General features: G+C 60.9%; 54 protein-coding genes and 10 pseudogenes (1 of these 64 running past the window's edge). 33 read left to right on the top strand and 31 right to left on the bottom strand.

The genetic code is table 11. The annotated features are described in order from the left end of the window. Together C7I85_RS23320 and C7I85_RS23315 are read right to left on the bottom strand one after the other, a co-directional pair. Positions 1–230 carry the beginning of an SRPBCC family protein gene (locus C7I85_RS23320; protein ID WP_106726404.1) on the bottom strand. Its footprint begins 250 nt before the window's first position, so only the first 230 of its 480 coding nucleotides appear in the window; the start codon lies at positions 228–230; the stop codon falls past the left edge of the window. Next, on the bottom strand, positions 227–604 hold the full coding sequence (locus tag C7I85_RS23315; protein WP_106726403.1) for an ArsR/SmtB family transcription factor: 378 nt from the start codon (positions 602–604) through the stop codon (positions 227–229). The genes C7I85_RS23320 and C7I85_RS23315 overlap by 4 nt, the downstream gene beginning before the upstream one ends. Positions 605–704: 100 nt before the next feature. Between C7I85_RS23315 and C7I85_RS31740 the strand changes: the two are divergent. Both C7I85_RS31740 and C7I85_RS23305 read left to right on the top strand, forming a co-directional pair. After that, a pseudogene (locus C7I85_RS31740) lies at positions 705–836 on the top strand (ATPase); the annotation flags it as partial. Between the two features lie 292 nt (positions 837–1,128). Further along, on the top strand, positions 1,129–1,944 hold the full coding sequence (locus C7I85_RS23305) for an alpha/beta fold hydrolase (protein WP_245445064.1): 816 nt from the start codon (positions 1,129–1,131) through the stop codon (positions 1,942–1,944). Between the two features lie 271 nt (positions 1,945–2,215). Here C7I85_RS23305 and C7I85_RS23300 read toward each other — a convergent pair whose 3' ends face one another. The 6 genes from C7I85_RS23300 to C7I85_RS23275 all read right to left on the bottom strand — a co-directional run bounded on the left by C7I85_RS23300 (position 2,216) and on the right by C7I85_RS23275 (position 10,473). Next, positions 2,216–4,288, bottom strand: coding sequence for an ATP-binding protein (locus tag C7I85_RS23300; protein WP_146148930.1), 2,073 nt, complete (start codon positions 4,286–4,288; stop codon positions 2,216–2,218). Between the two features lie 373 nt (positions 4,289–4,661). Beyond that, on the bottom strand, positions 4,662–6,359 hold the full coding sequence (ade, locus tag C7I85_RS23295; protein WP_106726401.1) for an adenine deaminase: 1,698 nt from the start codon (positions 6,357–6,359) through the stop codon (positions 4,662–4,664). Between the two features lie 9 nt (positions 6,360–6,368). Next, entirely contained in the window at positions 6,369–7,970 is a 1,602-nt protein-coding gene (locus C7I85_RS23290) for an ABC transporter permease (RefSeq protein ID WP_106726400.1), read from the bottom strand. Continuing rightward, positions 7,960–8,730, bottom strand: a complete 771-nt coding sequence (locus C7I85_RS23285; RefSeq protein ID WP_106726399.1) for an ABC transporter ATP-binding protein — start codon at positions 8,728–8,730, stop codon at positions 7,960–7,962. Before C7I85_RS23285 ends, C7I85_RS23290 begins: the two co-directional genes overlap by 11 nt. Beyond that, positions 8,730–9,704 (bottom strand): ABC transporter substrate-binding protein, encoded by a 975-nt coding sequence (locus C7I85_RS23280; RefSeq protein WP_106726398.1) that lies wholly within the window; start codon positions 9,702–9,704, stop codon positions 8,730–8,732. The genes C7I85_RS23285 and C7I85_RS23280 overlap by 1 nt, the downstream gene beginning before the upstream one ends. A 31-nt stretch (positions 9,705–9,735) precedes the next feature. Beyond that, positions 9,736–10,473, bottom strand: a complete 738-nt coding sequence (locus tag C7I85_RS23275) for a 5-formyltetrahydrofolate cyclo-ligase (protein WP_106726397.1) — start codon at positions 10,471–10,473, stop codon at positions 9,736–9,738. An 86-nt stretch (positions 10,474–10,559) separates the two neighbouring features. Here C7I85_RS23275 and C7I85_RS23270 point away from each other — a divergent pair, with 86 nt between their 5' ends. Continuing rightward, a complete protein-coding gene (locus tag C7I85_RS23270; protein ID WP_106726396.1) occupies positions 10,560–11,405 on the top strand; it encodes a MurR/RpiR family transcriptional regulator in 846 nt (281 codons plus the stop codon). On the opposite strand, the gene C7I85_RS23265 is transcribed toward C7I85_RS23270, so the two are convergent. Beyond that, positions 11,321–12,004 (bottom strand): hypothetical protein, encoded by a 684-nt coding sequence (locus C7I85_RS23265; RefSeq protein ID WP_146148929.1) that lies wholly within the window; start codon positions 12,002–12,004, stop codon positions 11,321–11,323. The two genes, C7I85_RS23270 and C7I85_RS23265, sit on opposite strands and share 85 nt — an antisense overlap. 1,056 nt (positions 12,005–13,060) lie before the next feature. On the opposite strand from C7I85_RS23265, the pseudogene C7I85_RS32320 reads away from it, so the two are divergent. Next, positions 13,061–13,267 (top strand): annotated as a pseudogene (locus C7I85_RS32320) (hypothetical protein); the annotation flags it as partial. Here the strand turns inward: C7I85_RS32320 and C7I85_RS23255 are convergent. Both C7I85_RS23255 and C7I85_RS23250 read right to left on the bottom strand, forming a co-directional pair. Next, a pseudogene (locus C7I85_RS23255) lies at positions 13,234–13,338 on the bottom strand (IS6 family transposase); the annotation flags it as partial. The pseudogenes C7I85_RS32320 and C7I85_RS23255 overlap by 34 nt on opposite strands. A 74-nt stretch (positions 13,339–13,412) precedes the next feature. Further along, positions 13,413–14,345, bottom strand: coding sequence for a LysR family transcriptional regulator (locus C7I85_RS23250; RefSeq protein WP_106726394.1), 933 nt, complete (start codon positions 14,343–14,345; stop codon positions 13,413–13,415). Positions 14,346–14,450: 105 nt separating this feature from the next. Here C7I85_RS23250 and C7I85_RS23245 point away from each other — a divergent pair, with 105 nt between their 5' ends. From C7I85_RS23245 to C7I85_RS23215, 7 genes are read left to right on the top strand one after another with little or no spacing between them, the layout of a single operon-like run. After that, positions 14,451–15,422, top strand: coding sequence for an ABC transporter substrate-binding protein (locus tag C7I85_RS23245; protein WP_106726393.1), 972 nt, complete (start codon positions 14,451–14,453; stop codon positions 15,420–15,422). Then, the gene (gene uraD / locus C7I85_RS23240) at positions 15,419–15,952 is read left to right on the top strand and encodes a 2-oxo-4-hydroxy-4-carboxy-5-ureidoimidazoline decarboxylase (RefSeq protein WP_106726392.1); all 534 of its coding nucleotides are present in this window, start codon (positions 15,419–15,421) and stop codon (positions 15,950–15,952) included. Before C7I85_RS23245 ends, uraD begins: the two co-directional genes overlap by 4 nt. A 55-nt stretch (positions 15,953–16,007) precedes the next feature. Beyond that, complete coding sequence (locus C7I85_RS23235; protein WP_146148928.1) at positions 16,008–17,597, top strand: ABC transporter substrate-binding protein; 1,590 nt, start codon at positions 16,008–16,010, stop codon at positions 17,595–17,597. 1 nt (position 17,598) lies between these two features. After that, positions 17,599–18,633 (top strand): ABC transporter permease, encoded by a 1,035-nt coding sequence (locus C7I85_RS23230; RefSeq protein ID WP_106726390.1) that lies wholly within the window; start codon positions 17,599–17,601, stop codon positions 18,631–18,633. Next, positions 18,630–19,526 (top strand): ABC transporter permease, encoded by an 897-nt coding sequence (locus C7I85_RS23225; protein ID WP_106726389.1) that lies wholly within the window; start codon positions 18,630–18,632, stop codon positions 19,524–19,526. The genes C7I85_RS23230 and C7I85_RS23225 overlap by 4 nt, the downstream gene beginning before the upstream one ends. Beyond that, on the top strand, positions 19,526–20,365 hold the full coding sequence (locus C7I85_RS23220) for an ABC transporter ATP-binding protein (RefSeq protein ID WP_106726388.1): 840 nt from the start codon (positions 19,526–19,528) through the stop codon (positions 20,363–20,365). The genes C7I85_RS23225 and C7I85_RS23220 overlap by 1 nt, the downstream gene beginning before the upstream one ends. Further along, on the top strand, positions 20,362–21,096 hold the full coding sequence (locus C7I85_RS23215) for an ABC transporter ATP-binding protein (RefSeq protein WP_106726387.1): 735 nt from the start codon (positions 20,362–20,364) through the stop codon (positions 21,094–21,096). Before C7I85_RS23220 ends, C7I85_RS23215 begins: the two co-directional genes overlap by 4 nt. A 189-nt stretch (positions 21,097–21,285) precedes the next feature. On the opposite strand, the pseudogene C7I85_RS23210 reads toward C7I85_RS23215, so the two are convergent. Next, positions 21,286–21,384: pseudogene (locus C7I85_RS23210) on the bottom strand (IS6 family transposase); the annotation flags it as partial. A 17-nt stretch (positions 21,385–21,401) separates the two neighbouring features. Here C7I85_RS23210 and C7I85_RS31380 point away from each other — a divergent pair. Continuing rightward, positions 21,402–21,596 (top strand): annotated as a pseudogene (locus tag C7I85_RS31380) (IS3 family transposase); the annotation flags it as partial. After that, the gene (locus tag C7I85_RS31730; protein WP_245445067.1) at positions 21,570–21,905 is read left to right on the top strand and encodes an SRPBCC family protein; all 336 of its coding nucleotides are present in this window, start codon (positions 21,570–21,572) and stop codon (positions 21,903–21,905) included. The pseudogene C7I85_RS31380 and the gene C7I85_RS31730, both read left to right, overlap by 27 nt. 188 nt (positions 21,906–22,093) lie before the next feature. On the opposite strand, the gene C7I85_RS23200 is transcribed toward C7I85_RS31730, so the two are convergent. The 3 genes and pseudogenes from C7I85_RS23200 to C7I85_RS23190 form a co-directional block, all read right to left on the bottom strand. Continuing rightward, a complete protein-coding gene (locus tag C7I85_RS23200) occupies positions 22,094–22,639 on the bottom strand; it encodes a cysteine hydrolase family protein (RefSeq protein WP_245445063.1) in 546 nt (181 codons plus the stop codon). A gap of 111 nt (positions 22,640–22,750) precedes the next feature. Then, positions 22,751–23,014 (bottom strand): annotated as a pseudogene (locus C7I85_RS23195) (transposase); the annotation flags it as partial. 203 nt (positions 23,015–23,217) lie between these two features. Next, positions 23,218–24,105, bottom strand: coding sequence for a LysR substrate-binding domain-containing protein (locus tag C7I85_RS23190; RefSeq protein ID WP_181257300.1), 888 nt, complete (start codon positions 24,103–24,105; stop codon positions 23,218–23,220). Between the two features lie 133 nt (positions 24,106–24,238). On the opposite strand from C7I85_RS23190, the gene C7I85_RS23185 reads away from it, so the two are divergent. The 4 genes from C7I85_RS23185 to C7I85_RS23170 are packed head-to-tail and all read left to right on the top strand — an operon-like array spanning position 24,239 to position 27,984. Next, positions 24,239–25,633 carry a M20 family metallopeptidase gene (locus tag C7I85_RS23185; protein WP_106726384.1) on the top strand — a complete coding sequence of 465 codons (1,395 nt, stop codon included), beginning with the start codon at positions 24,239–24,241 and terminating at the stop codon, positions 25,631–25,633. Between the two features lie 36 nt (positions 25,634–25,669). Then, on the top strand, positions 25,670–26,500 hold the full coding sequence (locus tag C7I85_RS23180) for a transporter substrate-binding domain-containing protein (RefSeq protein ID WP_106726383.1): 831 nt from the start codon (positions 25,670–25,672) through the stop codon (positions 26,498–26,500). 6 nt (positions 26,501–26,506) lie between these two features. Beyond that, positions 26,507–27,217, top strand: a complete 711-nt coding sequence (locus tag C7I85_RS23175) for an ABC transporter permease (protein WP_210203069.1) — start codon at positions 26,507–26,509, stop codon at positions 27,215–27,217. Between the two features lie 2 nt (positions 27,218–27,219). Then, on the top strand, positions 27,220–27,984 hold the full coding sequence (locus C7I85_RS23170; protein ID WP_106726382.1) for an ABC transporter permease: 765 nt from the start codon (positions 27,220–27,222) through the stop codon (positions 27,982–27,984). 202 nt (positions 27,985–28,186) lie between these two features. On the opposite strand, the gene C7I85_RS23165 is transcribed toward C7I85_RS23170, so the two are convergent. The 11 genes and pseudogenes from C7I85_RS23165 to C7I85_RS23120 form a co-directional block, all read right to left on the bottom strand. Next, the gene (locus C7I85_RS23165; protein ID WP_106726381.1) at positions 28,187–28,525 is read right to left on the bottom strand and encodes a hypothetical protein; all 339 of its coding nucleotides are present in this window, start codon (positions 28,523–28,525) and stop codon (positions 28,187–28,189) included. A 76-nt stretch (positions 28,526–28,601) separates the two neighbouring features. Next, positions 28,602–28,895 (bottom strand): annotated as a pseudogene (locus tag C7I85_RS23160) (IS6 family transposase); the annotation flags it as partial. A gap of 148 nt (positions 28,896–29,043) precedes the next feature. Further along, positions 29,044–29,409, bottom strand: a complete 366-nt coding sequence (locus C7I85_RS31375; RefSeq protein ID WP_210203068.1) for a 2Fe-2S iron-sulfur cluster-binding protein — start codon at positions 29,407–29,409, stop codon at positions 29,044–29,046. Positions 29,410–29,430: 21 nt separating this feature from the next. Next, on the bottom strand, positions 29,431–30,003 hold the full coding sequence (locus C7I85_RS31370; protein ID WP_210203067.1) for a ferredoxin reductase: 573 nt from the start codon (positions 30,001–30,003) through the stop codon (positions 29,431–29,433). A 92-nt stretch (positions 30,004–30,095) separates the two neighbouring features. Beyond that, a complete protein-coding gene (locus C7I85_RS23150) occupies positions 30,096–30,734 on the bottom strand; it encodes a pyridoxamine 5'-phosphate oxidase family protein (RefSeq protein WP_106726380.1) in 639 nt (212 codons plus the stop codon). Continuing rightward, positions 30,731–31,096, bottom strand: coding sequence for a DUF917 family protein (locus C7I85_RS32070; protein ID WP_280954417.1), 366 nt, complete (start codon positions 31,094–31,096; stop codon positions 30,731–30,733). Before C7I85_RS32070 ends, C7I85_RS23150 begins: the two co-directional genes overlap by 4 nt. A 44-nt stretch (positions 31,097–31,140) precedes the next feature. Further along, positions 31,141–31,551: pseudogene (locus C7I85_RS32065) on the bottom strand (DUF917 family protein); the annotation flags it as partial. 5 nt (positions 31,552–31,556) lie between these two features. After that, positions 31,557–31,796 (bottom strand): annotated as a pseudogene (locus C7I85_RS23135) (DUF2840 domain-containing protein); the annotation flags it as partial. Then, positions 31,793–31,927, bottom strand: a complete 135-nt coding sequence (locus tag C7I85_RS32060; RefSeq protein ID WP_146148927.1) for a ParA family protein — start codon at positions 31,925–31,927, stop codon at positions 31,793–31,795. The gene C7I85_RS32060 and the pseudogene C7I85_RS23135, both read right to left, overlap by 4 nt. Positions 31,928–32,115: 188 nt before the next feature. Next, a pseudogene (locus C7I85_RS23125) lies at positions 32,116–32,597 on the bottom strand (replication initiator protein A); the annotation flags it as partial. A 58-nt stretch (positions 32,598–32,655) separates the two neighbouring features. Beyond that, positions 32,656–33,327: a TetR family transcriptional regulator C-terminal domain-containing protein gene (locus C7I85_RS23120; protein ID WP_245445062.1), complete on the bottom strand. Its 672-nt coding sequence runs from the start codon at positions 33,325–33,327 to the stop codon at positions 32,656–32,658. 220 nt (positions 33,328–33,547) lie between these two features. On the opposite strand from C7I85_RS23120, the gene C7I85_RS23115 reads away from it, so the two are divergent. From C7I85_RS23115 to C7I85_RS23080, 8 genes are all read left to right on the top strand, one after another. Further along, on the top strand, positions 33,548–34,399 hold the full coding sequence (locus C7I85_RS23115; RefSeq protein ID WP_245445061.1) for a uracil-DNA glycosylase: 852 nt from the start codon (positions 33,548–33,550) through the stop codon (positions 34,397–34,399). Between the two features lie 2 nt (positions 34,400–34,401). After that, positions 34,402–36,033, top strand: coding sequence for a GMC family oxidoreductase (locus tag C7I85_RS23110; RefSeq protein WP_106726416.1), 1,632 nt, complete (start codon positions 34,402–34,404; stop codon positions 36,031–36,033). Beyond that, the gene (locus C7I85_RS23105; protein ID WP_106726376.1) at positions 36,030–36,350 is read left to right on the top strand and encodes an NIPSNAP family protein; all 321 of its coding nucleotides are present in this window, start codon (positions 36,030–36,032) and stop codon (positions 36,348–36,350) included. The genes C7I85_RS23110 and C7I85_RS23105 overlap by 4 nt, the downstream gene beginning before the upstream one ends. Positions 36,351–36,501: 151 nt before the next feature. Next, positions 36,502–37,527, top strand: coding sequence for a BMP family ABC transporter substrate-binding protein (locus tag C7I85_RS23100; RefSeq protein ID WP_106726415.1), 1,026 nt, complete (start codon positions 36,502–36,504; stop codon positions 37,525–37,527). Positions 37,528–37,549: 22 nt separating this feature from the next. Next, a complete protein-coding gene (locus C7I85_RS23095; protein WP_106726375.1) occupies positions 37,550–39,112 on the top strand; it encodes an ABC transporter ATP-binding protein in 1,563 nt (520 codons plus the stop codon). After that, positions 39,109–40,155, top strand: coding sequence for an ABC transporter permease (locus tag C7I85_RS23090; RefSeq protein WP_106726374.1), 1,047 nt, complete (start codon positions 39,109–39,111; stop codon positions 40,153–40,155). The genes C7I85_RS23095 and C7I85_RS23090 overlap by 4 nt, the downstream gene beginning before the upstream one ends. Next, positions 40,140–41,033, top strand: coding sequence for an ABC transporter permease (locus C7I85_RS23085; protein ID WP_106726373.1), 894 nt, complete (start codon positions 40,140–40,142; stop codon positions 41,031–41,033). The genes C7I85_RS23090 and C7I85_RS23085 overlap by 16 nt, the downstream gene beginning before the upstream one ends. A gap of 74 nt (positions 41,034–41,107) precedes the next feature. Continuing rightward, entirely contained in the window at positions 41,108–42,619 is a 1,512-nt protein-coding gene (locus C7I85_RS23080; protein WP_106726372.1) for an amidohydrolase family protein, read from the top strand. An 837-nt stretch (positions 42,620–43,456) separates the two neighbouring features. Here the strand turns inward: C7I85_RS23080 and C7I85_RS23070 are convergent. From C7I85_RS23070 to C7I85_RS23050, 5 genes are all read right to left on the bottom strand, one after another. Continuing rightward, a complete protein-coding gene (locus C7I85_RS23070; protein WP_106726370.1) occupies positions 43,457–44,515 on the bottom strand; it encodes a D-TA family PLP-dependent enzyme in 1,059 nt (352 codons plus the stop codon). Between the two features lie 222 nt (positions 44,516–44,737). Next, entirely contained in the window at positions 44,738–45,475 is a 738-nt protein-coding gene (locus tag C7I85_RS23065; protein WP_106726369.1) for an SDR family NAD(P)-dependent oxidoreductase, read from the bottom strand. Positions 45,476–45,518: 43 nt separating this feature from the next. Further along, entirely contained in the window at positions 45,519–45,896 is a 378-nt protein-coding gene (locus C7I85_RS23060) for a RidA family protein (protein ID WP_106726368.1), read from the bottom strand. Between the two features lie 72 nt (positions 45,897–45,968). After that, positions 45,969–47,462, bottom strand: coding sequence for an N-acyl-D-amino-acid deacylase family protein (locus tag C7I85_RS23055; protein ID WP_106726367.1), 1,494 nt, complete (start codon positions 47,460–47,462; stop codon positions 45,969–45,971). 7 nt (positions 47,463–47,469) lie between these two features. Beyond that, positions 47,470–48,402 (bottom strand): MurR/RpiR family transcriptional regulator, encoded by a 933-nt coding sequence (locus tag C7I85_RS23050; RefSeq protein ID WP_106726366.1) that lies wholly within the window; start codon positions 48,400–48,402, stop codon positions 47,470–47,472. A gap of 434 nt (positions 48,403–48,836) precedes the next feature. Between C7I85_RS23050 and C7I85_RS23045 the strand changes: the two genes are divergently transcribed. Genes C7I85_RS23045 through C7I85_RS23010 form a run of 8 tightly spaced genes read left to right on the top strand, consistent with a single transcriptional unit; the run spans position 48,837 to position 56,067 of the window. Next, entirely contained in the window at positions 48,837–49,583 is a 747-nt protein-coding gene (locus tag C7I85_RS23045) for an ABC transporter ATP-binding protein (RefSeq protein WP_106726414.1), read from the top strand. A 27-nt stretch (positions 49,584–49,610) separates the two neighbouring features. Then, positions 49,611–50,456 carry an ABC transporter permease gene (locus C7I85_RS23040; RefSeq protein ID WP_106726365.1) on the top strand — a complete coding sequence of 282 codons (846 nt, stop codon included), beginning with the start codon at positions 49,611–49,613 and terminating at the stop codon, positions 50,454–50,456. A 36-nt stretch (positions 50,457–50,492) separates the two neighbouring features. After that, positions 50,493–51,614 (top strand): ABC transporter substrate-binding protein, encoded by a 1,122-nt coding sequence (locus C7I85_RS23035; RefSeq protein WP_181257296.1) that lies wholly within the window; start codon positions 50,493–50,495, stop codon positions 51,612–51,614. A gap of 52 nt (positions 51,615–51,666) precedes the next feature. Next, positions 51,667–52,005, top strand: a complete 339-nt coding sequence (locus C7I85_RS23030) for a hypothetical protein (protein ID WP_106726364.1) — start codon at positions 51,667–51,669, stop codon at positions 52,003–52,005. A 14-nt stretch (positions 52,006–52,019) separates the two neighbouring features. Continuing rightward, positions 52,020–53,213, top strand: coding sequence for a hypothetical protein (locus tag C7I85_RS23025; protein WP_106726363.1), 1,194 nt, complete (start codon positions 52,020–52,022; stop codon positions 53,211–53,213). Between the two features lie 10 nt (positions 53,214–53,223). Next, positions 53,224–54,003 carry an SDR family oxidoreductase gene (locus C7I85_RS23020; protein ID WP_106726412.1) on the top strand — a complete coding sequence of 260 codons (780 nt, stop codon included), beginning with the start codon at positions 53,224–53,226 and terminating at the stop codon, positions 54,001–54,003. An 8-nt stretch (positions 54,004–54,011) separates the two neighbouring features. Further along, positions 54,012–55,013: a Gfo/Idh/MocA family protein gene (locus C7I85_RS23015; protein ID WP_106726362.1), complete on the top strand. Its 1,002-nt coding sequence runs from the start codon at positions 54,012–54,014 to the stop codon at positions 55,011–55,013. Positions 55,014–55,023: 10 nt separating this feature from the next. After that, complete coding sequence (locus C7I85_RS23010) at positions 55,024–56,067, top strand: Gfo/Idh/MocA family protein (RefSeq protein WP_106726361.1); 1,044 nt, start codon at positions 55,024–55,026, stop codon at positions 56,065–56,067. The last annotated feature ends 70 nt before the right edge of the window (positions 56,068–56,137 follow it).

The raw sequence follows: 56,137 nt of genomic DNA, 5'->3' as shown, positions 1-56,137 counted from the left end.
GCTTCAAAGAGTGTCTCAAGACCGCTCTCGTTGAAGCGCCCGTGCAGTATTTCCTGTCCACCCACACAAAAATCCATCGAGCGGCGCATAAGGGTCCATTTTTCTGCCGGACCCGTGAACCACTGCGCCTTGATCTGCGGGTCGCACCACGCGCCGAACACGCGGGCGGGCGACGCCGCCCACAGGCGCTTCAGCGTAAATGTACCGTGGAATAAGGGTGTTCCGGTCATGCCTTGTCTCCTTGGCATGACTGGCTCGTACCGTCAGCCTTATCAAAAGTTTCTTTGCCTTCGAGCAATTCTCCCAGCCGGTCAAAGTGGCCCTCCCAATGCTGGCGACGTTCGTTCAACCAATTTTCGACACGCAAGACCGCCTCGCTTGAAATTCGGCATCCGCGGACTCGTCCGCGTTTCTCTGTGATAACCAGTCCGCTTGCCTCAAGCACTTGCACATGCTGATGGATCGCGGAGAGGGATGTGTCGAAGGGCTTTGCCAGATCACTTACCGAGGCTGGGCCACGTGAAAGGTGTTCGAGAATCCGCCGCCGAGTTGCATCAGCGAGCGCGTGGAACGCCCTATCAAGTTGTTCTGAATACTCAAGCATGTACTTAGGTTACAGCTTGCCCGATGAAAGTCAAGCGGACACTTAAGCGTCCGTGCATTGCACCTGGTTTAGTGGTTTGAGAATGGCGCCATCCAGCCGTGATAAGCACAGCGACGGCAAGACCGGGCTGACCATGCGCCAGCTTCACCCAAGCCGAGAGCGTCGCCAGTTGGTCGTTGGTTTCGGCGCGGTGGAGCATGGGCTGCAGACGCTGGACGTCCTCGCCGCTTGACTGGACGATTGAACGCTGATCATCCGGAGGAGGGCAGTCGCCGTCATAGTGCCTTGATCGATCGCTCTCAGGACTTTATGGCCCCACCTCGAACGACGGGAATGCGGTCGATAGCTGCCGGGTCGTCGATCGGAGCTCCTGAACGTCACGAGTTGGTGGTTGGCGGGACAGCAGCTTCTAAACGCCAGCACGGCGGAACCTGCCATTTGCGGGGAAGCGATGCCTATCGACCGTGGAGAACAGCGCGTGCAAGTATCTCCGGCATGAGCAAACGCGAGGAGCACCCTCCGGCATGGTACAGCGGCATCTGTCGTGCAAACGGCATAAACATTCATTACCGCCGAACAGGCGGGGACAAGCCTCCGCTTGTTGCCCTGCACGGGCTGATCGGAAGCGGCGCCTGTTTGTTGCCCCTGGCGCACGCGCTCGAAGATGCCTTCGATGTGGTCCTGCCCGATGCCCGGGACATGGCGGCTCCAGCGCCCCTGAGAACGGCTATCTGTATAGCGATCTGGCCGACGATGTTCTTGGGCTCATCGAGGAGTTGGAGCTAAACGCTCCGACATTGGTTGGACACTCGATGGGTGGGATGACCGCTGCGCTTGTTGCCAGCGAGCTTGGATCGGCCACGAAGGCCGTCGTCCTTATCGACCCTACTTTTATCAGTCCAGAGTGGCAGCGCGAGGTTTACGAAAGTAACGTCGCAGCAGAGCATCAGCAATTGCTCCAGTCGACAAGGGATGACCTGCTCACCCAGGCGCGCCTTAGAAGCCCGAATCGGTCGGCAGAGATGATTGAATATATGGTCGATGCGAGGCTTCACACCAGCTTGAGCGCTTTCGAAGTTCTCACGCCACCTAACCCGGACTGGCGCAAGCTGATGCAGAACATAGGTGCTCCGATACTGCTTCTGATTGGTGATCGCGGCATCGTCTCGCTTGAGACTGCCTGCGAGTTACAGGGCATTAATCCACCACTGCGCTATGAGCTGATCCCTGATGCCGGGCACGGCCTACCATATGACGAGCCAGAGAAGTTGGGCGCTGCTGTGTCAGCATTCTTGGCGGAAGTGGCTGCAATCGGGAGCGGCACGAAATCCATGGAATGACTGCTAAGGGGTCGGAAGCTGCCACCGGCCTGAAGCTGGACGAACGGCAGTTATCGCTCCTTCCCAATCCAAGAGCAGTCAGACCGCACTCGGCCCCAGAACTGCCGGTCAGCTTCGCGCCCCATTTCAGCCGTTCAGAACATTTCGCGATTTCCAAAAAGCTGCCATTCGACTCAAGCCGACTTTTTGAGCTGAAGAGCGGCGCGAAAGTAGACCTGCGCCCGGGGAGGCGGGCAGGTCGTTTCCCTACGCGATCTCTTTTGGTCGTATTCTAGGGGCGTTGCGCGTCCATGAGGTTCAGGCGGTCGAAGAAGACGCGGTTGCGCCGCTTGGCATCGGCAAGAAGCCGACCGTAGTCGATGACCTCGAAGTAGATCCCGAAGGTCCGGTGATATCCGTAATAGGAGCGCTGATCCGGCGTAGGCATCGCGTCCGACATCTTCAGCTCGGCGTGCATGCTCGGCGTGATGTCGCAGACGACGTAGGCGAAAGCGGGGATCTTGTCCCCCGCAACCGACAACGGCCGGCCGTTGTCATCCTTGAACTGGCCACCGCGAATGAGTTGTATTTGCTCGAACACTTGTCTGAGCGGATTGTCGTCGCCGGTGTAGTCGTCCCGCTGCGGTCGCTTGAACTCGATGACGGTGATGCTGTTGAGAGGCATCCCGTCGTCGATCTTTTCAGAGAATGCAATCTTCCGGTCAAAGATGAAAAGGTCCGGCCGCTTCCGTGATTTCGAGGTGAAATCGGTGTGGGAGTTGAGAGGCCGGTCGGAAGCGATGAACGAATGGAAGTTGAGGCGTTCGTCGATGATCCAAAGATTCTGTTGCGAATAGAGGATATCCTGGTCCGTCGCCCTCATTGGGAACAGGATATTGTGCACTGCCTCCTCGAGCGGGTACTTGCCCGTCCTCTTGTCATTGGAGAGCGCCTTCTCCAACAGCTCGATGATGATCTTACGATGGGATACGTACTGGGCGAGGGCCGAGACGCCGAGTTCGTTTGAACGTTCCATGAACTCCGATAGGCGCTGGCGGTACCCTTCGTAGTCCTCCTGCTTGGCGGCCTCGGTCAGTATGCGGGATCCTTCCCTTTTCAGGCTGACTTCGCGTTGATGGAGTTCCCGATGGAGCGCCAACTCCATGTCCATTTTAGAGGCGTTCGGCGAGATCGAGCCGATGAACTCATCCAGGTAGCGAAGGAGGGGTTTGTACTGTGGAGCTTCGGTTCGGACGTAATCCCGGACCCGCTTGGCTTTTGCGGTGTTGAGGCCGTCGATCAGCTCGGCGAGGTCCCGTTGCACGAACGCGAGGCATTCCGCCCGGATGTCGGACCGTCGGAGGTCTTCTACTTGAAGCAGATCGCCTTGTCCGTCCTCCAGTTCCTCGCGCATGTCAAAGTCGGTGCGGAAATTGTTGACCCTGTCGTTGAGGTAGTCCCCTTGGACAACCGCGAGGTAGACGAAACTGTCACCCTCCTCGTCCTGCAGCCGCCCGATGAAGTTGGGGATGAACTGGTCGAGCCTTTCGGTGTTCACCGCGCGGGAGTTTGCCGCGTAGATCAGGCGATGTTTCGATGCGCGAGGCGAGTGGAGGCGAAACCCATCGATGCGGAAACTCCGCCCGGCTATCTCGAAGTTCCCGCTGTGCCCGCCGCGCTGGAAGTTCTCGTCGAACACTTTGTTGAGGGACAGCTTGATGCCGCCGTCATGAATCTCGACCTCGGGGCATTCCGGCTGCATCAGGACGAGGATGAAATGCTCGGCCAGTCGCTGCGCCAGTATCTCGATGTCAGCCGGGCACTCCTCGCGGTAGGGTGAAAGGAAGCCCCCGAGCCTGACCGTGGTTCCCGACGCACCGCTATCGGTCTGCGTCGCGCTGGCCGCGTCGGGGTCGTAGTCGAAGCCGAACTCGAAATCACGCAGCCAGTGACTTGGCTCGTCATAGCCGTCCTGGGCTTGGAAAGTCGTTCTGACGTGGACCGTCTCGAAAGCCTTGAGCCACATGAACCGGCCGAGGCCTTTCCCGCCTCGTTCGTACTTATGTTCCGAATATGCAGTGTTGAACGAGTCGAAATTCTCGTCGGTGAAGCCGATGCCGGTATCGCGAATCTCGAAGCCGACGATAGGGGCGTTGTCCTCGTCGAGCAGATCTTCGTCCCGCTCCACGACGATCGTGACACGATGCCGCCTGTCGGACTTCGCGTCCTGAATCGCTTGAAAAGAGTTCATCACCGCCTCGAACAGCGGAAGTAGCGCCTTCCATTTCGGAAGCTGTGTCTGCCGGATCTGCCCCCTGAGGTTGGTTCGAAGCATTCCTGGCTGCAGGGCGATAATTTGGTTCATTGGGGCCGGCCTATCTGCAATTTGATCCGCTAGCGCTTCGCGTACTGCTCGTAAGGCGCAACGCAATGCTACCATCACTCCAAAACAGTTCTAGCTAGGAAGGCGCTGTCATTGGGCAAAAATAGCTGCCATACGACCCGTAAGAAAACAAAGGTCAACGACTTCTGCTTTCGTAGGGTCGATAGAAGCTGCCAGTCGCCTTACGGCACCTTTGCTGTCTAACAGCAATACGCCCCATGTCGGACATTCAGAAACTCAAGGCCGCCACTTCGAAACGGACATTCAAACGGTCACCTAGTACGGATAAGCGCATCGCGTTCTGATGCGATCTCAGGATCACCGTGGCCGGTTCATGAAACTGTCGTAGTGGCGCCTACGCCTCAACGAAGTCGAATCTGTCGACGTCCACCATGCCGCGATCGGTGATCTTGAGGTGCGGGATGACGGGCAGCGGAAGGAAGGCGATCTGCAGGAACGGTTCCTCGAGCGTCGAGCCGAGTTCCTTCGCTGCAGCGCGCAGCGGCCGGAGTCTGTCGCGTACCGTGTCGTAGCTGTCGAGGCTCATCAGCCCGGCTATGGGCAGTGCGATCTCGGCCAGCACCTCGCCGTCGGCCACGACCACGAACCCGCCTTCGATCTCGGCCAACCGGTTGATGGCGACGACCATGTCGGCATCGTCCACGCCGACTGCGCAAATGTTATGGCTGTCGTGACCGACGGTCGAGGCGATCACCCCGCGCTTCAGCCCAAAACCCTTCACAAAGCCCGGCGAGACATGCCCGTTGCGCCCGTGCCGCTCGACCACTGCCACCTTGACGACGTCGCGAACGGTGTCAACGGTCGTCCGACCGTCCGCCTGCGGCAGTTTCATGCGTAGATGCTCGGTGATGATCTTGCCCGGCATGATGCCGATGACAGAGGCTTCCTGGCTTGACGGCACGGCGAGGTCGCTGACGCCGATCGGCCCGACCTTCACGCTTCGGCGACCGACCGGCTCGACCGGCTTGCGGCTGCCGAACAGTTCGGGGGTCACGAGCCGCCCAGCCGAGAAGACCATCTGTGCCCGGCAGCTTTCCAGCGAATCCAGCACCACGACGTCGGCGCGCCAGCCGGGCGCGATCAGGCCGCGGTCCTTTAGGCCGAAGGCGCGCGCGCCCGAGATGCTGGCTGCGCGGTAGATCGCCAGCGGTTCGACACCCTTCGAGACGGCGTGGCGGATCATGTAGTCCAGATGGCCGTGCTCGGCGATGTCGAGCGGGTTGCGGTCATCCGTGCACAGCGCGATGAAGGGCGAATAACGCTCTGTGATGATCGGAATCAGGCTGTCCAGGTCCTTGGACACCGAACCTTCGCGCACGAGGATATGCATACCCTTGGTGAGCTTCTCGCGGGCCTCCTCGGCCGTCGTGGTTTCATGGTCCGTGCGGATGCCCGCCGCGAGATAGCCGTTCAGCGGCTTGCCGCGGAGCAGCGGCGCATGCCCGTCGATATGCCCGCCCTGGAAGGCTTCCAGCTTGGCCATGCAGGTCGGGTCTTTCGCCAGAACGCCGGGGTAATTCATGAATTCGGCCAGCCCGATCACCTTGGGATGGCTGCGAAAGGGCAGAAGCTCATCGATGTCCAGTTTGGCACCGGAGGTTTCCAGATGCGTTGCCGGCACGCAGCTGGGGAGCTGCACGCGCACGTCCATGATCGTCTGTTCGGAGCAGTCAAGGAAATAGCGGATGCCGGTGGCGCCCAGAACATTCGCGATCTCGTGCGGGTCGCAGATCGCGGTGGTCACGCCGCGCGGCAGCACGCAGCGGTCGAATTCGAACGGCGTCACCATCGAGGATTCGATGTGGAGATGGGTGTCGATGAATCCGGGAACCAGCACCTGCCCCGATACATCGATCTCGGTCTTGCCCGCATAGCAGTCGCATGTACCAACGATCCGGTCGCCGCAGATGGCGAGATCGCCCGCGACAAGTTCGCCAGAGACGAGATCGAAGAAACGTCCGCCCTTCAACACGATGTCGGCGCGTTCATTGCCGGAGCCCTGGTCGATGCGCCGTCTCAAATCGCTTGCCATCGTCTCACCCTATTCCGATCCGCGCATGCCCATATTGGCAAGCACCCGGCGCTCGACAAGCACGACAATCTGATAAAGGGCAACCGACAACACGACTGAGGCCGCAGCTACGGTCCAGATCATGCCGTAGTCGAGATAGCCGCGCGACTGGTTGAGCAGGTTGCCGAGCCCCTTTCCGGTGGCCAGCCATTCGGCGATCATCACTCCGAGAAGCGCGCGGGGCACTGTCAGCCGCGCCGCAGCGAAAAGATAGGGCAGGGCGGCCGGAATGCCGACCAGCTTGAGTTCGGTCCACGCGCCCGCGCCGTAGGCCTTCGGCAGGTCAAGTGCTGCGCGCGGCGTCATCTTCATGCCTTGCGCGAGCGTGATGAAGGCCGGGAAGAACGTCACCGAAATGGTGATGATCAGCGTCACCAGCCAGCCGCGTCCGAGCAGCAACACGAACAGCGGAATGGTGGCGATCAGTGGCATGGTCTGTGAAAACAGCGCCACTGGCATCAGCGCGCGGGTGAAGTTCGGCACCAACCGGCTCGACACCGACAGTGCGAAGGCAGCGGCAAGACCGGCGAACGTGCCCACGATTGTGATCGGCAGCGTCTGTCCCATCGCGTCCAGAAGGCGGGTCTGCGCCTGCTGCGAGAGGGGCAAGAAGAACAGATATTCGATCACGCCCCAAGGCGTCTTGCCGATCATCTCAGGGACGCCGAGCAGCTTGATGAACGCCCACCAAAGAACGAGCGGAACCGCGATCGACCCGAACGCTACCGCTAGACTTGGCCATTGACCGCCGGTCCTTGCCCCAGCCGGCGGCAGCGACGTCGTCATCGTCACTGCTTTCGATGCGCCGGTGACGCGCGCCGAAATCAGGCCGAAGATGAAATAGGCGATGCCGGCGATGGCCGTCGCGACCAGGCCGATGCTCCACAGACGCGGCGGGTCGGCGCGGCCGAGCGAGCCGAGCAGATAGATTCCAAGACCCCAGCGACCGCCACCGCCGAATTCCGCGAGGATGGCGCCCAGAACCGCGTTTGGAGCAGCCACCTGCAGGCCGGCAAGGATGATAGGCAATGCGCTACGGAGTTGGACGAAACGCATCACGTCCCATTTGCCCCCGCCATAGGCCCGCACCAGATCGGCGCTGCGCAGATCGATCTGCGTCAGGCCGACCACAGTCGCCGTCATGGTCACGAAGTAGCAGCCCATTGCGGCCAGCGTCACGCGGGGTGAGATGCCTGTCATTGTCAGTGCCAGGATCGGCGCGATCGCTATGGTAGGCACCGCGAAAATGGTCACGTTGAAGCCGCGGAACAGCCGGGCCGCCAGGGGCGAAAGTACGAACAGGATACCGGCTGCCACGGCAACGATGTTGCCGATGGCGAAACCTAGGGCGGACGAAACCAGCGTGGACCACACGTGCGCAGGATAGTCCGCGCGGTCCGCCCAGAAGCGTTCGACTATGGCGGTGAGCGATGGCAGCGCGCCGTCGGCGACCAGGTGGAAGCGGCCGGCGACTTCCCACAGGACCAGGAGAATCACGATGTTGCGGACAGGCGCGAACCATGGCGCCTGGTTGAGCGGCTTCGGTGCGGGAAGGACCTGCTCAGCCGCCATGGAGCACCTCGGCGATCCCGTCGCAGAGCTTGTGGAAGACCGGATCGGAAAACAGATCCGGACTGCGCGGCCGCGAGAACGGAATTTCGATCATTGACGCCACGCGACCCGGTCGGCTGCGCATGACCGCGACCCGGTCGGCCAGGAACACCGCCTCGTCGATGCCGTGCGTGACCAGAAGCGCCGTGCAGCGCGTCTCGGTCCAGATGCGCTGCAGCTCGATATTCATCTGGCGCCTAAGAATCTGGTCCAGCGCCCCGAACGGTTCGTCGAGGAAGAGCACGCCGGGCTCCGTGACCAACGAGCGCGCGATTGCCACGCGCTGGCGCATGCCGCCGGAAAGCTCGCCCGGCAGCGATTTCTCAAAGCCTTTGAGGCCTACCAGCTGGATCAGTTCGGCGATCTTGGCCGAATATTCCCTCCGGTCGCGCTTTAGGATGTCGAGCGGCAGGGAGATGTTGTCCTCGACATTGCGCCATGGGAGCAGCGCCGAATCCTGGAAGGCAACGCCCGTCAGACCGCTGGCGGTTGCCTTTTCGGATGTCTGTCCGCCGATTTCGACCCTTCCACCATCGGCATGTTCAAGTCCGAGCGCTAGCCGCAGGATGGTCGACTTGCCGCAGCCGGACGGCCCCAGCAGGGCCGTGAACGAACCCGGCTCGCAGGTCAGCGAGACATCGCGCAGAGCCTCGATGGTCTTGCCCCGCGCGACGAAGGCTTTCGAAACGTTAGAAAGCCGGATTCCGCCCGCGCCAGCCATCAGACTTCCTGGAGAAGCGTGGTGTCGAACATGTCGCGCGTGCCCTTGATGCCGGCTTGGCCAAGCGCGTCGAGCGTCTTGGCGATGCCGTCTTCGCTCATGGCGAAGACGCCGCCCGGGTTTTCAATCAGCGGCTTCTGGGCATTGTTGAAGAATATCTCGTTGTCGATGGTGCGGCCCGTGCCCTTGAACCAGGTTTCCGCGAATTTCGGCGGATAGGCATTCGGATCCTTGAGGTTTTCATCCCATCCCTTGCGGCTGGCGCGAAGCCAGGACACAAGTTCCTTGCGCCTGGTGGCAAGCGTTTCTTCGGTTACGACCACGGTGTCCTGGAAAATCGTATAGCCATAGTCGTAGAGCAGGAAGGAATGAGCGTCGACGCCGCCGGCCTGCTTGATCGTGTAGGGCACGTTGGTGGTGAAATCGAGTGACGCATCGATCTCGCCCTTGATCAAAGGTGTCGGATCGTAGGCATATGGCACGATGTTGACCTTGTCGCGATCGACGTCGTTGATTTTCAGCATAACCTCGACGGAAATCACGTTGACCGGAGGCACGGCCAGCGTCTTGCCCTCGAGTTGCTTCGGATTGCTGATCGGCTTCGACGCCAGCGAAATAATCCCGTGCGGGTTCTTCTGGTATTGAGTGCCGATGATCTTGAACTTGGCGCCCTGCTCGACGATCGCCTTGATGGTGGTGTCTGGAGTCGTCAACGTCAGATCGGCCTTGCCCGCGATGATCGAGCTCTCCGGGATGACGTCCGGGCCGCCGGACAGATAGGACAGGTCGAGCCCCTCGTCTTTATAGTAGTCATTGTCGAAGGCGGTGAAATAGCCGGTGAATTCCGCGTCATTGATCCATGCTGCCTGCATGGCCAGTGGATCCGCGGCGTAGGCGAAGCGGGACACGGCCGGCAATGCCGCCCCCGCGGCTGCCAGGGTCATGAAACGACGGCGATTTATTGTCATACGCATGCTGTTCCCCTTTTCTTATTTGTTCAGGCTGTTATGCGAGGCCTCTTAGCCGCTGAAGTTCCTGGATCGGTGGGGTGGCCGCGATCTGTTCCGGTTCGAGCAGGTCCCACTTCACCCCATACGGGCGCTTTCCACGTTTCTCGACCGGGATCAGCCGGGTCGGCGTTGCGATGTAGTCGACCAGGATATCCGTTTCGCTCGGCACCAGCTTATCTTCGACAACCTGGACATCGTGTACGACGGCTACCACCGGCGTCTTCTCATCGACAATGCCGATATCGGTGAACATGCCCCATTCAAGATCGAAGAAGCCGTGCCCCTTGCCAAACCTGACGCCGTCGAGGGACACTGCAGAGGCGCCGGTGACCATAAAATCAAACTTGCCGCGGCTTGCGACTTCCTCGAGCGTCACGGGCTTGCCGAAATGCTCCATGCCGTCGAGCCAGGCGGCATAAAGCTCGGCGCCTTTCGGCACCATGCCGGGCTCGATCATCAGGAAGCCGCGATAGATCCCGTATGTGGACATCACGAAAGGCACGCCGCGCTCGATCAGACGGCGGCGAAGATCGACCAGGCAGTTGTCCGGCGTGATGAAGGCGTACTTCGTGTTCTTATACGCATCCATCGCCGCAATCTTGTCGGTAGCCTTCTCCGATCCCTCGAAATCGGGGATGACCTCGCCAAAATTCAGGTGAAATCGGGTATCCGGCTTGGCCACGTCAGCGAGTTTCGACCATATTCTCTGGCGGATGATTTTTGATGTGGACACGTGCGGCTCCCCGGAGTTTCATTGTTTCATCAATGTGAAACACGTGTTTCACTAATGCAAGCGCTTTTTGTGCGGAGTGAGGCAACTTGGCTTCCCGACTAACTCTTCGAATCCAGGAGCGCTTCTCGGCCCTGACCCAAGGCGAGCAGAAGCTCGGCCGGCTTATACTGGAGGGGCAAGATGACATGCTTGCCCTGTCGGCCACCGAACTCGCCGAGATGGCCGGCGTGTCGAAGGCGACCGCAGCGCGGTTTTTCCGTTCGCTCGGCTATTCGGACTTCAATGAAGTGCGGGCTCAGGCGCGGGAAGAGCGCAACCGAACGCAGCCATACCATTTTGCCCGCTCTCCGGGTGATCGCGGAACGCTCGGCCCGATTGCGGCGCACCTAGAGCTCGAACTGACCAACCTGACGCGGACGTTCGAGGAACTGAATTCAACCAGATTGACCACGGCCGCCAAGCTTATCGCCGAAGCTCCACAGGTTTGGGTCCTGGGCGTCGGCCTACAGGAGGGGCTCGCCCGCTATGCGCGGCTGTTGCTGTCGAGGCTGCGCCACGGCGTCATGCTGTTGAACAATGGCAGCGGCAGTTGGGCCGAGGCGCTTGCGATGACCGGACCGCGCGACGTGCTGATCCTGCTGACGCTCGATCCCCGCCCCAGGATATTGAAACCGATCCTGGCCTATCTGCACACGACCCGCGTCAACATCATCACGGCGACCGACCAGACCTATATCGGCCGCGCCGAGCGGTTCTCGCAGGTCGTGTTGCCTTGCCATGTGACCAGCCTCGGCCTTGGTCCGTCACACACGAGCATGGCCAGCGTGGTACGTCTGCTTGCGGTTGCCTATGCCGAGCATGTCGGGGATGCGGCGATCAAGCGCACGGAAATCATCGCCGACATCCATGAGGAACTGGACGACGTCGAGTAGAGCCGCAAGATACAATTCGATGTGCTCCCCGAGCTGCCGAAGCGTTGCCTCGGCCCACTCGGAGAGCAGCGCGCGAAGCCGCGCAAATCACCCATCTCGGGCGCGACGATAACGCGGAACTGATGGCGGTCGTCGCGACCGCGGTCGAAGAAGGCCCGGCCGTCGGCCTCGTCGTCGACGGCCGAGTAGGCGTGGCCCTTTTCGCCTTCGGCCGTCCCCCGTCCCCTTCGAGATAACGCATATGGGCATCGACCGCGCCGGCACCGGCGCCGCCGCACCGCGTCGACCCCCTTCGCGCCATGCGTGGCGGCGAGGCGGACCACGCGCGCCTTCACCAGCACGCGGCGGCCGCGGAAGCGGCCCGTGGCATCGCTTTGCCAGCCGCGGCCGGGGCGGGGCAGCGACGCCACCACCTTGGCGCCGCGGCCGCGCGCGTTGAAACGGCCGCTTCCCTGGCGGCCAATCCGGTTGGGGTTGCCGCCGACCTTGAGGACGGCGATCTGCGTCTGCGTCAGGAATGGCCGGTCGCGCGCGCCGACGCGCATTGCCGGGTTCCGGGATCGCCCCGGCCGGATGCGAAAATCGTTGTCTCCGGTCATGGCCAACGCCCCGCACATCGCGCCAAGGCACGGAAACGCATGGGAAATCGCCGTTGCGGCGAGGTGCGAGAAATCCCCGCACCTCGCGAAATCGCCTCATAACCTATTGAAAAACCACAACCGCCAAAGCCCGCACCTCGCGGCCTTTTATCCTGCCATCCACCGGTCGTGTTCCTTGCCTCCCACCTCCGCGCCCTCTCGGATACGCTGGCGTGCGATCCCCTACGATTGCCGCTATGTCTCGTCGTCGCGGCCCTCCGGCGGACGCCCGCGCCACGAACAATCCGTTCGACTGCAGCTCAATGGCAGAAATGTCGCACGCGATGGTCGCAGCCCGGGTGCCATCCGCAGATGGTTCGGCCAACGCAGAAGCGGTGGCTGAAGTGCGGCCAGGCTGCGCGACGAAACCCGCGCCCGTGCCCAAGCCGATCGGTCGATCTCGGCGACAGCGGTCGGATACGTGCTGGTGGCACCATCAATAACCGGATCCTCCCCGGCGCCTAGACCGTCCTTCAGCAGGATTTCATTTAGCCGTTCCCTGCGAACGCATTGGTTTCCCTTCGCCGCGGCAGTGCACTACCGCAAGGTGTATGAGAACCTCGACCCGAAGGGTTGGGCTCGCAAGGCCAGTCGGTGAGAGCGTGCAAGCAGACAGTTTTCATTCGCGCCACGGGGAGAGCGGGAAGTGCTAGGTCGATGATCCGTCCGAGAGCAAAACCGACACACCCCGCACGAGCTGATGAACACAGGACAGACATTTGAACCACATCGCATCCGTACTGTGACGGACGCCATTTGAACGAGAAAGCTCTATCTCAAGCGCATGACCGACGCGTATCAGGAGCGGGAGGGCGTCTGCCATTTGCCTGCGGCCGCACCGATCGCAAGGCCGTCGGATCGCACTCGGAAGCCCGGCATGATGCACCGTCAGAGCGACGAAAAGTGCTACCGCGATGGTTCAAGCGCTGCCAAGACGCCGCCAAGATACTCCGCCGCGGAGCGCAGAAGAGTGCACGGCGCATCGGAACTCAAACCCCATCAGCGGCAGGTCACTGCGCCGAAAATTCGCATCTGCCTTGACGAAAGCGGGAGCGTGCGATGCAACGGTTTCGCTCGCCAAGTGCACTGCAACGCTTCGCGAGCGTCTTTTCGGCGGTCCGAAATTTCTTCGTCCCGCGACGTTCAAAACGCTCAGCCATCACCTTCCAATGTGCGATCGCTCTGAGGCGAACCAGACGCAGGCTCAGCGGAAATCGGAAGTAGAGCCAGACCGCATGGGCGATCACAGACGGCGGAAAACGATGACGTTTGTAGCGGACTGTAGGCTGGGTCATGACCGCCGACTGGCAGTCAACAACTTCAACTCCGGTCAACCTGACATCACCTTCCGGATGCAATAAGCGTCGATTCAGTCCCGGCCGGACCGAGCATCATCAAGGACTTCTTCGATCACCGTTGCCGCACAGTCGGCGACGATCTGGACGATGGTGCTGAGCGGTTTGGATGCGTCGATGGCGATGTCTGAGGATTGGGGTAAGGCGTCGATTTCAACCAGAGGCAAGAAGCAGAGCATGCCTTGAGCAATTTCGGTCGCGGCATCAAGTTCGGATGTGAAGGCAACATAATTCCCGCTGCGCGCGAGACTCTTGACGAGGTGCAGCGAATTGGTCTCGACCCGGCCACGGGGCTCGGCGAAGAGCCAGCTGTATTGCACCTCCAGGAAGCGACGGATCAGTAGCGAGCGGCTTTGCAGCGCGATCGGATAGGTCACCACGTCCTGGAACTTCACATCCGTCCGGGCGAGCAACGGATGGTGAGGGGCAACGACGCAGCCGAAAGGCAGCGGCAGACTCCAGAGCGGGCGCACCTCGCTGCGTTGCGGCAGGTTGAAGACGATGATGAGGTCGGCCCGGCCGGAGAGGAGAGCGGCGACCGCCTCGTCCGTCGAACCGATCTGGATGGAAAGACCGATCAGCGGATGGGCGGCGGCGATGGTCTGCACAAGCCGTGGCAGGATGGTCGTAGCGTGGCTGTCCATGGCGAAGACATTCACCTGGCCCTGTTGCATGCCCTGGAGCTGTAAAATCTCCGCGACCGCGTTGCGCTCTTCCGCGCGCCAGCGGTGAACGAGGCGCACTAGCACCTCGCCAGCCGCCGTCAGTCGCATGCCCTTCGGCATCCGGTCGAAGAGTTTGACACCGAGTCGTTCCTCAAGCCCGATGATCTGCCGGTCGATGGCCGAGGCCGCGATGTTCTGCGCGCGGGCGGCAGCCTGGATGGAGCCTGTTGAGGCGACGCGGTCAAAATAGTGCAGTGCAGCGGGGATCAGCGAGCGGGACATCGATCATTCTAATTTCGGCAATAAATTGTTCCATAGTTTGATATAGACGGCAATGCTTTCAGCACACACAGTTCCTAAAATTGCCAACCATTAAGGAACAGTCGCGTGCTCCGGCAGGTCAAATTCTTTCTGAACAGCTTCTTCTCTGGGCCGCAGGCCCCCTTCTTCCTGGCGGACGACAACGGGCATTTTGAGAGAAACGGCCTCGAAGTACATTTCACCGAAGGGGAGTCGCTAGCCTATTCGGTGCCAGTTCTGGCGGCCGGCAGCTATGACGTTGCCTATGGCGACATGAACACGCTGATCGAGATGAAGTCGGTCGATCCGGACTCCTCGCCGTTGGCGGTCTGGGCCATGCACAACCGCTCGCCCTATACGATCGCCATCGATGCCGACGGGCTGGTGGCCACGCCCGCCGATCTCAAGGGCCGCAAGCTCGTGTCGCATCCGGAAGATGCGGCCTGGAAGCTGTTCCCGGAATTCTGCGCCGCGACCGGCCTCGACATTTCTACGGTCAGCGTCGAGGCCTCCGATCTCGGCCATGACGAGATGGTGCCGCTGATGCGGGAAGGCCGCTGGGAAGGCATTTTCGGCTTCGTCAACACGGTGCGCGCCCACACGATCGAGGCGGGCCTTGATCCCGACCGCGTATTGCGTCACCTCGAATTCCGCCATTACCTGCCGGAACTCTACGGCGGCGCCGTTATGGTCACGCGCGATTTCGCGCAGAAGAATCCGGAGGCCGTGCGTGGCCTGCTGGCGGCGATCAATCTCGGCTTGAAGGATGCCATCGCGGACCCCGATGCCGCCATCGCCGCCGTGGCGCGGCGCAATCCGCGAATCGATGTCAAGGCCAACCGCGCCCGCCTTCTGGGCACGCTGGCGCTCGAAATGGCCGACCCCGAAGGCGGACGGATCGGCATTGGCGATGCGGATGACGCCCGGATCCTGGCGGGCGCCAACCTGATCACGAAGGCAAAGGGCCTGAGCCGGGTGCCGAAGCCGTCGGAGGTCTTCGATCGCCAGTTCCTGCCTCCGTTTGGCGAGCGCGTGACCAGCTTGGCCGAACGTCCATGACCCCGCGACTGATCACAGAGTTCAATGCCTTGCCGGGGGGCGATTTCGCCGCGGCTCTGGCGCCGGTCTGGGAAAATGCCGGCTGGGTGGCGGAAGAGGTTTCCATGGGCCGGCCCTTCGCCTCGGCGGCGGAACTGCATGAGGCGATGCTGGCGCTGGTCAAGGCGCTGCCCGAGGAGGAACTGCTCGCCTTCCTGAACCGCCATCCCGATCTCGGCGGGGCCGACGTTCGCGCCGGCCGGGTGACGGTGGAATCGGATGCGGAACAGAGCTCGATCCGCCTCAATGCACTGACGCCGGAGCAGATCGCCGAATGGGACGGGTTGAACGCCTCCTACAAGGCCCGCTTTGGCTTTCCATTTATTCTGTGCGTGCGTCGGCATCACCAGGCTTCGGCGCTCGCCGCTATTCGCGCGCGCCTCAACGGCACGCCTGAGGGCGAGTTGGAGGCGGCTTTGCAAGAGATTGCCTGGATCACGCGCTATCGCCTAGCCGACCGGATCGCCGACCACGGAATTGCAGGGCTCTAAGATACGGACGATTCTGAACAACCCGGTGCACCGGGCCCTACGGGAGGAGGGGAAATTGAAGAGAAGACAGTTTCTGGGAAGTGTGGCCGCTGCGGCCCTTTTCATGAGCCTGGCAGGCGGCGTGGCCTTTGCCAAGACGCCGGCCGATACGCTTGTTATCGCCAAGGTGATCGACGACGCCATCTCGTTCGACCCGGCAGAATCCTACGAGGATACGAGCTCGGAGGTGCTGCACAACACCTACGAGACCCTCGTGGAATATGACGCAGCCGATATCTCGAAGCTTTCCGGTGGCATCGCCGAAAGTTGGAGCTTTTCCGCCGACAACAAAACGGTCACCTTCAGGCTCCGTTCTGGCATGACCTTCGCTTCCGGCAATCCGGTCACCGCCAATGACGTCGTCTATTCCTTCACTCGCGTGGTGAAGGCGGACAAGACGCCGGCCTTCATCCTGAAACAGTTTGGCTGGTCGGGCGAGAGTGTCGGCACCATGATCAAGGCGGTGGACGACCAGACCTTCGAGATGACGATCGCCGTCGACTACGCCCCCTCGCTGGTGTTGAACATCCTCTCGTCCGTGAACGCGTCGGTGGTCGATTCCAAGACCGTCATCGCGAACGAGAAGGACGGCGATTTCGGCCTCGCCTATCTCAAGGACAAGTCGGAAGGCTCCGGCCCCTTCGTTCTGAAGACCTGGAAGCCGAACCAGACGGTGATGCTGCAATCCAACCCGGCCTATCGCCAGGGCGAGCCGGCGATGAAGCGGGTGATTTTGCGCCACGTGCCGGAAGCGGCCTCGCAGCGCCTGCTGCTCGAAAAGGGCGACGTCGACATCGCCAGCAACCTGCCCGGCGACCAGATCGCGGCTCTGGAAGGCAATGCTGACATCGCCATAAGCCGCAACAACACGACCCGAAATCTATATATCGGCCTCAGCCAGACGGTCGAGCCGTTCACTGAGCCAAAGGTGCGCGAGGCGCTTAAATACCTCGTCGACTACAAGGGCATGACGGAATCGCTGCTGAAGGGCGAGTTCACCGTGCTGCAATCCTTCTGGCCCTCGGGCTTCTACGCTTCGGTTGACGAGAATCCCTATAGCTACGACGTCGAGAAGGCGAAGGCGCTGCTGGCGGAGGCCGGCTACAAGGACGGCTTTGCCTTCAGGCTCAGCGTGCGCAACGTGAGCCCGGCGATCGACATCGCCCAGGCGGTGGAGCAATCCATGTCCGCCGCCGGCATTAAGATGGAAATCCTCCAGACCGACCAGAAGCAGTTCATCACCGCCTATCGCGAACGCCAGTTCGAGGCGGCGCTTGGCACATGGGAGCCGGACTTCCTCGATCCGCATGCCAATGCGGCGACCTTCGCGCACAATCTCGACAACGGCCCGAGTGCGAGCACCAAGACGGTCGCCTGGCGCAACAGCTGGAAGGACGATACGATCAATGCGCTGACTGACGCGGCGGTACGCGAATCCGACGAGACGAAGCGCATCGAGATGTACAAGGATCTCCAGCGCAAGGTCATGGCGGACGGGCCCTATATCGGTCTCGTGCAGCGTACTTCGCAGGTAGCCATGCGCAGCAACGTCAAGGACTATGTGGTTGGTCCCGCGATGATCTTTTACCGGCTGGTCAGGAAGTAACGTGCACAGCCCGGCCAAACGGCTTTACGCCATCGCAAAACTGTCGGCAGGGAGCGCTATTTCGGTCGCGCTCACCCTGCTGGGCCTCATCTTCGTCACCTTTGCCGTCGGCCGCCTCATCCCGATCGATCCGGTCGTGGCCGCAATCGGCGAAAAGGCGCCGCAGGAGGCCTATGACAAGATGTACAGGGAACTCGGCCTCGACCGGCCGGTCTACGAGCAGTTCTCCAACTACGTCGGCAAGGTCGTGCACGGCGATTTCGGCAACTCCGTCTTCACCGGCCGGCCGGTGCTGGAAGACCTCGCGAGCGTCTTTCCCGCCACGCTGGAACTCGCGACGATCGGCATCCTGATAGGCATTCTGGTCGGCGTTCCCCTCGGAGTGGTGGCGGCCGCGAACAACGGGCGCTGGCCGGATCACGTAGTGCGCGTGCTGAGCCTGTCCGGTTATTCCGTGCCGGTCTTCTGGCTCGGCATCGTGCTGCTGCTGATCTTCTACGGCAAGCTCGACTGGGTGGCGGGGCCGGGGCGCATCGACATCGCCTATGACGGTCTCGTCGATGAATGGTCCGGCATCCTTGCGATCGACGCGCTGCGCGCTGGTGACATGGATGTCTTCCGCAACGCGCTCTCGCACATGATCCTGCCGGCGACGCTGCTGGGCCTATTCTCGCTTGCCTATATCTCGCGCATGACCCGCAGCTTCATGCTCACCCAGCTCAATCAGGAATACATCACGCTGGCACGGGCGAAGGGGACTTCGGAACGCGCGGTGATCTGGCGCCATGCGCTGAAGAACGCTCGCGTGCAGATCATCACGGTCTGCTTCCTCTCCTACGGCTTCCTGCTCGAAGGCGCGGTGCTGACGGAGACGGTGTTCTCCTGGCCGGGTCTCGGCCTCTACATGACCAATGCGCTTTTCAACGCCGATCTCAATGCCGTCATCGGCGGCACGATCCTGATCGGCGCTGTCTTCATCCTGCTCAACGCGCTGGCGGACGTCGTCTATCGCTTCGCTGATCCGAGGACCGCATGAACACAACGTTTGCCGAATGGCTGACCACCGACCGACCGGCGAGCCGCGCGCAAGCCCGGCTCGTCCGCCTTACCCTTTCGTTTCGTACGTTGCTCGCCAACCGGCTGGCGCTTCTGGGTCTAGCCATCGTGCTCGCGCTGCTCGTGCTCGCCCTCGCCGGACACTGGTTTGTCGGCTCGCCGACGGATCAGGTTCTGGCGAACCGCCTATTGCCGCCGAGTGCTGAACATTGGTTCGGCACGGATGAACTCGGTCGAGACATCCTCGCCCGCATCGTGCATGGCTCGCAGATCACGGTGCGCATCGTGCTGATGGTCTCGCTGATCGTCGGCCCCTTCGGGCTGATGGTCGGCATGGTCGCCGGCTATTTCGGCGGCGCGGTCGACGCGATCCTGATGCGCATCACCGATATCTTCCTCTCGCTGCCGCGGCTCGTGCTGGCGCTCGCCTTCGTAGCGGCGCTCGGAACCGGCATCAACAATGCCATCATTGCCATCGCGGTGACGAGCTGGCCGCCCTATGCGCGCCTTGCTCGCGCCGAAACGCTCAGCATCCGCAACAGCGATTTCGTGCGCATGGCGCAGTTGCAGGGCGCCTCGACGCTTCGCATTCTCTTCAATCACATCGCGCCGCTCTGCCTCGCCTCCGTCGTGGTGCGGCTGACCTTCGACATGTCCGGCACGATCTTGACGGCCGCTGGTCTCGGCTTCCTCGGCCTCGGCGCGCAGCCACCGCAGCCGGAATGGGGCCTGATGGTCGCCGCCGGCCGGCAATATGTGCTCGACCAATGGTGGGTCGCTACCATGCCCGGCATCGCCATATTCATCGCCAGTCTCGGCTTCAACCTCTTGGGTGATGGCTTGCGCGATGTCTTCGATGCGAGGTCTTCGTGATGTCCCGGCTCGAGATCGAAAACCTGCGCGTCCAATTCATGAGCCGCTCCGGGCCGGTGCCGGCGCTCCGTGGCGTCAATCTCTCCGTCGATGGCGGCCGCGTCGGCATCGTCGGTGAAAGCGGCTCGGGCAAGTCGACCATGGGCAGGGCCATCATGGGCCTGCTACCGCTGACGGCTCAGGTTTCTGCCAGCCGATTCCGGTTCGCCGATGTGGATCTTCTGGCTGCATCTGCCGCGAAGAAGCGGGCGCTGCGCGGCCGGCGGATCGGGCTGATCATGCAGGACCCGCGCTATGCCCTCAATCCGGTGATGACGGCGGGCGCTCAGATCGCCGAGTGTTTCCGGCTGCACCATGGGCTGGTTTGCAGGGCGGCGAAGAGTCGGGCGCTGGACCTGCTCGCGGCCGTGCGCATCAACGATCCGGAGACGGCATATGACCAGTACCCGCACCAGCTCTCTGGCGGCATGGGCCAGCGGGTGATGATTGCCATCGCGCTCGCCGGCGAGCCTGAACTGCTTATCGCCGACGAGCCGACCTCCGCGCTCGACGCCTCGGTGCGCACCAGCTTCCTCGGCCTGCTCGACCAGATCATTCGCGAACGCGGCATGTCGCTGATCCTCATCAGCCACGATCTGAATCTCGTCGCCAATTTCTGCGACCGCGTCGTGGTCTTGTATGGCGGGCAGGTGATGGAGGAGTGCACGGCGACCGATCTTGCCGCCCCGCATCATGCTTATACGCGGGCGCTTGCCGCCTGCCGTCCCTCGCTCACCGAACGGCTACCGGAGCTGCGCACCTTCACCCGCGATCCTGCTTGGTTGGAGGCGCAGCCATGATCGAGATCGAATCCGTCTCGGTGGATTTCCACACCAAGCTGCGCACGGTGCGAGCGCTGAAGGACGTCAGCCTCAGCGTTCCGCAGGGCACCGTCTTTGGCCTCGTCGGTGAATCCGGCTCCGGCAAGACGACGCTGCTGCGCGCCATGATGGGGTTGACGGCCGTCAGTTCCGGCGGCGTGAAAATCGCCGGTGAGGCCGTGCGGCAGAACCCGCCGCTCGCCTTCCGCCGGCGCGTGCAGATGGTCATGCAGGATTGCTACGCCTCGCTGAACCCTGCCCACACGGTGGACCAGATCATCGGCGAACCGCTCGCGATCCACCGCTTCGACAACCCGGAAAAGCGCATCTTGCAGGCCCTCAAGGATGTCGGCCTCGGCCCGGAGCACCGCTTCCGCTTCCCCCACCAGCTCTCCGGCGGCCAGCGCCAGCGCGTCGCCATCGCCCGGTGCCTGGCGATCGAGCCGCAGGTCATGCTGCTCGACGAGCCCACCTCGGCGCTCGACGTCTCCATCCAGGCGGAAATCGTCAACCTCGTCATGCGTCTGCAACAACAGAAGGGCCTGACCCTATTCATCATCAGCCATGACCTTCCGCTTGTCACCCACATGTGCGACCGGCTGGCGATCATGCGCAAGGGCATGGTGCGCGAGGTCATTACCAGCCAGGACCTGATTGAGCGGAAGGTGGAGGATGACTACACGAAGGTGCTCCTGAGCGCGTCTCTCTGATGGGGCGAAGGTCTATGCATTAACGGCGGAATGGCTGCTCAATTCGGAAGAGAAGCATTCAAAAAGCTATCTGCCGAACATGAAATACTGGGTCGAGCACTGTGGCGAACTCAGTGAGAAGCGGGCGAGTTCCTGGCGGTTCTGTCGCAAACTCACACGACGGACATGAACGGCTTGGCGGCGGGATGCTCAGGCAGCGAGGATTTCGAACTGCTCGGCCAGTGACGGCGCCGGATTGTTGGCGCACCTCGCCTGTCGTTTGCGCATCATATGAACCAATTCAATGCCTCAACGCATTGTCATCGCGGCGGGAGGGGCTGAAGGTTCCGCAGAAGCAACCGAAGAGAGGCCGCCTCTGGGTGAATGACGGATCGTGCGTCCGGCTTCGACCCGAGCACCCCAACCATGTCTGGTCCTACGATTTTGTCGAGGGCCGGACCCACAATGGCAGGAAGTTCCGCATGCTCAACATCATCGACGAGTTTACCCGGGCATGTCTGCCGGGCTTCGTCCTGGATACCCGGCTTGAGCCAGGCGCGCGTGTTGTCACCTTCTTTAACGGTGTCACGGCGCGTGAGATCATCGTCACGCTAGACGAGGAAAGGAGACGCCTCGTCTGGGGCGCCGAGAGCCCCTTCCTGAAGCACTACAATGGCTCCGCCCAGGTGTTCGAGCGCGGTGGACTGACCTGCGTCGTCTGGACGGCCGACTTTCTTCCCGATGAAGCTGCGGCAACGGTCGGCCCGCTGATGGAGGCAGGCGCCAAGGCGATGAAGGTTGCGTTGAACCGCCTCGTTGAGAAGGCGTGATCGATGACAGGTGGAGCCGGCGTCGATCAAGTTTTCGGCTCCACAGATCCGCTGCCTTCGTCCCCGAAGAAAACGGCGCCTTGAAATAGCGACATCCTCGAACTCCTTGAGGGCCGACCCGCGCGAGGTCAATCCCGCAAGGAGACGCCAGGCCCCTGGGACGCGCAGCGTAGGCGAGCGATATCTCATTAGATAACGAAACAGCGAGTGGCAAAACTGGTTCGAAACAGCGCTTCATGGGCCTGCGCATCCGGATCGTAACAGCAATCGCGCACTAGGTAGATCCGATAGTCGGCATCGCTGGACCAGCCCACGCTAGAAAACAGCACGCCGCTGCTCGCTATACCAGCCATGACTAGCGTATCGATGCCTTGGGTGCGCAGATCCGTGTCTAGTGTCGTGCCGTAAAACACGTTCGCCCGCGGGCAGCTATAGCGCCAGTCGGTTGGGGCCAAATCCAGATCGTTCGCCGGCGTCGGCTCACGAAATAGCCCTGTCTCGCGGATATTCGCAACAAGGCGATTGTGTTCGTTGACCGACTCGTACTTGGGGCCAAGTGCGAAATTCGCAAAAACGACCGGGCGCCCGGTGGTTCGCCACGTCCTGATGAGCGCATTTGCACGATCCAGCAGGGCTGGCATATCGTCATTTGAGAGTACCGAGAAAACGTCTGCCTGAAAGTGCAACATCAATAATGCTGCACGCTCAGTATCAATATTTCCTATATCGATCATATGAACCTACTAACTGTGGAAAGCCAAAAACCGGCACCAGAAACCCATCTTCCCCTCCAATAAACCCACCGCCATCATGGCCGGGATGGGAGGGGAGTCAAGCGACCCTTAGGCGGCCTCCGCAAGGATCATCTTGTCCAGGGTGAGATCGGAACCAGCACGCCGGAGCCGAGCATTCTCCGCCTCCAGTTCCTACAGGCGCTTCACCTGGTCACCCTTCAGGCCGCCGTATTCAGCCCGCCATCGATAATATGTAACTTCCGTCACGCCTATCGACCGGATCGCCTCCGCTATCGACTTGCCCTGCGCACTCAGCACGTCAACCTGACGCGGCTTCGTGACGATCTCTTCTGCCTTGTGTCTTTTCCCTGCCATTTCAATGTCCTTCTGAGGCCCATAAGCCATACTTCAAGAAGGATCACTTTTCTGGGGGCAGACCAGTAGAGCAACAGGTAGGCGATTTGACCCACAGCGCCTCGTCGGCCTACTTATCCCATTCCCTGGCCCTGTCTAGACCGTCTGGCGCAAACGCCTCTGGCATGTCGAATTTACAGGCTGAAAGCGCTTCGATACGAGAGCTATCCTTGTTTGACGTAGCCCATGCCTTCATCAAGCAGCCAGCTTCGCAATATCTCGACTTCCGGTCTCGCAAGGCTGGCTTCGGGCGTCATCAACACATAGGGCTGACGGATCGGCAGTGAAATGCCGAATGCGTCAACCAAGCGTCCTGCCGCCAGTTCCTGCTCGACCATGAAGTTTGGCGCCAAAGCAAAACCGGCACCGGCAATGCAGGCCTCAATTGCTAGATGGAGCAGATTGAAGGAAAGGGTGGCGCGAAGCTCGAGATGGCCAAAGCCGGTCGCGGCAAACCAGGCTTCCCAGCCTTCATCGTGCCAGCCGGGCTCGGCAAAATCCATCTTGATCAAGGGGCGTGTCAGAAGGTCTGCCGGGGTTGGCGCGGCTGGCAGAAGCGCTGCAACTTGAGGCGCTGCCACCACCACCAGTCGCCCCCCGAGGAGCATATCCTGCCTGATGCCGGGGATTGTTCCGCGACCGTGATAGATCGCAAGATCTGGATCGCGTTCATTGGCGCTCCAGCGGTGCGGCAGGGCGAGCACCGCAACTGAGATTTCAGGATGCGCGGCGCGAAATTTGCCGATGCGCGGGGCCAGCCATTTCGTCGCCAGAGAATATTGGCACCGCACCGTAACAGTGCTGGCGCCGCCCGGCGCTCGCGCGGCGACGCTAGCCGCTGTAATCTGGTCGAAGATTGCGCCAAGGCGGGTTGCGAAAACGCGCCCGGTTTCAGTCAGGCTGACGCCGTTGGCCCGCCGCTCAAACAACGGCCCTTCAACCCATTCCTCAAGCTGTCGCATCTGGTGGCTAATTGCGCCAGGCGTGACGCCTAGTTCTCCCCCGGCACGGGCAAAACTCAGATGGCGCGCGGCCGCTTCGAAGGCGCGCAACGCGGGTAGGGGCGGCAGGTGTCGTGTCATGTTGAAGGCTCAATTTGGCTCGTGGTAGCCGGCAAAACTATTGGTTTGCGTCCACATTCTTGCCTGTGACATCGTTATGTCAAGACAAGGAATGAGCAGGATTATGTCTCGAGATCAATCTATCGCCACCGCTGTCGCTTATGCAGACAATGGCCGTTTTCTGGCTGACCTGGCCCGCCGCGTCGCAATTGCCACCGAGAGCCAAAAACCGGAGCGTCGGCCTGAATGCTACCGCTACCTCCGCGACATCGACGCCGATCTCGCCCGATTAGGTTTTGCTGGCGAGATCGTCGACAACCCTGATCCGGTCGGCGGCCCGCTGCTGATCGCCTGCCGGCACGAGGGGGACGATCTGCCGACCCTGCTGGTCTATGGTCATGGCGACGTTGTCGCCGGCATGGAAGGCCAATGGGCAAATGGACGAGATCCTTGGAAGGTCAGCGTCGAGGGTGAGCGCATCTATGGCCGGGGCACAGCCGATAACAAGGGCCAGCACACCATAGTCATGCTCGCGCTGGAGGCCGTTCTGGCCACCCGGGGCAAGCTTGGTTTCAATACGGTTGCGTTGATCGAAACCTCTGAAGAAACGGGCTCCGCCGGCCTGCGTGAGGTCTGTCAGACGCATCGCGCGAAACTCACAGCCGACTGGCTGATTGCCTCCGACGGTCCGCGCCTCAAGATGGAGCGTCCAACCCTCGATGGCGGCACACGCGGCGTTGTCGATTTCGATCTGGTCTGCGATCTGCGACCGGGGGCGCATCATTCGGGCAATTGGGGCGGGTTGATTGCCAACCCAGCTGTTGTTCTCGCCAATGCGATTTCCTGCCTAATTTCCGGGACGGGTCGCATCAATGTACGTGGCATCGTGCCAGCGAAAGTCCCTGAAAGCGTGCGCATGGCCCTGTCCCGCATTACGCCTGAGGCCGAAGAGGACGGCCCGCAGCTTGATGAATGGTGGGGCGAGCCGGGTTTAAGCCAATCTGAACGCGTCTTCGGCTGGACAGCGCTTGAAGTCCTGGCCATGAGCGCCGGAAACCCGGCCCAACCGGTCAACGCCATTCCGCCACGTGCATCGGCGCGCATGCAGATCCGCTATACGGTAGACACCGATCCGGCGTGTTTCGTTCCTGCTATTCGTGCGTATCTGGACGCCCACGGCTTCAGTAATGTTTCTGTCGCGCCGGGGGCCAAGGAAGCTGACTGGGGCGCGACGCGTCTTGATCCAGAACACCCTCTAATGCGCTGGGCCGCGGCCTCCGTGGAGAGGACGATGGGCATAGCGCCGACGATCCTGCCCAATGCGGGCGGGTCGCTGCCCAATGATTGCTTCGCTGATATTCTCGGCATTCCCACCGTTTGGGCGCCACATTCCTATTCCGGATGTTCCCAGCACGCGCCCGACGAACATCTGCTTCAATCGCTTGTGGCCGAAGGTCTGGCGATCATGGCCGGGCTGTTCTGGGACCTGGGCACAGAAGGGCGACCGGCGCGGCGCTGAACCTATCGATCTGTAGAACGAAACGAGGAGGAGCTCATGTTTCGAAATGTGACGAGATTGGCCGGGGTGCTATCGCTTTGCGCAACGCTTGCCGTGCCGGCTAGCGCGCAAGAGCAGCCGGAAGTGCGCATCGGCACGGATGGCGGCTACGAGCCCTGGACCTCGATGACATCCGACGGGGAACTGACCGGCTTTGATGTCGAGCTGGCCAAGCTTGTCTGCGAGCGTATGAAGCGGAGCTGCCGCTTCACCGCCCAGCCCTGGGAGGGGCAGATACCGGCCCTGGAGCAGGGCAAATATGACATCCTTGTCGGCGGCATCTCGATCACGCCTGAGCGTCAGAAGCGACTGGCCTTTACCCAGAGCTATGCCAATCTGCCGATCAATTTTGCCGCCGCTAAGAGCTCCGGGTTGAATGGCAAGGCGACTTGGCCGGAACTGCGCGCGGCGCTCGTCGGCAAGACGATTGGCGTGCAGACCGGCACGCAAAGCCAGAAGTTCATGGACAATGAATTAAAGGGCGAGGTGACACTGCGTCTCTACGACAATCAGGACAGCCTCAATCTTGATCTTTTGGCTGGCCGGGTCGACGCCGCGCTGGCCGGTCGTTCCCCATGGATCGCGCTGACCCGGTCGCCACAGGGTGAACCGATCGAGGTCCTGTCGCCCAACCTTGACTTTGAGCAGTTCGACTATCTGGGCGTTGGCGTCGGTGGCTTGATGCGCAAGGATTCTGATGACCTGCGCAAGGCGTGGGACGAAGCGCTGTGCACGTTGAAGGCCGAGGGCGAAGTCAAGCGCATCGCGGAAAAATGGTTCGGCTTCGACGTATCGGTCAAACCGGACGCCAAGATCTGCGGGGCCTGATCTGCCATGGCTGGCGAGACGACACTGACCGAACTTTTTGCATGGGGTGCCGGCGGATGGTCAAAACCCATTCTGATCGGCCTTGGGGTCACCGTCGCCTGCGCGAGCATCGGTTATGTGTTTGGCGTTGTACTCGGGTTAGGGGTGGCGTTCGCCAGAATTGGCAACAACCGATTCCTGGCGGCGCTCGCCATGCTCTACACAACCCTGTTGCGCGGCGTGCCGCCGCTGCTGGTCATCTTCCTGCTGTTCTTCGGAACAAACGGTGCCTTGATGTGGATCGCGCGCGGCTTTGGCTTTACCGGTTATATCGAGGTCGACGCCTTTACGGTGGGCGTCATGGCCGTTGCCCTGGTCGCGGGCGCCTATAGTTCCGAGATATTCCGCGGCGCGCACGCCACCATACCCACCGGGCAGTTCGAGGCCTATGCATCGCTCGGCTTGCGTCCGCTGGTCGGCTTCTGGACCGTCATCTTGCCGCAAATGTTTCGCCTGGCGTTGCCGGGGCTGGGCAATGTGTGGATCCTCGCCATGAAGGAAACAACGCTTCTGTCGGTCATCTCGCTCGCCGAGTTGATGCGGGTTGTCGGTCTAGCGGGCCGCACAACCGGCCAGCCCTTTGTCTTCTATGGCGCGGCGGCGCTCATCTACCTCGTGCTCATTGCGATCTCGTCGCAGGCGTTCAAGGCAATCGAAGCAAGAATGCGTTGGGCCTGACAATGGATTTTGACACCACGCTTCGCGTCGCGACTGAGCTTTTTGGCGCAATCTGGGTCACGCTGGCTCTTGCGGCAGCGACGCTGCCGCTGGGCTTTCTGTTTGCCGCGCTGGCAACCTGGGCGCGGAATTCACGCTATCGCATCGTGCGTCTTGTCGCGGAAGCCTATGTTCTGGTGTTCCGCTCCACGCCGCTTCTGGTGCAGATTTTCCTGCTCTACTACGGCCTCAGCCAGTTTGCTTGGCTGCGTGCAAGCTGGGCCTGGATTGTGCTGCGCGATCCCTTTTCTTGTGCCATCATCGCCATGAGCCTGTGCGCCGGGGCCTATACCTCAGAAGTGATGCGCGGCGGCTTGGCTGCTATTCCATCCGGCGTGATCGAAGCTGCGCGGGCGCTTGGGCTGTCGCAGCTGCGGGTTTTCTTTCTCGTCACTGCTCCCATCGCGATACGGCGCGCCTTGCCTGCCTATAGCAACGAGATCATCGTGACGTTGAAATCCACTTCGCTTGCCAGCACCATCACGGTGATGGAGTTGACCGGCGTGGCCAAGGATCTGATGAGCCAGACCTTTGCCGTGATCGAGGTTTTCTGCATGGTGGCCGTCATCTATCTGGTGATCAACATGACCCTGATCTTCGCGCTGCGCCGGCTGGAAATCTGGCTGACTCCGGACTATCTGCGCGTCAAATCGCACAGGCGCCCGAAACATGCCGGCCCAGCCATGCCCGACGGCGCGGGTGCGTGGAGGCCATCTCGTCCGACTTGATCGCGCCCTAAAAGCGTACATGCGTTTGGCTCGCCATTCAGAAGGGCTGGGGCTAGCCGAACCGCAGTGGCCCACACGCTTGATACCGCGATTGCATGACGGGGTCTGAAGGTCTACTGCCTTGACAGGTTGTGATCTCGTGTCAAACGACAACTTGGAGCAAATGTCGGTATCGGTGGTTGCGAGCCCCCGCAACCAAAGATCAAAACACTCCCGCGAGCCCGGCTCCGGGAGTGTTTTTGTTTGAGGGCTGCCGATCCGTCCAGTTCAGGATCGTGCCCAACTTGCCATACAGAGTTGCCTCCATCTCACCGCGCCTGACGCCGGGCGTCAGGACGATCTTCTCGATCAGGCCACGTAGCGCTTGCGCCGCCGCCTGGCGGTCTTCCGGACAGTTGAGCGCCGCGGCCAACTGCTCGACTTTCCTGGCATAGACTGCCGAAATACTTGGCAGCAGGTCGGGCATGTCTTGCGGAGCCGTGGCCAGCAGCTCGGTGAGCTCGGCCTTGCGGGCCTCGAGTCCATCCAGCGCCGCCTTCATGCTGGCCCACCACGGCCGACAAAGGTCAGGATCTCGTATGGCGTGGTCGCCATCAGCCGGATGTACGCAATCCAGCGTCGACGGCGCGCCACAACCAGTGTTTTGTGCCGGCGATGGTAATGGCCACCTCGTCCAGATGCCACACTTCGTTCCGGCTTGGCTTCTTGCAGTGAAGGCGACGTGCATAATCCGGGCCGAACTTCCTTCCCCAACGGCGGATCGTTTCATAGGAGACGACAATGCCGCGCTCCAACAGCATTTCCTCGACCAAGCGCAGGCTCAGCGGAAACCGAAAGTAGAGCCATACCGCATGGGCGATGATCTGAGGTGGGAAGCGATGGCGCCTGTAGCTAACTGGCGAGGGGTCCATGCGAATGTGTCTATCGCGACAGCCCCTCACAAGCCGTTACCGTGACATCTCCGCTGCGCGACCTGCCGGACATAGAGGCGCTCGAGGATGCCGGATTGCTCGCAGTGCGGCCGTAGACGCCTTGATAGCGAGGCCCGACGTCCATTGATCACAGGTCGAGTACAAGCCGATCGCCACGGCAGCGCGACACACAAGGCATGACGAGCCTGCCCTCAGCCTGCTCGTCCGTGCTCAGATACATGTCCCGATGCTCCGGCGGCCCCTCGAGCACACCGGTCATGCACGTGCCGCAGATTCCCTCTTCGCACGAGGTTTCGATCTCGATTCCCGCGGCGCGCAACACTTCGACGATCGTCTGATCCGGCCCTACGTGCAAAGCCAATCCCGAGCGCGCGAGCATCAGATCGAAGCCCTCGCCCGCGGTCTCGACGTCGACAGGCGCGCTGAAATATTCGCTGTGCCGCTGCCTGATGTCCCAGCCGGATTGTGCGGCGACACCGTCGACCATCGCCATGAACGGGCCAGGCCCACAGGTTTAGAGATGCTTGTCCGGCTGTGGGTCGGCGAGCAGTTCCCGGAGCAGGGCATGTTGCGCATCCAGGGCGAGCCCGTAGTGCATGTCGACGGTATCACGCCACTCGCCAGCGGATAGCAGACCGGCGAAATCGGCGAAGCGCGGCGCCCGAGCGAAATAGACGAGACGGAACGGGGCATCCTCGGCAGCCAGCCAGCGGGCCATCGACAGCAGCGGGGTTATGCCGATGCCTCCGGCCAGCAGGATGTGGTCTCGGGCAGTGGCGGACAGCGGAAAGTTGTTCTTCGGCCCCGACACGATCAGTTCGTCGCCCAATCGCACGTCCCTATGCATGGCGAGCGATCCACCCCGCGACGTGGCTTCCAGCTTGACTGCGATGCGGTAGACCCTGCGATCGGCCGGCCCATTCGTCAGCGAATACTGGCGTATCAGGCCAGGGCCTAGATAGATGTCGATATGGGCGCCGGGCGTTGGAGCCGGCAACATCGTGCCGTCGGCAGGGACGAGCGTAAAACCGGTGATCCCTTCGGCTTCTTCCACGATCTCGGCGATATGAATCTTGAGTTTCTGCATCGTTCGTCTTCTTGTTCTCTGTTGCGGCAGGCATCTCGCAGGGCGATGGAAGTCCACCCGCCGTGCGGTCGGACCGGATGCCCGTCCGCGCGTCAGGAATTGGAGTAGAGTTCCGTGCTATAGCTCGCCTGGATATTCGTCTCGATCGCCTTCTCGTCTTCCCGCAACTGAAGCTGGGCCTTGACGATCTCGCCCATGGTCGGAAAGTCCGCGCGGTCGATACGTGCCGACGATTCCCATAGTTTGGACCGCAGCAACGCCCTAGCACAGTGGAAGAAAACCTCGTGGATCGTCACCGTGATGCCGAGCTTCGGAACATGGCCGCCGAATGCCAGTCCCGCCAGCAGCGCCGCATCATCGACGACCTTCGCATGACCGTTCAGGCGCAGTGTTTCGTTGATCCCCGGAACGAAGAAGATGATGCCGACGGCGGGATTGCGCATCAGATTCTTCATCGTGTCGAAACGGCGATTGCCAGGGCGCTCCGGAATCAGGAGCGTCCGATCGTCCAGTACCGCGACGAATCCCGGGGCGTCCCCGCGTGGGCTGACATCCGCCGATCCCTGCGCGTCGGTCGAGCCCATGCACAGGAACGGCGACAGGGCTATGAACTGCCGACCATATCGGTCGAGCCGGTCGAATACCTTTTCGACGGCGCCCGGCATGGGGTCGCCTCCGATACGGCAGATCTCGTCCGTCTCGGTGACGACGCGCAGTTCTTGAATGCTCATGGTCCAACCTCCTGTATTTTTCGTGCCGTCTTCGGTGTGGAGGGAACGTAGTGATCATGCAGGCCGAAACCCGCTGGGCCGACGACAGCGAGCGCGGCGGGTGTTCGCAGCGCCGCCGGTGCACCGATGGCAAGCACCGCGACACGCTGCCCATAACGCAGGTCCTCCGTCGTGATCGGTGTCGCCGTTTCGCGATCGAGTACGCAAATCAGATCCGGCACGATGGCAAGCACTCGTTCGCCCTCCCGCACCAGCAGGTTCTCGTTGCGAAACCGGATCTCGGCGACGCGGCCGCCATCGTCTTCAATTTTGGCCGTGCCGACGTTGAAACCGGCGCTGACCTCACGGTCGAGATCGACGATCTTGCCGCGAATATCTGTGCGCTCCCGTCATAGATCCCGGTGCCGTCGAGATAGCCAAGGATCGATGCCAACAGATTTCGCCCGGCGTTCCGTGCGGTTCGCACCGCGGCGCCGAGCCCGATCGCCATGGAAAGCGTGCCGTGGATCGCATGAGCACGCGCCTGCTGCCCGGACATGATATAGCTCGCCGCGTGCACCACGCCCCCCATGGCCTCGCATACCGAGCGCGCTACCCGTTCGACACGATTGTTGTCGTCGGCCTGCACGAGCGCATAGTCGCCATGTTCATTGACGAGCACCATCGGCGCGGCCGGTACGCCGGCAATACCGAACGACACCATCTGCACTTCAGGGAAGGCACGCGCCATGCCGTCAGCGTCGACGACCGGCAGTCCCAGCCTCCCTGCCGCGACCAGCGGAATGGTGGAATTCAGTCCTCCGATCTCGACCGGCATGATCGCGTCGACCGGCTTTCGCCACGTGATACGGCGCGCGCGATGTCGATGCGCGAAATGATCGTGCCGAAGTCCTTCGACGCCCAGCGGACGAAGGCGAAGACGGTGCCGGGCCGGAACGACAAGACGCGTCGTCGCCCATCGAGGATTTGTCCGTGGACGTGGGTGCCGAAGCGAACCCAGTTCTCGATCTTCTTCTCAATCCAGGTCAGCTCGACATGGGTGAGATTGTCGACGCCGGTCATGACGGATCTCCCTGTTGAGCAAATTCGTGCGCGAGCAGGTCGCGCGGCATGTCGGCGACAGTGCACCCGCTCGGATGGCGAAGGTCCGCCTTGCCGACGGCGCCCTTCTGATTGAAGAGCGCGACGGTCACGATGGGCTCCCGGCCGGGGGGATGAGGTTATCCTCAGACCTGCAAAAGCGGGGCGGTGTTAGAAAGATTCCGAAGGAATCCAAGTTAGATAAGTTGCGGCCGCCGCAAGGCGTTGAATCGGAACAATGAATCGTCGATTCCGGTCCCCGATAGCACGATAGGGTCGGTCCCCGATAGCACGAGTGAATTCACAGCCTATCCCCAAAGCAGGTTGACGGTTTCCGTCGCGGGCGCGGCGGGGTGAAGAAGGTAGGATCGGTGGCGACAAAGGTGAGAACCTCATGGCCATCCGGCCGCTGCTGGATGGCGAGTCGATAGCCGGGCAGGGGCTGTCGGCTGACGATCTTGCGCAGGCCGTAGGCGAAATGCTTGAGCGGCGAGAGGCTGCCGGATTTCTGATGGAGATGGGTAAAGTCGAAGCTCCAGCCGAAGGACTGGCGGCCGCCATGCTTGCGCACGATGCGGCAGAGCCAGCGCTCACGCCCGCCAGTCAGGTCGAAATACGTCCGATCGATCGTCAGGACGAGCCGTCATCGAGTACGGCGCGATAGAACCAGTCCGGTAGGATCAGCTCGATGCCGACGGGGCGTCCGTCGCTGTCGGTCCGCTCCTTCCATTCGTTGATCCAGGAGAAGTGGTGACGGCCGCCTTCGTGCTGGTGACGCTGGGACTTCCCATGCTGCGCGGTCGCAGCGCCTTGCGCGAAACAATGCGGGCTTAGTCATCCCTCATGATGGACGCGGCAGGAGCCCTCCCAAGACCGTTTGTGTGATCGTCTTCGCAGCCAGATTGTAGTCCGCGGTCCTCAACTGATCGACCTGCAGTGCATCACACGCCAATGCCTCGAACTCGGCGTAGAACTGTGTGGCGGACCACAGCAGGATGAACAGGTGCCGCGCATCCACCTTCACCATCTTCCCGGCGGCAACCCAGGCATCGATCACCTTAGCCTTCTCTGCCGTAATGCTGCGCATGTGGTCGCGAGCTTCTCCCGATAGGTGGCCCGCCCCTTGCAGTATCTCGTTGGCGAACAGGCGTGTTTCGGCCGCATTCTGTCGGGCGTACTCAAGTTTTGTCCGAACGTAGTCTTCAATTGCTACGGCAGGCTCGCGATCAGCAGAGATGTGCTGGAATGCCTCGTCCCAGCTATGGATCAGATGAGCAATGGTGGCGTTGTAAATCTCCTCCTTTGAGGAGAAGTAGTAGTAGACGTTGCCCTTAGGCAGCCCAGACGCCTTGGCAATCTCGACAATTCGAGCGCCATCAAGCCCTTTCCGCGAGAATACCTCGACAGCGGCCGAAAGTATCTTCTGTACGTTTCGTGCCCGAATTCGGTCTTCGGAAACGCCCGGAGCAGCAATCTCATCGATACTATCGTTTCTCTTTAGGCTTCCTGCCACGGCTATCTCTTTATTTTTGCGCAGTTTTATTCGACCATTCACAGGTCGACTGTCAATTATTTCCGACAAGGTTGTCGACGTATCGGCCCATGATTTGGGGATCGAGGCACCATAAAATAGAAGTTGACAAAACGGTCAACTTTTTTCATGAAAAGCTGACAAAACGGTCAGGTTCTTGGAGGGCTGGCCGGGATTTCGTTGCCTTGGGGGAGGGGCGCGCATGCCTATTCTGTTGAAGGACGCCATGAAGGAGTTCATGGCGTATTGGTCCGAGGATCTGGGCGAACCATGGCGCGCGCTCATCGGAGGTGTTGAGCCAGATTTCGAAGCAGTCGCACACGATCTCGAGCTCGAGGTTTGGGAGCCGATCTTTCCTGTTCGTCGCGGGAAGAACTTTCCAGGCATGCCGGCCGGCGCTCATTGCCTCAGGGCATTCGACGGAATATCGCCCGACCAGGTGCGCTGCGTCGTTCTCGGCCAGGATCCATATCCCGAGCCGGGCTTTGCGACCGGTCGGGCCTTCGAAACCGGAAACGTGGCCAGATGGCGCGAACTCGACAAGATGTTCTCGAAGAGCATCCGCGCCTACATGCAGTTGATCGTCGCCGCCAGGACGGGGGACGACTCATACGCCTGCAGCTTCGACGATTGGCCCAAGACGCTTGCGGCGATGGAAAACGGGTCTGTCCCTGTGGAGTCACCCTCCGAGATCGCCGATCGTTGGGTGAGTGAAGGGGTTCTTCTGCTGAATGCTTCGCTGACGCTGACCCGCTTCAAGGTGGATATAGACCCGCATCAATCCAAAGGGCATTTGCGACTCTGGCGGCCGATCATCCTGGAAGCTCTGCGCCGCCTCACGGCCAAGGGAAAACCGCTCGTATTCTTGGGCTTTGGCGACGCTGCGGCGGAGGCGCTGGCCGAAGCCGGCATAGACGAGAGCGCCGACGGGCATCTTCGTTGCATCCTGCGCGACCATCCCGCGCGGGCCGACGCCGTTCTAAGCCGTCCGAACCCTTTCATTCTCTGCAACGACTATCTGGAGGCGATGGGTGTTGAACCCATTGCATGGTGACCATGGCGGCAACGAAGACATACGATTTTATCATCATCGGTGCCGGCTCGGCCGGCTGCGTTCTGGCAAACCGCTTGTCTGCCGACCCGGCCAACAAGGTGCTGTTGCTGGAAGCCGGCGGCCGAGACCTCAATCCACTTTTCCGCTTGCCTATGCTCATGGGCAAGCTTTTCCATTCCGGAATCTACAACTGGCACTACCACACTGAGCCCGAGCCGCATCTGAACGGGAGATCGCTCTACTGGCCGCGCGGCAAGGTGCTGGGCGGCACCTCGACCATCAACGGCATGATTTACGTGCGCGGCAACCGCCATGACTACGATCGCTGGGCGCAAATGGGCGCTACCGGCTGGTCTTACGATGATGTGCTGCCTGCATTCTTGCGCTCGGAGGCCCATGTCCAGCGTAATGGCGCCTACCATAATGCCAATGGGGAGCTCACGGTCTGCCGGGCGCGCGGATGGAACCAGCTTCTCGATGTCTTCAACGAGGCAGGTGATCAGGCAGGACATCCCCTCAACGACGATTTCAACGGAGCTGACCAGGAGGGCTTTGGTCGCTACGATTTCACCATCACGAATGGCAAGCGCTGCTCGACCGCTTTCGCCTTCCTGCGGCCGGCGAAAGGGCGTCCCAATCTCACCATCGTGACCCGCGCTCACACTCAGCGCGTTCTCATCGAAAACGGTCGCGCCATCGGCGTCGAGTTCAGCCGGCACGGAAAACTCACTCGGGTCCATGCGAACCGCGACGTGATCCTTTCCGCAGGCGTCGTCAACTCGCCGCAAATTCTGATGCTGTCAGGGATCGGCTCGGCTGACGAACTTGCGGAACACGATATCCGTGTCGTCCAGGACCTTCCCGGCGTCGGCAAGAACCTTCAGGACCACGTCGATTGCGTCATGGCATACGAATGCCGAGAGCCGGTCACGCTTTACTCCGATCTTCGGGCCGACAAGCTTACCTGGTCCGTCGTACAGGGCATGCTGTTCGGTGAAGGTATCACCACGACCTTCCCTTATGAGGCCGGAGCCTTCATCAAATCACGTGCAGAACTTGCTGCGCCGGACATTCAGCTTCATTTCATGCCGGCGCTCGAAAAGACAGCAAACCTGCATTTTCCGAATCCGTTCAAGAAGGAACGAGTGGAGGCCAATCACGGTTTCTCGCTGCGTGTCGGACCGGTCAATCCCGAAAGCCGGGGCGAGATCAAGCTGCGCTCGGCGGATCCAATGGACCGTCCGCGTATCACTGCGAATTACCTGCAAACCGAGTTCGATATTCGCACGATGATCAAAGCCATTCGCATGACGCGAGAGATCATCAACCAGAAAGCTTTCGACAAATATCGCGGCCGCGAGCTTGCGCCAGGCCCATCGGTCGAAAACGATGCCGAAATGATCGACTGGCTGCGCGCCAATGCAATGACGACGTTTCATCCGGTCGGAACTTGCAAAATGGGCAACGACCCGATGGCTGTGGTGGACGCGCGTCTAAGCGTGCATGGCATCGAAGGCCTTCGCGTAGCCGATGCCTCGATCATGCCGATCATTTCCAGCGGTAACACGAATGCTCCGTCGATCATGATCGGGGAGCGGGCCGCTGATTTTATTCTTAAGGAGACGTCGAAATGATCGTGGAGCATCGGACCTACACATTCCGACCGGGAACGTTCGATGGCTGGTTGAAGAAATACGAAACCGAGGGGCTGCCCATCCAGAAGCGGCACCTGAATCGCTTCCTCGGCCTCTATGTCAGCGAGATCGGCCATTTGCACACGACCGTATTGATGTGGGGCTATGACAGCCTCGCCGACCGCGAGGCCCGTCGCGCGGCGATGTATGCCGATCCGGATTGGCAGGCCTTCATCAATGGCGTTTGGTCCCTCAACGCCATCCAGAGCCAGGACGCAATGATCATGAATCCGGCGCCATTCTCTCCGGGCGCCTGAGGCAGGAAATGGGCGTGAGGTGCTGCGCCAGAGGAGAGTGTCGGGCGGCGATTGGGGCCGCCCCAATAACGAAGAGAAAATCGAACCTCTAGAGAAGGAACAGAAAATGATGAACAAGAATCCGATCGAAACGAACATGCTGCGTCGGTCAATCGACCGCCGTAGTTTTCTTCAATCAACAGCAGGCCTGGCTGCCTTCAGTATGGCGGGCGGCCTGCTGACAGCGGCTGCGCACGCGTCTGGCGGTCTCGTGGCGCTGGTTCATACCCAGGCGGCGGGAGATGCAGGCCCGGTCGACTCTATGATCGCCAGGCTCAAGCAGCTCTCCGGGGAGCAGGGGTTCGAATATCGCGCGGTTTACGCCCAGGACCCGGCGACCTACGAAACCATCTTCCGCACGCTGGCCGATGTCGGTGCCGCCGTGATCGTCTCGACTTTCAATGAAGTGGCAGAGCCCTTCAAGGCTCTCGCCCCTTCCTATCCTAACACCAAGTGGATCCAGCTCTTTGCCGATCCCTTCGAACCCGCGATCCCCAATGTCGCTACGGTCTCCTATGACTACTATCTCGGCTGCTATCTCTCCGGCATCTTTGCTGCACGTGTGAGCAAGACAGGCAAGCTCGGTTTCATCGGTGGCGTGTCCATCCCGCCGATCAACGCCGACTTCAATGCTTTCAAGGCCGGCGCCCAGTCCGTCCGCCCGGATGCAACAGTATCAGTTGCCTTCGCCGGCTCCTTCCAAGACCCCGCCAAGGGTCAGGAGATTGCAACACAGATGTACTCGAGCGGTATCGACTACATCCAGACCGATGCCGCAGCGACCGATTTCGGCATTACTGCTGCCGCCAACGAGGCGGAGGGCCGTCTCGTGAGCGTGCTCGATCCCGCCCAGTTTCCGCAGGGACCCAAATCCGTCATCTCGATCGTCGGTCTCGACTTCGGCACCTCGCTCTACAACGAGGTCACCAAGGCACTTGGCAGCGGGTGGGCCGGCGGCACGCACGAGCATACCGGTCTTGGAACTGGAGTCATCGATTTTATCCCGTCGCCTCTCTTCGCAGAGCAGGGAGCACCAGACATCGTAGCGAAGGCGAAAGCAGTCGAGCCGGAAATCGCGGCAGCGAAAGCGGCGATCCTCGACGGCTCCCTCAAGGTTCCATTCAACACGACCCTCTGACCCCCAATTGGATCATGCTGCGATGACAGAGGACCGTTCCCCCATTTTTCAATGCCGCGATGTGACAGTGCGATACGGCCACATCGTGGCGCTCTCAGATGTCGGAGCCGTTTTCGAACGTGGCATGATCCACGCCGTCGTCGGCCAGAACGGCGCGGGCAAGACGACCTTTGCCCGGGTTCTGGCAGGCCTCGTCCGCCCGGCATCCGGCGAGCTCGAGATCGACGGCCGCCCGCTTCCGGGCGGCAACGTCAATGATGCTCGCAAGGCCGGGGTCGAGCTCGTCCATCAGAGCTTTGCCCTGCCTCCCTCCTTCAGCGTTGCAGAAGCGATGCAATTCGGCGCGGATGGTGGTGGGATGTTCACCAAAGGTGGGCTTGAAAAGCGCTGGCAACCGCATCTCGATGCTCTCGACGTCAGGGTGCAGGCCAAACAGCGGATTCGGGACCTGCCGGTGGAAACACAGCAGGGCGTCGAGATCGCCAGAGCACTCGTCTCGGAGGCAAAGCTGCTGATTTTGGACGAGCCTACAGCGGTTCTCTCGCCCGAGGGCGCGGAAAAGCTCTTTGAGCGGGTCCGGCGCCTGAAGGAGCGGGGTGTCACTGTCATCCTGATCCTGCACAAGATCCGGGAAGTGCTAGCGATCGCCGACACCGTCACGGTGCTGCGCGGCGGCCGCCTTGTCGACGGTCCGCTGCCCTGCGCCGAAATCGATGCCAATCGTCTGGCCGAACTCATCATCGGGCCGGCGGCTGCACGCAATCTGAAGTCTGAAGACAAGGCCCCTTTGACCAGGGCGGCAGCCCTGACTCATGTTGAAGCGCGCGAAACCGCCTCAAGTCGCGCACCGGTCCTCGATATGCGCGATGTGTCTACTAGGCCCGATCTCGAAGGCCCCGCCCTCGACAAGGTCAATCTCGCCATTCGCTCGGGGGAAATCGTCGGAGTGGCGGGGGTCGAAGGCAATGGACAGAGAACGTTGGTACGTGCGATTTCCGCGCTGTCCGACATTGTCGAAGGCCAGATCGCCATCAATGGGGGCGACGTGACGAATGTGCCGCTGGTCTCACGGCGGACAGCTGGACTCCGGGTGATCCCGTTTGAGCGCAACGTCGAAGGGCTGAGCCTGACCAGTTCCCTTTGGGAGAACTGGTCAGCCTGTGGACTTCTGCAGACAAAGCTGCTCTCAGCCATCAAACCGTCCCAGATACGGAAACACTGCGACGCTGCGTTGAAGCAGTGGGACGTCCGCTATTCCAACGTCGGCCAGCGGGCCGGCTCTTTATCCGGAGGCAACGCGCAGAAGGTCATCCTGTCGCGCGAGATGGATGAGGATGCGCGGCTCATTCTCGCAGCTCAACCGACGCGAGGCCTCGATATCGGGGCCACCTCATTCGTCTGGGATTCGATGCGCAAGGCGCGGGGCCGCGGCTGCGGACTGCTGTTCATCTCTTCGGATCTCGACGAGATCTTCGACATATCGGACCGCGTAATCGTCATGCTGTCCGGCCGGATCGTCGCGGAGTTTCATCCACCCTATGACATCGCTGCTGTCGGCGCGGCCATGACAGGAGTCCTCAGATGATCGAACGCTTCATATCCGTGTTCCGTGCGCTGATCTTCATCCTGATCGGTCTGGCACTGTGCGGCGTGATCTTTCAGCTCGCGGGCTACTCGGCGCCGTTGATGTTTCATTCGATAGCCGATGGAGCCTTCCTCAGGGCAGGTGCCCTGCAGCAGGCACTTCGATGGGCACTTCCCCTGTTCATCACGGCTGTCGGCGTCGCCATTTCCTTCCGCGCCGGCTACTTCAATATCGGTGCGCAGGGCCAGTTCTACATGGGCGCGATTGCTGCCGCCTTCGCGGCAGAATGGCTAAGTGGGGCACCGGCACCTTTCCTGATACCCGCTTGTTTCCTGGCCGGCATGACTGGTGGGGCGCTCTGGGCGCTCTGGCCTGGCCTTTTGCGGCTGAAGTCTGGTACCGACGAGGTCATCACCACGCTGATGGGCAATTTCCTTGCCGGCTTGGTGCTCCTCTATGTGACGGCCGGACCGCTCAAGGATCCGGCGGGAACAGGGCAGCAGGCTTCCAGCCGACCGCTCGATGCTGTCTACCGCATCAGCGACTCGCTCGGGCTGTCTCCCACGATCATCGCCATAGCTATCCTTGTCGGTATAACCATGTGGCTGCTGGTGAACAGGACCGCCTTCGGCGTGCTCTCGGGGCTGGCCGGCCGCAACCCCACGATGGTCGAATGGCAGGGGGCCAGGACGTGGCGTATCGGGCTCGCCAGCTTCCTACTGAGTGGAGCGCTCGCCGGTCTCGCTGGCACCATCGAGTTCATGGGGCCGAACGGACGTCTGACAGGCGGCTTTCTGTCAGGGCACGGGTTCACCGCCATCTTGATCGCGCTCGTCGCCAACTTCTCGGTCGTCGGAACAGCCTTCGTATCGCTCTTCTTTGGCGGCCTCGCCTCGGCCGCTCTCTATTTGCCGATCATGGCCGGGCTGCCGTCCTCGGCGATCGATATTATCAACGCGGCCATCGCGCTCTTCATCACCGCAAAATCCAGTCTCGTTGACCGGATCGCTAAACTCGGGGGACGGGTATGGAAGACATCGTAATCGCCATTTTTCGTTCCGGCACTCCGCTGATCTATGTGGCGCTTGCAGGTGTCATCGCCCAGCGCGCCGGCATATGGCATCTTGGTCTCGAAGGCCTGATGATCGCTGGAGCTTGTGCCACGATCCTCGGCATCGTCCTTACGCACTCGATCTGGATCGCGCTCCTGGGAGCGATCATCATCTGCGTCCTCGGTTCCGTCCTTTTCTGGTTTGTGGTCGAGAAGCTCAAAGCCAACCAAATCATCGCCGGTCTGGGACTTACAGGCCTTGGGCTCGGCGGAACCGCACTGGCAGTCCAGTCGATATTCGGGACGCAGGCGGCCGTCAGCGCACCTTTTGGATTGCCGCGCATCGGGTCGGCCTTCGGGGCCTTCGGCTCCCTTTCTATCCTCGTGTCTATCATGCCGATTGTCGTCCTCGCCGTCTGGATGATGTTGCGGCGGACCCGCTTCGGCTTGCGCCTTTCAGCTTCGGGCGAGCATCCCTTTGCCGCGCGCGGAGTCGGCGTCAATCCTTCGGTGATGCGTCTTGTTGCCCTGATGCTTGGCGGGGTGCTCTGCGCGCTCGCCGGCGCAGAGCTTGCTGCGGGTAGTCTTCAGATATTCGCGCAAAACATGACGGCCGGCCGTGGCTTCATGGGTTTCGCTGCGGTCATCTTCGGTGCAAGCCATCCCATCGGCGCCACCTTCGCAGCCTTGTTCTTCGCCTTGGTCGGCGCGCTCGGCATTAGGGCACAGCTTATGTTCGGCGACCGTATCCCACACGACTTGCTGCTTGCGCTGCCATACATCGCGACCGTGCTCGGCGTCTGGTTCAGCACGCAGTTGCGCGGCGGTACCAAGGCTAACAACAGTTTCGGCGAATTGCGTGACCAATAGCCACCGGTGAATAGCGATGGCGTTTTCCATGGAGACCGTCGCCATTTCACTTCGATACGAGCAGGAAACACGCCATGCCTCAGACACTCATCCGAAACGCGACGCTACTGACGATGGACGCCACGAACGGCAGCAAGCCTTTCGCCGGGGATCTGTTAATCGAAGCGGGCAGAATATCCGCTATCGGCAAAGATCTCGCGGCTGCTCCGGACGCAATCGTGATTGATGGCCGCAACCGTCTCGTAATGCCTGGTCTGGTCAACGCCCACACCCATTCGAGTGAAACTTTCTTTCGTGGCCGATATGAAGGCTTGCCGCTCGAGATCTGGCTTCTCTACGCCTATCCGTTGCTGATGGGCCCCGTCGTCAACGAAAGGCTTCTCTACCTCCGCAGCCTCTTGCTCGCCATGGAATCGCTTCGCAACGGGGTCACGACGATATGCGACGATTTCTTCGATCCGCCCAGCCATGACCTCACGCGGCTTTCCACGGTGTTCAAGGCCTATGAGGATGCAGGCATTCGTGCGAATGTCTCGAGCGCAGTCATGAATGTGCACACATTGGACGCCCTGCCATATGCCAGAGAGATCATGCCGCTCCACCTCCAGGAGAAACTTGATTTCGGCTCGCCGATGTCAGCTGCGACCTACATCGATTATTGCCGCTCAGCTTTTGCATCGCTGCATGGCAAAGCTGGCCGGCTCAACTTCATGATCGCTCCCTCGGCGCCGCAACGCTGCACGCCGGAACTGCTCCAGGCCTGCCACGAACTTGCTGTTGAAATGGCTGTGCCGCTGCATACCCATATCCTCGAAACCAAGACGCAGGCCGTGACCGGCCACGAGTTCTTCGGCAAGAGCCTGATTGCCTATATGGGCGATCTGGGAGCGCTATCGCGCAATACCACGATCGCCCATTCCGTTTGGGTGAGCGACGAAGACATCGCAATGATGGGAGAGGCGAGGTGTTCTGTTGCTCACAATGCCGTCTCCAACCAGAAGCTCGGCGCCGGTATCGCGCCTGTCCGTAGGCTCATCGACGCAGGTGTAATCATTGGTCTCGGAACGGACGGTGTCTCATCGAACGACACGGCCCGAATTTTCGATGTCATGCGGACAGCAGGCCTGATTCATAGTGTTTCCGGACCCGACTATGATCGCTGGATTCACGCCGACGAGATTCTCGCAATGGCAACAATTGGTGGGGCACGCAGCGCCATGCTGGAAAACATAACCGGCTCCCTCGAGGCTGGAAAGGCCGCCGACCTTCTGATCCTCGACCTCACCACGCTCAACTTCACGCCGCTCAACGATATCGCCAAGCATCTCGTCTTTGCCGAGAACGGTTCCTCCATTGAGATGGTCATGGTCGCGGGACAGATTGTCGTTCGGGATGGCCGTATGCAAATGATCGATGCAGCTTCGGTACTGGCTGAAATCCGCGAGCTCGTCCCGGCCCATCTCACGGCGCATGGGGAACTCGAGAAGCGCAACGCGGTCTTCCACTCCACGATGGCCGAGATCCATCGGCGCGCCACTGACAAGGTAATCGGTCTGCACCGCTATGCAGGAGACGCAGCATCATGATCGATTGCGTCGATCGCACCGGGCAGGATCACCGGCGCTGCAAACGCCATGTTGGCCCGGCTTAGCTACATATACGCCGCGAATGCCCTCGTTTCCGGCAGCATCGTGCGAGTGATCGACATGAAGCTGGCGACTGAAACCGCCTACTATGCGGTCCGATCCGATCGGCGCGGTTCCTCAAAGGTGGCCGCGTTTCGGAGTTGGCTTCAGGAACAGATGAGCGCATCGAATACCTGAGCGTTCCACCTCCATAACACTATGTCGTCGAGGTGACTTGACTATGCGGATGGTCCAAAACCGTATCAGCTTCGACAAAGGTGTGGAGGATTGCCTGTCCGATCATTGGCCTTAGGTCGAGGAAGCGGTCCGTCATGTGCACCCCGACAAACCCACCGCGTCAACCGCCCACAAGGGCATCTCAACCGACGGATACGAACTCAAAACTGGATAAATCTTGGGGCAACGTCACCTCGAATGCGTCGCTCTTGAACTTGCGCTTGGTTGCCATCGCAAATCTAATTATTCCGTTTGGGTTGACATGGCCGGCGGTTCAGATCCTTTCAAGGCGGCCAGCGATTTTCTATCAGTGGTTAGGTCATGGCAGTCAGGCTCCACGGACGCGAGGCCGGGGTGGCGAGCGCCCAAGGCAATAGAAAGACCAGTGACCTCGCCAGCTGGTAGGAATGTTGAGTGATGCCAGCGAATTGCGGTGCAGCACTTTGCCGACGACGGCCAGCGAGCAACTAGCCGGTGCTGCTCGTTCGCTAATTCTGCCTCAAACAAAAAGGCATCTCGGACGCTGCGCCCGGGATGCCGTTTCGTTAGACGAATTGTACCTCAGACAATCTTACCCCGGGCCGGCACCGGCCGGAGTTCAGGGGCCTTGTCCTTGCGGTAGATGTAGACGCCGTCGACCATGTTGGTGACGACACAGGCATGGTTGGGTACGATGCGCAGGCGCTGGCCGACCTCGAGGGCGATGTCGCCTGCACTGCACAGGCGGCCGTGCTCCTCCGACAGCTGGTCAATGGTGATGTCTGGCCGGCCGAGCACATGACCATGGCCGATGAGGCCGAGGAGGTCGGAGGTTAGCGTCTTGGTGCCGGCGTCGATGATGGCACGGTTGGGGGCGGGAACCGAGACCACGGTGGCGAGTACCGTGAGCGCGCAATCGCCCCAGCCGCAGACCCCGCGCGCGACAAGCGAGCGGTCGTTGTAGACATATGTTCCGGGCCGGTACTCCGTCGTGATGGGCGCCAGATGCGCGGACATCATGTCCGGCGACCCGCCCGAGGTGATAGTCGGAACTGCAATCCTCCTGGTCTCGATCACCGCTTTCGCCTCGGTCATGAAGGCCTGCACCTTGGCGGCGCCGTCCACCGGCGGATAGGTCATGAGTCCAGCGAAATGCAGGCCGGGCGCCGCGGCGATCCGGCCGGCAAGGTCGGCCGCTTCCTGTGGCGAGCCGACACCGCAGCGGTCGGCGCCGGTGTTGCATTCGACGAAGACATCGAGCGTGACGCCTGCGGCAGAGAAAGCTGCCGAGAGGCCGTCGACGACGGTCGCATTGTCTGCGACGACTGATAGCCTGACCTTGCGCGCCAGCGCGACCAGCGCGTGCAGCTTGTCATCGCCAAGGATGTTGTAGGTGATCAGCACGTCGGTCAGCCGGTTGCCGCCGGCGATCATGGCCTCGGCTTCGGAGATCTTCTGGCAGGTGATGCCGACCGCGCCGGCGTCGAGCTGGATTTCGGCGATGGCCGGCAGCTTGTGCGTCTTGATATGCGGTCGGACCTTGAGCCCATGACTGTCGGCATAGGCCTGGAAGCGCTCAATATTCCGCTTCGCCACATCGATGTCCACCAACACGGCGGGCGTCTGGATTTCGTCGAACATGCCTTTTCAGCCTCCAAATCAACGTGCCGCGAGAGAGCAGTCGGGCATGCTGGGCGGAAGGAGCAACCAGACGATTCATTCCCGCTCACATTGATGGCCCCCTGGTCCCGGATAAGCCCCGCGTCCATTTTTGCCCGATCTGGTGATGAACGTCTTTTGCGTGTCCGGACCCAATGACAGCGAAGCAAGGAACTCGTTGGCTTCAACGTTCTCAGCCGATCATCAGTACGTTGCGCGACCTCCGGACAGGTCGAACACTGCGGCGGTGGTGAAACTGTTCTCCTCTGACGCCAGCCAGGCAATCATGGCGGCAGCTTCCCCGACTTCCAAGAACCGGTTGCGCGGAATCTTGGAGAGCATGTAGTCAATATGCTCCTGCGACATCTGGTCGAATATCCGCGTGCGAGCTGCTGCCGGCGTGACGCAGTTCACTGCGATGTCGTGCGCCGCTAGTTCTTTGCCGAGCGATTTGGTGAAGCCGATCACGGCAGCTTTCGAGGCCGAGTAGGCCGAAGCGTTCGGATTCCCTTCCTTGCCCGCGATCGACGCTATGTTGACGATGCGCCCGTAGTTATTGGAGCGCATGGTCGGCAAGATGGCCTTGTTGGTGTGGAACGTGCCAAGCAGATTGATATCGACAATGCGCCGGAATTCGTCAACGGGGTAGTTCTCGACAGTTGCATTCATCCCGGCAACGCCGGCCGAGTTCACGAGTATGTCCACCTTGCCGAAGGCATCGAGCGTGCGCTGTGTGGTCTCAGAGACCGACGTCCAGGAGGCGATGTCGACCGACATGGCTATCGAGCCGTTCCCCAGCCGCCTGGCGGCCTCGGACGACAGCGCCTGGTCTAGGTCCCATATCGCGATGCGCGCCCCTAGCGAGGCCAGCCGCTCCGCGACCGCTCCGCCTATGCCTTGCGCTCCCCCGGTGATAACCGCTGTTCTGTTGTTGAAGTTCATCGGCTTGCCTCTTTTTGAATGTCGTTGGGTGCGGGCGGGGATGTCAGTTCGAAAGCGGTTTGTAGGCAATCGCCTCCACCTCGATCGCCGCATTGATCATCAATCGCGCCTCGACTGTGGACCGGCTCGGAGGCGCGTCGGGAAAATAGGTTGCATAGACGCGATTGAAGGCCGGGAAGTCATCGCGATCGGCCAGCCAGACAGTCGTCTTGACGACGTCGTCGAGCGAACAGCCGGCAGCCGCAAGCCTGGCTTCGATGTTGGCCATAACCTGGTGCGTCTCGGCTTCGATGCCACCGGGCACGATCTTGCCGTCGGGCCCGAACGCGACCTGGCCGGAAATGAAGACCAGGTCGCCCGCCCTGTGGGCCTGCGAGAAAGGAAGCGAACCGGCGCCAAGGCCACCGAAGGTTTGTTTCATGAAGTTGTCTCTCCTAATTCAGAAGCAGGTCGATAGGGCCACCTTCCCCAACATTGATGCGGGTCGTGTCCACTACGCCGCACTGTCATGAGGGGAATTGCCACCGACAATGCGACCTGCCCTCTGCACGACCCCCCGCCCAGCGATATAGGATCGGACACCGTTGACGAAGACGGAGTAGATACCCTCCGAATATTGCAGCGGCTTGTCGTAGGTCGCCTTGTCGATGATCCTGGAGGGATCGAAGACCACCAGGTCCGCGAAAGCGCCGGCACGGATTTCACCGCGACCGCGCAACCGGAAAACGCGCGCCGTGAGGCCGGTCATCTTGTGGATCGCGGTTTGGATAGTGAACAGGCCCTCGTCGCGCGCATAATGGCCGATTACGCGTGGGAACGTGCCCCACAAGCGCGGATGAGGGTGTGCATCATGGGGCAAGCCATCCGAGCCGATCATTGTCAACCGCGAAGCAAGAACGCGGCGGACATCGGCCTCGTCCATCTGGAAGTATATGGCTCCGGCCGGCTGAAGACGGCGTGCCGCCTCGAGGAGGTCGACGTTCCATTCGCTTGCGATGTCGATCAGCGCACGACCTTGCATATCAGGGTGTGGCTGCGACCAGGCGATGTGTATCGGATAGGTATCGGTTACGAGTTCCGCTCGCAGGTAGGTGGATCCGGCCGAGTAGGGATACGCATCCAGATTGACCGGCTGGTGGTCCGAGGCCTGCTCGATCTTGGGCAGCGTTTCGCGAGTGCGGCCCCAATTATTTACGCCCGCGCATTTGTGGTGCGAGATCACCACCGGGATATCGGCCTTGGCGGCGGTTTCGAGCGTTTCGTCAATACTGGCGAGAATGTCATCGAATTCGTCGCGCATATGCGTAGCGTAGACGCCGCCCTTCTGCGCAAAACGCGCGGCAATCGATGCCACCTCGCCAATATCGGCAGCAGCGTTGGCCGGATAGAACAGGCCGGTGGACATTCCGGTGGCGCCATTGTCCATCGCTTCTTCGGCCAGCGCACACATGGCGGCAATCTCGCTGTCGCTAGCGCGCTTGTCGATGTCTGCCATCGTCGCGAGCCGCAACGCGGAGTGGCCGATCAGCGCAGCGACATTGACCGAGGGACGCGTGCGGTTCACGCGACTCGCATAGTCCGCAAAAGTCCGAAATTCATACGCTTGCGAATCTCCGAGCAATGTCATCGGCGGCGGCGGTGCGCGATCGCCGAAGACGACAGGCACTAGCGAGATTCCGCAGTTTCCGACGACAACTGTCGTGACGCCCTGGCTGATCTTGGGCAGCATGTCGGGTTCGTCGAGCACGATCCGGTCATCATGCGTGTGGGAATCGATGAAGCCTGGCGCCAGGGCAAGCCCGGCCAAATCCTCCTCCGCGGCACCCGTATTCGGCGCAATCGTTCCGGTCGGACCGACGAATGCGATCCGTTCCCCAGTGATAGCGACCTCACCCAGAAATGGTTCCTTGCCGCTGCCATCGAAGATCAGCGCATTGCGAAAAAGCCGATCGTAGTTGGCGATTCCGCCATTCGTCTCACCGGTCATGATATCATTACTCAGGCTTGGAGTTCTTCATGAGGGGCGTCGGATCCGTCGATGGCGTCGGGATTGCGATGCCGATGCTTGCAACCGTGTAGCGCACGCGGCGTAGCGCCTCGAGGCTGCGCTGGCCAAGCCGCGCCGCGACGCCGGCGGCGATCGTGTCAATGACGGCCATGAAAGCATAGCGCGACGGCGTCGGCAGAAGCACATTGTCGTCTTCCGCAACCTCGATCGGGATGACGACCTGGGCCGCCTTGGCCAACGGCGTATTCAACCGCGTCAAGGCGATGGTCTTGGCGCCAAAACTCCCGGCGATCTCGACCGCCTGAACAACCGATCTCGAGCGGCCGCTATTCGAGATGGCAATAACGGAGTCTTCAGGCTGTAGCGTCGCTGCAGACATACGCTGCTGGTGGCCGTCCACATAGGAAATGGTCGGGATGCCAAGACGGAACAGGCGCAACCTCGTGTCTTCCGCCAGGCTGGCCGATCCGCCGCCCTGGCCATAGATGTCGATGCGTCGGGTGGTCGAGAGGATCTCCAGCGCCTTTTCCAACGCGTTGGTATCGAGCCGATCGAGGCTGTCCCTCACTGTGTTGGCGGCGCGCATCATCACCATTTGAGCCAACTGGCCGATGTCGTCGCGAAAGACCCTGTCGCTGCGCAGATAGACAGCAGCAACCGTCACCGTGGTGGCGAGACTGATCTTGAATTCGTTGAAGGATGAGCAGCCGATGGAGCGGCAAAACCGCGTCACCGATGGCTGGCTCACGCCTGCGCGTTCCGCCAGCTCGGCAATCGTCATCAGCGTTGCCGCTTCCATGTCGGCCTGTACTGCCTCGGCAACGCGGCGTTCGGCCGCACTCAGGTTGGGCTCGGCACGCTGAATGCGGGATACGATATCGATCGCGACTGAAGGCGCGGCTTTGTCAGTCTTGGTCATGCGTTGGCACAAAGCCCGCGAAGGACGAGCCTGCCCACGATCCGGTTAGTCATCACCTGCGTTCCTTCCCTAGCTATTTCGGCTCACCATGCGAGCCTCATTCTCTATCATTTCGAAACAAAATTACACATTCTCTTGATTCATTCAATAGGGTGGCAAGTGAATGCCTTCCGTGGCCGAGGTCACTGCAGATCGCAACTCAATCAATGGAGTCCAGCCAATCTATTGTTTTTACGCGGTTTTTGTTACATCACGCCGTGAATAGTCATTTGCCTTAGCGCTGAAAGATAGCGCTTGCATTTTCGTGAGGTGTAATTTATTTTCACAAACTGAGGGGATGAGCCGGTTGAACCGGTTTCAGATATTTTGCTTGGGAGGGCAACGTGAACGCTTCGACTGATCGCGAGTCACGCAATTCGACTGCGGGGCCCAAGATGACGATATCTGGTGCGTCGAAGCGCTATGATACGCGCAGTGGGACCGTTCATGCGCTCGATCGGGTTTCGCTGGAGGTGCGCGATGGGGAGTTCCTGTGTATCCTCGGGCCGTCCGGCTGCGGAAAGTCGACGCTGCTCTGGTCGATGGCGGGCCTGCACGGCCTCTCAAGCGGCGAGATCCGGCTTGGGCCGAGCAAGATCGAAGCGCCGCATCCCGAAATCGCAATGATCTTCCAGGAGGCAAACCTCCTGCCGTGGCGCAACCTCGAGAGCAACATCGCGCTTCCGTTCGAGTTGAAGCGTACCAAGCCGGACAGGGCGCGCATTTCCCGGTTGCTTCAGCGGGTCGGGCTGGCGGGATTTGAGAGCAAATATCCGCGGGAACTTTCGGGCGGCATGCAGCAGCGCGCATCGATCGTGCGCGGCTTGGCGGTCGATCCGTCCGTTCTGTTGATGGACGAGCCGTTCGGTGCGCTCGACGCCTTTACCCGCGATGAGATGAACCTGCTCATCCAGGAAATCTGGATGGAGACCGGCAAGACCATCATCTTCATCACGCACTCGATCGCCGAGGCCTTGTTTCTGGCGGATCGCATAGTGGTTATGTCCGCCCGTCCCGGGCGCATCCAGGAAATCGTGGAAGTCGACCTTCCGCGTCCGCGACCGATTTCAGTCCAGTCAACGCCGGAGTTCATCGCTCGCGTCAATGACATCAAGGATATGATCGACCACCGCAAGGTCTGACCTCCACGCGTTGCAGAGAGAAGAAACTTGGACACCCAGCTTCGAGACCAGATTCCCACATTCGGCGCAAAACAGGGCGCTGACATCAGCCTTTCCGGCGGACTGTCGTCCTTGTCGTCCGGGAGCAACCGCACCGCCTTCGAGACGCTTGTCATCATCCTGGTGGCGGTCGTGATCATCGGCGGCGCCGAATTGCTCATCGCTCTATTCGAAGTGCCGCAATACATCCTGCCGAGGCCGAGCCTGATTGCTGCTGCGCTGGTCAGCGAGTGGAAATTCATCTGGCCGCACCTGCTGGTGACGCTCTATGAATTGCTTGTCGGCTTCACGATCGGCGCGTCGATCGGCTTTCTGCTTGCGGCCGTCATCACGCAATTTCCCTTCGTCGAGAAGATCGTCACCCCATACATCCTGTTGTTGGTGACGACGCCGATGCTGGCGCTGGTGCCGCTCCTGATCCTGCGCTTCGGCTTCGGCTCGGAGCCGCGCATCATCGCCGTGGCGCTGGCCTCCGGCCCGATGGTCATGATCAACTCCGCAACCGGGTTTCGCCGGGTCGATCTCGCCAAGATCGCGCTGGCCCGCTCCTTCGGCGCTTCGACCCTCCAGATATTCACTAAGATCCGCATTCCCATGGCCATGCCGATGATCATCGTCGGCCTCATGGTCGGATCGATCTTCGGCCTGCTGACGACGGTCGGCGCCGAGATGGTCGGCGGCGCGGAGGGGCTCGGCAATCGCCTCAACTACTATTCGTCAATGATCCGCATGCCGCAATTCTTTGCCGTGATCACGCTGCTCGCCACCATCGGCATATCGATCTACGTCTTCTTCTTCTGGGTCGGAAAACGATGGGGCAGCTGGGACGCCTGAGTGAAGGCTCCATTCATCTCCAGGGAGGAACTGAGAATGACCAATTTGCCTTACATGCCTGCGATAGGTCGCCGCAGGTTCTTGCAACTGACTGGCGCCGGTGTCGCGGTAGCGGCATTCGGCATTGGGCCGGCAGCCGCCCAGGTAGGGCCGGTGCGCTGGGTGTCGCCGCGCGGCACACTCGAAGTCATTGACGATTTTGGCTACTGGGTCGCCAAGAAGATGGGCTATTTCGGCGACCTAGAAACGGTTGTCGAGCCCGGCCCGCAAGACGGCACGGCAACCGTCAAGCTCGTCGACCAGAACCAGTCCGATTTCGGCTATCCGTCCCCGGGCATCCTCTCCCTCGGTCTCGAGCAGGGAATGAACCTGGTTTCTGCTTTCCACATCATGGCTGGCGATGTGTTCGACTTCGCCTTCCAGAAGGGCAAGGCGCCGGCCGACCTAAAAGGTCTCGAAGGCAAGACGATCGTGCTCGGTTCGGCCGGTTGGCAGTCGATCTCCGACCCGATGCTCGCCGCGGCAGGCGTGGATCTGTCGAAGATCAAGTATGTCGAGGTTAGCGCGTGGGGACAGGCTCTGGCGCAGGGCCAAGCTGATGCGGCTCTTTCGTGGGAAGGCCTGCGCGCACAGTGGCGCGGCCAGGGACTCGATTTCGACTATCTGCTCGGCAAGAACGTCTCAGTGTTCCCGGCCAATTCCTTCGTCATCCGCAAGAGCGATCTCGATGATGTAGCCAAGGTCGAGGCCTATGAGAAATACCTACGTGGCTGGGCCATGGGCTTGGAATTTGCCTGGCAGAATCCACGTGCAGCGACCCAGATCGCCATGGAGCAATTCCCCGGTCTCGCATCCCAGATGAACCCGACAGTCGCTACAGAATCCCTGATGCAGCAGTTGGGCCTGATGCATGCGCATTGGGACAAGCGCAACGCCTGGGGCTTCCATCTCATGGACAGCTGGCAGACCTATTTCGATGCGATCGCCAAGATCGGCCAGGTGAGCAAGGTGTTCAAGGCCGAGGACGTGATCACCAATCGCTTCGTCGAACCGGCCACCAACTTCGACCACGCCAAAGTGAAGGCAGATGCTGATGGCTTCAAGCTTTCGCCCGACTACGCAGCGGTCGACGTTGAAGGTATCCGCGCCGTTCTTTGACACTTCCGAAGTGGGAGGCGGACCTGCCGCCTTCCTTTACCGCGAGGCGAGCATGTTTGTTTTCGATCACGTCGGCATTACCACTACCGAGCAGCAACCGCAGGAAGACTGGGTCGAGCAGAGCAAGATCTGGGTCACCAATCCTCGAAACCATCCCGAGCACATCGAGTTCCTCCGCTACCACGAGGACAGCGCGGTGCCCGCGATCATCCGTGACAACCCGCATATCGCCTATCGCGTCGATGAGATCGAGCCACTGCTCGCTTCGGTCGACGAGATACTCATTCCGTCTTTCATTGTTGGTGACTTCCTCGAGGTTGTGTTCGTGCTCAAGCACGGCACCGTCTTCGAGTACATGCGCTACCTGAAAGAAGGCTGGTTCGAGAATTGAGGACGCACACATCCATGACTTCGGCAAAGGGTCGCTATCGCGCGCTTTACACCTACGCCTGGGATCTGGCGGAAACCGGGGTTGATGCCGCCGTGAACGAATTCCAGCGTCTGGGGCTCGAGACGGTGACGATGGCGGCATCCTATCACGCGGGCAAATTCCTGCGGCCGCATGGGCGTGACGGGAAGGTATATTTCCCTGACGACGGAACGGTCTACTTCCGCCCGAACCCCTCCCGCTATGGCGATCTGAAGCCGGTCGTGCATCCCATGGTCGCGGAGCGCGACATCCTGCGCGACCTGTGCGAACGAACGGATGTCGCGGCCAATGCCTGGCTGGTACTACTGCACAATTCGAGGCTCGGCCTCGCCAATCCCGAAATGTGCGCACAGAACGCGTTCGGCGACCGATACATCTACAGCCTTAGCCCGTCACATCCCGATGCCCGCGCCTATGCCGTGGGCTTGGCCCGCGACGTGACTGAAAGTTACGGAGTGCGCGGCATTTCGATGGAAAGTCCGGGCTTTGCTCCCTATGCCCATGGCTATCACCACGAGTTCTCCCTGTTCCGGCACAATCGCTGGATGGACTGCCTGCTCGGTCTCGACTTTTCCCCGCCTGCGATCGAGCGAGCCAAGGCGGCCGGCATCGACGCCGAGCGGCTGCGCGCGCAGGTTGCCAAGGACATCGAATCCTATATCGATTCCGATATCGATTTTCCCGATGACATGGCTGAAGCCTTCTGGCTGGCTGACGTGCAGGCAGACGGCGATCTGCGCCGCTATCTCGATTTCCGAAACCAGGAAGTCACATCGCTGGTGCAGGAGATTCGAGCCACTGTCCGCCCCGATGCGGAGGTCGCCGTCATCCCCTCGGTCGCGCGGCCAACCGGCGGCGCCTGGTACGAAGGCAGTGATCTCAAGGCGACAGCCGAGATGACAGGCATCATCGAAGCCTGCTTCTACGAGCCAAGCGCTGTTCGCATCCGCTCGGATCTCTTCGACATAAAGCGCAGGCTGCGCGGTGCCGGACGCGTGCGCGCGATCATGCGGCCGGCCTATCCCGATTTGACTAACAAGCAGGAATTCCTGAATGCCGTCGCCGGCCTGCGCGATGGCGGCGTCACGGAATTCGCTTTCTACAACTGGGGTCACTTGCGCCGCTCCAATCTCGAATGGATCGGCGAGGCGATGAGGATGCTTCCGTGAGGTGTTTGCCATGAGTTCGAACTTCACCGGAAAAACTGTCGCCGTCACCGGAGCCTCCGGCGGCATTGGGCAGGCGCTCTGCCGCTTCCTTGGCTCGCGAGGCGCGGCGGTTGCCGCGCTCGATCGCAGCGAAGCCGTCCTTGGCTTGGCAGAGCAGCTGAACAAGGAAGGCATAGCCGCGAAGGGCGCGGTCGCGGATGTCGCAAATGCCGAGGCGATCGCCGCCGCATTCGCGGATTTTGGTGCCGTCCATGTCCTTGTCAACAATGCCGGCTTCTCGAGCCAGGGCACGCTTGCGGTCACCGATCCGGAAGGCTGGCGAGCCCATATCGATGGCAATCTCAACGGCGCCTACAATTGCGTCCACGCGGTGCTGCCGCAAATGGTTGCCCGCAAGGGTGGTTCCATTGTCATGGTCGGTTCGGTCAACGGCCTCGGGGCGCTCGGCGACCCGGCCTACAGCGCGGCGAAAGCCGGCCTGATTTCACTGACCCGGGCGGTCGCGCTCGAATACGGCCGCTATGGCATCCGGGCAAATATCGTCCTACCGGGAACGGTGCGCACACCGATCTGGAGCGAGCGTATCCGCAAGGATCCGAACGTGCTGAAGCGCCTGGAGCGCTGGTATCCGCTCGGCCATGTCGCAGAACCGGAAGATGTGGCCGAGGCAATCGCATTTCTCGCGTCCGACGCGGCACGGGCAATCACCGGAGCCGCCCTTCCCGTCGATTGCGGACTGACCGCCGGCAACATCGTCATGGCGCGCGAACTGACACTCGAAGACTTTTAGGGGGAATTATGGAACGGCTTCGTATTGGTATCATTGGGCTGGGGTGGTTTGGCGAAATTCACGCCGAGACGATCATGGGCGTGCCAAATCTCGAACTGGCTGCGCTGTGCACACGTTCGCCCGGACGGCTGGCCGAGCTAGGCAACAAGTTCAACGTGAAGAAGACCTTCACGGACTACAACGAAATGCTCGCCGATCCCGACATCGATGCCGTGTCCATCTGCACCATGTGGGACCAGCACACAGAACCGGCGATTGCAGCTCTCAGGGCAGGTAAACACGTCTTCCTTGAGAAGCCGATTGCTTCAACTGTGGCCGACGCACGCAAAATTCTCGCTGCCGCCAAGGAGACCAGGGGAATCCTGTTCATCGGCCATATAGTGCGTTTCAACCCGCGTTACCGGATGGCAAAGCAGGCGATCGACGAGGGGCGCATCGGCAGGATCGTCGCGCTGTCCTCGCGCCGCAACATTCCCGCATCCTGGACGCCCACGATCCTGAACAAGATCGGCCCGATCGTCGGCGACGCCATCCACGACACCGACATCATGCTCTGGTTCACCGGTGATCGCGTGGTTTCCGCTTATGCCCAGACCACCGATGTGCGTGGGCTGAAGCACCCCGACATAGGGCAGACCATGTATCGGTTTGCCGGCGGAGCCACCGCGACTCTGGAGACGGTCTGGTGTATGCCGGAAAAGACGCCGTTCGACATCGACGAGCGCATGTCGATCATCGGCACCGAGGGCATCATCCACGTCCAAGATACGTTCCCGAATCTCGGCATCGTCGACAACACGCGCCTGCATAGCCCGGATACCACCTACTGGCCGGTGTTCGATGGTGTCCGTGGCGGCGCACTTCGCGACGAGTTCTCCTATTTTGCCAATTGCGCGCTGAAGGGCGAAACGCCGACGCTCGGGACGCCGGAGGATGCCACGGCGGCCCTCGAGGCGACTATCGCGGCCGAGGAATCGGCGCGAACCGGCAATGTTATCAAGATCGGCTAGGAGGGGTCCGATGAGCAAGCTGCGCGTACTTGTTGTAGGATTGGGTAACATGGGCATGAGCCACGCGCTCGCCTACACCCGGATTGATGGTTTCGAGGTCGTTGGCGTCTGCACGCGGCATATCGGCCAGGTCGACATGCCTGATGCTCTCAAAGGCGCGCAGCGCTTCGGCGATTTTGCCACGGCGCTTGCCGAACTGAAGCCGGATGTCGTATCCATCAATACACTTCCCGACACCCATGGGTCCTATGCCATCGCAGCGATGGAGGCTGGCGCACACGTCTTTGTCGAAAAGCCGATGGCGCTGACTGTCGGCGACGCCGAGGACGTGGTGAAGGTTGCAAGGCGCACCGGCCGCAAGCTGGTGATAGGCTACATCCTGCGCCAGCACCCAAGCTGGGTTAAGTTCATCGAAATCGCTCGCGAGCTCGGTACCCCGCTGGTCTTCCGCATGAATCTCAACCAGCAGTCCAATGGCGAGACCTGGGCCTGGCACAAGCGCCTGATGGATTCGTTCCCGCCCATCGTCGATTGCGGCGTCCACTATGTCGACATCATGTGCCAGATGACCGATGCCAAGCCGGTCAAGGTCCATGCGGTCGGGGCCAAGCTGACCGACGAGGTCGCCAAGAACAACTACGGCATGCTGCAGGTGCAATTCGATGACGGCTCCGTCGGCTGGTATGAAGCCGGCTGGGGCCCAATGGTTTCGGATACTGCCTTCTTCGTGAAGGACGTCTTCGGACCCAAGGGGTCCGTCTCCATCGTCATGGCGGAAGCGGCCGGGAGCGTGAAGTCTGACGACATCAATGCCCACACCAAGACCAACCAGATACTGCGCCACCATACGGACATGTCGAAGCCGGACGAACGCATCGACATGTCCAATGAGCCGGGCCATGACGATTTGTGCGAGCGTGAACAGCGCTATCTGCTGAAGGCTATCCGCGAGGACCTCGACCTGGCGCAGCACATGGAGGACGGCGTCAACAGCCTGCGCATCGTGCTCGCGGCAGATGAATCGATCCACACGGGCCAGGTCGTCAGATTGTAGCGCTCGGCGCCCGCTGGCGTTCCCTAAGCGCGCACAAGGTGCTGCCTCGCACGCACCTTTGCGACATGGA

Origin of the sequence: Pseudaminobacter soli (ex Li et al. 2025), assembly GCF_003012705.1 — a bacterium.
GTDB classification, from domain to species: Bacteria; Pseudomonadota; Alphaproteobacteria; order Rhizobiales; family Rhizobiaceae; genus Pseudaminobacter; species Pseudaminobacter soli.
Note: the sequence above shows the minus strand (reverse complement) of the source record. Positions and strands in the feature narration are given on the sequence as shown.

Excerpts from the sequence above, each read along its gene's own strand:
- C7I85_RS23315 (WP_106726403.1), bottom strand. The coding sequence starts at position 604 with ATGCTTGAGTATTCAGAACAACTTGATAGGGCGTTCCACGCGCTCGCT.
- C7I85_RS23305 (WP_245445064.1), top strand. The coding sequence starts at position 1,129 with ATGGTACAGCGGCATCTGTCGTGCAAACGGCATAAACATTCATTACCG.
- C7I85_RS23300 (WP_146148930.1), bottom strand. The coding sequence starts at position 4,288 with ATGAACCAAATTATCGCCCTGCAGCCAGGAATGCTTCGAACCAACCTC.
- ade (WP_106726401.1), bottom strand. The coding sequence starts at position 6,359 with ATGGCAAGCGATTTGAGACGGCGCATCGACCAGGGCTCCGGCAATGAA.
- C7I85_RS23290 (WP_106726400.1), bottom strand. The coding sequence starts at position 7,970 with ATGGCGGCTGAGCAGGTCCTTCCCGCACCGAAGCCGCTCAACCAGGCG.
- C7I85_RS23285 (WP_106726399.1), bottom strand. The coding sequence starts at position 8,730 with ATGGCTGGCGCGGGCGGAATCCGGCTTTCTAACGTTTCGAAAGCCTTC.
- C7I85_RS23280 (WP_106726398.1), bottom strand. The coding sequence starts at position 9,704 with ATGCGTATGACAATAAATCGCCGTCGTTTCATGACCCTGGCAGCCGCG.
- C7I85_RS23265 (WP_146148929.1), bottom strand. The coding sequence starts at position 12,004 with ATGACCGGAGACAACGATTTTCGCATCCGGCCGGGGCGATCCCGGAAC.
- C7I85_RS23250 (WP_106726394.1), bottom strand. The coding sequence starts at position 14,345 with ATGTCCCGCTCGCTGATCCCCGCTGCACTGCACTATTTTGACCGCGTC.
- uraD (WP_106726392.1), top strand. The coding sequence starts at position 15,419 with ATGACCCCGCGACTGATCACAGAGTTCAATGCCTTGCCGGGGGGCGAT.
- C7I85_RS23225 (WP_106726389.1), top strand. The coding sequence starts at position 18,630 with ATGAACACAACGTTTGCCGAATGGCTGACCACCGACCGACCGGCGAGC.
- C7I85_RS23220 (WP_106726388.1), top strand. The coding sequence starts at position 19,526 with ATGTCCCGGCTCGAGATCGAAAACCTGCGCGTCCAATTCATGAGCCGC.
- C7I85_RS23215 (WP_106726387.1), top strand. The coding sequence starts at position 20,362 with ATGATCGAGATCGAATCCGTCTCGGTGGATTTCCACACCAAGCTGCGC.
- C7I85_RS23200 (WP_245445063.1), bottom strand. The coding sequence starts at position 22,639 with ATGATCGATATAGGAAATATTGATACTGAGCGTGCAGCATTATTGATG.
- C7I85_RS23185 (WP_106726384.1), top strand. The coding sequence starts at position 24,239 with ATGTCTCGAGATCAATCTATCGCCACCGCTGTCGCTTATGCAGACAAT.
- C7I85_RS23180 (WP_106726383.1), top strand. The coding sequence starts at position 25,670 with ATGTTTCGAAATGTGACGAGATTGGCCGGGGTGCTATCGCTTTGCGCA.
- C7I85_RS23175 (WP_210203069.1), top strand. The coding sequence starts at position 26,507 with ATGGCTGGCGAGACGACACTGACCGAACTTTTTGCATGGGGTGCCGGC.
- C7I85_RS23170 (WP_106726382.1), top strand. The coding sequence starts at position 27,220 with ATGGATTTTGACACCACGCTTCGCGTCGCGACTGAGCTTTTTGGCGCA.
- C7I85_RS23165 (WP_106726381.1), bottom strand. The coding sequence starts at position 28,525 with ATGAAGGCGGCGCTGGATGGACTCGAGGCCCGCAAGGCCGAGCTCACC.
- C7I85_RS31375 (WP_210203068.1), bottom strand. The coding sequence starts at position 29,409 with ATGGCGATGGTCGACGGTGTCGCCGCACAATCCGGCTGGGACATCAGG.
- C7I85_RS31370 (WP_210203067.1), bottom strand. The coding sequence starts at position 30,003 with ATGCAGAAACTCAAGATTCATATCGCCGAGATCGTGGAAGAAGCCGAA.
- C7I85_RS23150 (WP_106726380.1), bottom strand. The coding sequence starts at position 30,734 with ATGAGCATTCAAGAACTGCGCGTCGTCACCGAGACGGACGAGATCTGC.
- C7I85_RS23115 (WP_245445061.1), top strand. The coding sequence starts at position 33,548 with ATGCCTATTCTGTTGAAGGACGCCATGAAGGAGTTCATGGCGTATTGG.
- C7I85_RS23110 (WP_106726416.1), top strand. The coding sequence starts at position 34,402 with ATGGCGGCAACGAAGACATACGATTTTATCATCATCGGTGCCGGCTCG.
- C7I85_RS23105 (WP_106726376.1), top strand. The coding sequence starts at position 36,030 with ATGATCGTGGAGCATCGGACCTACACATTCCGACCGGGAACGTTCGAT.
- C7I85_RS23095 (WP_106726375.1), top strand. The coding sequence starts at position 37,550 with ATGACAGAGGACCGTTCCCCCATTTTTCAATGCCGCGATGTGACAGTG.
- C7I85_RS23090 (WP_106726374.1), top strand. The coding sequence starts at position 39,109 with ATGATCGAACGCTTCATATCCGTGTTCCGTGCGCTGATCTTCATCCTG.
- C7I85_RS23085 (WP_106726373.1), top strand. The coding sequence starts at position 40,140 with ATGGAAGACATCGTAATCGCCATTTTTCGTTCCGGCACTCCGCTGATC.
- C7I85_RS23080 (WP_106726372.1), top strand. The coding sequence starts at position 41,108 with ATGCCTCAGACACTCATCCGAAACGCGACGCTACTGACGATGGACGCC.
- C7I85_RS23070 (WP_106726370.1), bottom strand. The coding sequence starts at position 44,515 with ATGTTCGACGAAATCCAGACGCCCGCCGTGTTGGTGGACATCGATGTG.
- C7I85_RS23065 (WP_106726369.1), bottom strand. The coding sequence starts at position 45,475 with ATGAACTTCAACAACAGAACAGCGGTTATCACCGGGGGAGCGCAAGGC.
- C7I85_RS23060 (WP_106726368.1), bottom strand. The coding sequence starts at position 45,896 with ATGAAACAAACCTTCGGTGGCCTTGGCGCCGGTTCGCTTCCTTTCTCG.
- C7I85_RS23055 (WP_106726367.1), bottom strand. The coding sequence starts at position 47,462 with ATGACCGGTGAGACGAATGGCGGAATCGCCAACTACGATCGGCTTTTT.
- C7I85_RS23050 (WP_106726366.1), bottom strand. The coding sequence starts at position 48,402 with ATGACCAAGACTGACAAAGCCGCGCCTTCAGTCGCGATCGATATCGTA.
- C7I85_RS23045 (WP_106726414.1), top strand. The coding sequence starts at position 48,837 with ATGACGATATCTGGTGCGTCGAAGCGCTATGATACGCGCAGTGGGACC.
- C7I85_RS23035 (WP_181257296.1), top strand. The coding sequence starts at position 50,493 with ATGACCAATTTGCCTTACATGCCTGCGATAGGTCGCCGCAGGTTCTTG.
- C7I85_RS23030 (WP_106726364.1), top strand. The coding sequence starts at position 51,667 with ATGTTTGTTTTCGATCACGTCGGCATTACCACTACCGAGCAGCAACCG.
- C7I85_RS23025 (WP_106726363.1), top strand. The coding sequence starts at position 52,020 with ATGACTTCGGCAAAGGGTCGCTATCGCGCGCTTTACACCTACGCCTGG.
- C7I85_RS23020 (WP_106726412.1), top strand. The coding sequence starts at position 53,224 with ATGAGTTCGAACTTCACCGGAAAAACTGTCGCCGTCACCGGAGCCTCC.
- C7I85_RS23015 (WP_106726362.1), top strand. The coding sequence starts at position 54,012 with ATGGAACGGCTTCGTATTGGTATCATTGGGCTGGGGTGGTTTGGCGAA.
- C7I85_RS23010 (WP_106726361.1), top strand. The coding sequence starts at position 55,024 with ATGAGCAAGCTGCGCGTACTTGTTGTAGGATTGGGTAACATGGGCATG.